53 protein-coding genes (1 of these 53 only partly in view) are annotated in these 57,159 nt (G+C 56.5%); 36 read left to right on the top strand and 17 right to left on the bottom strand.

All coding sequences use genetic code 11. From position 1 onward, the window contains the following. Positions 1–127: 127 nt before the first annotated feature. Positions 128–988 (bottom strand): LysR family transcriptional regulator, encoded by an 861-nt coding sequence (locus tag IAE27_RS16875; RefSeq protein WP_004116128.1) that lies wholly within the window; start codon positions 986–988, stop codon positions 128–130. A 97-nt stretch (positions 989–1,085) separates the two neighbouring features. Here IAE27_RS16875 and IAE27_RS16880 point away from each other — a divergent pair, with 97 nt between their 5' ends. The 8 genes from IAE27_RS16880 to arnF all read left to right on the top strand — a co-directional run bounded on the left by IAE27_RS16880 (position 1,086) and on the right by arnF (position 9,370). After that, on the top strand, positions 1,086–1,592 hold the full coding sequence (locus IAE27_RS16880; protein WP_024274787.1) for a phenolic acid decarboxylase: 507 nt from the start codon (positions 1,086–1,088) through the stop codon (positions 1,590–1,592). Positions 1,593–1,991: 399 nt separating this feature from the next. Continuing rightward, a complete protein-coding gene (gene arnB / locus IAE27_RS16885; RefSeq protein WP_049593678.1) occupies positions 1,992–3,131 on the top strand; it encodes a UDP-4-amino-4-deoxy-L-arabinose aminotransferase in 1,140 nt (379 codons plus the stop codon). 1 nt (position 3,132) lies between these two features. Further along, a complete protein-coding gene (gene arnC, locus IAE27_RS16890; protein ID WP_004106606.1) occupies positions 3,133–4,116 on the top strand; it encodes an undecaprenyl-phosphate 4-deoxy-4-formamido-L-arabinose transferase in 984 nt (327 codons plus the stop codon). Next, positions 4,113–6,098, top strand: coding sequence for a bifunctional UDP-4-amino-4-deoxy-L-arabinose formyltransferase/UDP-glucuronic acid oxidase ArnA (gene arnA / locus IAE27_RS16895; protein ID WP_070555796.1), 1,986 nt, complete (start codon positions 4,113–4,115; stop codon positions 6,096–6,098). The genes arnC and arnA overlap by 4 nt, the downstream gene beginning before the upstream one ends. Further along, the gene (gene arnD / locus IAE27_RS16900) at positions 6,095–6,997 is read left to right on the top strand and encodes a 4-deoxy-4-formamido-L-arabinose-phosphoundecaprenol deformylase (RefSeq protein ID WP_064371025.1); all 903 of its coding nucleotides are present in this window, start codon (positions 6,095–6,097) and stop codon (positions 6,995–6,997) included. The genes arnA and arnD overlap by 4 nt, the downstream gene beginning before the upstream one ends. After that, positions 6,997–8,652, top strand: coding sequence for a lipid IV(A) 4-amino-4-deoxy-L-arabinosyltransferase (gene arnT / locus IAE27_RS16905; protein WP_047720542.1), 1,656 nt, complete (start codon positions 6,997–6,999; stop codon positions 8,650–8,652). Before arnD ends, arnT begins: the two co-directional genes overlap by 1 nt. Continuing rightward, entirely contained in the window at positions 8,649–8,987 is a 339-nt protein-coding gene (gene arnE, locus IAE27_RS16910) for a 4-amino-4-deoxy-L-arabinose-phosphoundecaprenol flippase subunit ArnE (protein ID WP_004106593.1), read from the top strand. The genes arnT and arnE overlap by 4 nt, the downstream gene beginning before the upstream one ends. Beyond that, entirely contained in the window at positions 8,987–9,370 is a 384-nt protein-coding gene (arnF, locus tag IAE27_RS16915; RefSeq protein WP_047720543.1) for a 4-amino-4-deoxy-L-arabinose-phosphoundecaprenol flippase subunit ArnF, read from the top strand. Before arnE ends, arnF begins: the two co-directional genes overlap by 1 nt. On the opposite strand, the gene IAE27_RS16920 is transcribed toward arnF, so the two are convergent. Further along, a complete protein-coding gene (locus IAE27_RS16920; protein ID WP_004116107.1) occupies positions 9,367–10,416 on the bottom strand; it encodes an AI-2E family transporter in 1,050 nt (349 codons plus the stop codon). The two genes, arnF and IAE27_RS16920, sit on opposite strands and share 4 nt — an antisense overlap. 132 nt (positions 10,417–10,548) lie before the next feature. On the opposite strand from IAE27_RS16920, the gene IAE27_RS16925 reads away from it, so the two are divergent. Continuing rightward, positions 10,549–11,769 (top strand): MFS transporter, encoded by a 1,221-nt coding sequence (locus tag IAE27_RS16925; protein WP_064343949.1) that lies wholly within the window; start codon positions 10,549–10,551, stop codon positions 11,767–11,769. Here the strand turns inward: IAE27_RS16925 and IAE27_RS16930 are convergent, their stop codons facing one another. Both IAE27_RS16930 and IAE27_RS16935 read right to left on the bottom strand, forming a co-directional pair. Beyond that, positions 11,770–12,327 (bottom strand): DcrB family lipoprotein, encoded by a 558-nt coding sequence (locus tag IAE27_RS16930; protein WP_004106586.1) that lies wholly within the window; start codon positions 12,325–12,327, stop codon positions 11,770–11,772. Positions 12,328–12,400: 73 nt separating this feature from the next. After that, entirely contained in the window at positions 12,401–13,066 is a 666-nt protein-coding gene (locus IAE27_RS16935; RefSeq protein ID WP_004106584.1) for a 7-cyano-7-deazaguanine/7-aminomethyl-7-deazaguanine transporter, read from the bottom strand. Between the two features lie 291 nt (positions 13,067–13,357). On the opposite strand from IAE27_RS16935, the gene tusA reads away from it, so the two are divergent. Next, positions 13,358–13,603, top strand: coding sequence for a sulfurtransferase TusA (tusA, locus tag IAE27_RS16940; protein ID WP_004106582.1), 246 nt, complete (start codon positions 13,358–13,360; stop codon positions 13,601–13,603). Between the two features lie 110 nt (positions 13,604–13,713). Here the strand turns inward: tusA and zntA are convergent, their stop codons facing one another. Next, a complete protein-coding gene (gene zntA, locus IAE27_RS16945) occupies positions 13,714–15,918 on the bottom strand; it encodes a Zn(II)/Cd(II)/Pb(II) translocating P-type ATPase ZntA (RefSeq protein WP_154022825.1) in 2,205 nt (734 codons plus the stop codon). A 78-nt stretch (positions 15,919–15,996) separates the two neighbouring features. Further along, positions 15,997–16,623: a lysoplasmalogenase gene (locus IAE27_RS16950; RefSeq protein ID WP_004106578.1), complete on the bottom strand. Its 627-nt coding sequence runs from the start codon at positions 16,621–16,623 to the stop codon at positions 15,997–15,999. Between the two features lie 142 nt (positions 16,624–16,765). Between IAE27_RS16950 and IAE27_RS16955 the strand changes: the two genes are divergently transcribed. Continuing rightward, positions 16,766–17,125, top strand: a complete 360-nt coding sequence (locus IAE27_RS16955) for a DUF2500 domain-containing protein (protein WP_004106576.1) — start codon at positions 16,766–16,768, stop codon at positions 17,123–17,125. 15 nt (positions 17,126–17,140) lie between these two features. Here the strand turns inward: IAE27_RS16955 and IAE27_RS16960 are convergent, their stop codons facing one another. Beyond that, positions 17,141–17,419, bottom strand: coding sequence for a DUF1145 family protein (locus IAE27_RS16960; protein WP_004106574.1), 279 nt, complete (start codon positions 17,417–17,419; stop codon positions 17,141–17,143). Beyond that, positions 17,409–18,005, bottom strand: a complete 597-nt coding sequence (gene rsmD / locus IAE27_RS16965) for a 16S rRNA (guanine(966)-N(2))-methyltransferase (protein WP_023329065.1) — start codon at positions 18,003–18,005, stop codon at positions 17,409–17,411. Before rsmD ends, IAE27_RS16960 begins: the two co-directional genes overlap by 11 nt. 192 nt (positions 18,006–18,197) lie before the next feature. Between rsmD and ftsY the strand changes: the two genes are divergently transcribed. The 4 genes from ftsY (at position 18,198) to rpoH (ending at position 22,551) form a co-directional block, all read left to right on the top strand. Then, positions 18,198–19,718: a signal recognition particle-docking protein FtsY gene (ftsY, locus tag IAE27_RS16970; RefSeq protein ID WP_070555794.1), complete on the top strand. Its 1,521-nt coding sequence runs from the start codon at positions 18,198–18,200 to the stop codon at positions 19,716–19,718. A gap of 2 nt (positions 19,719–19,720) precedes the next feature. Next, positions 19,721–20,389 (top strand): cell division ATP-binding protein FtsE, encoded by a 669-nt coding sequence (ftsE, locus tag IAE27_RS16975; RefSeq protein ID WP_004106557.1) that lies wholly within the window; start codon positions 19,721–19,723, stop codon positions 20,387–20,389. Beyond that, positions 20,382–21,440, top strand: coding sequence for a permease-like cell division protein FtsX (gene ftsX / locus IAE27_RS16980; protein WP_024274786.1), 1,059 nt, complete (start codon positions 20,382–20,384; stop codon positions 21,438–21,440). The genes ftsE and ftsX overlap by 8 nt, the downstream gene beginning before the upstream one ends. 256 nt (positions 21,441–21,696) lie before the next feature. After that, a complete protein-coding gene (rpoH, locus tag IAE27_RS16985; protein ID WP_004106554.1) occupies positions 21,697–22,551 on the top strand; it encodes an RNA polymerase sigma factor RpoH in 855 nt (284 codons plus the stop codon). Between the two features lie 32 nt (positions 22,552–22,583). On the opposite strand, the gene IAE27_RS16990 is transcribed toward rpoH, so the two are convergent. Then, a complete protein-coding gene (locus IAE27_RS16990) occupies positions 22,584–24,098 on the bottom strand; it encodes a PLP-dependent aminotransferase family protein (protein WP_070555792.1) in 1,515 nt (504 codons plus the stop codon). 117 nt (positions 24,099–24,215) lie between these two features. Here IAE27_RS16990 and IAE27_RS16995 point away from each other — a divergent pair, with 117 nt between their 5' ends. From IAE27_RS16995 to IAE27_RS17005, 3 genes are all read left to right on the top strand, one after another. Then, positions 24,216–25,481: a 4-aminobutyrate--2-oxoglutarate transaminase gene (locus tag IAE27_RS16995; protein ID WP_004116085.1), complete on the top strand. Its 1,266-nt coding sequence runs from the start codon at positions 24,216–24,218 to the stop codon at positions 25,479–25,481. Between the two features lie 150 nt (positions 25,482–25,631). Next, positions 25,632–26,876 (top strand): aromatic amino acid transport family protein, encoded by a 1,245-nt coding sequence (locus IAE27_RS17000; RefSeq protein WP_200092710.1) that lies wholly within the window; start codon positions 25,632–25,634, stop codon positions 26,874–26,876. A 256-nt stretch (positions 26,877–27,132) separates the two neighbouring features. Then, positions 27,133–28,236 (top strand): branched-chain amino acid ABC transporter substrate-binding protein, encoded by a 1,104-nt coding sequence (locus tag IAE27_RS17005; RefSeq protein ID WP_016807580.1) that lies wholly within the window; start codon positions 27,133–27,135, stop codon positions 28,234–28,236. Between the two features lie 376 nt (positions 28,237–28,612). Here the strand turns inward: IAE27_RS17005 and panM are convergent, their stop codons facing one another. Then, entirely contained in the window at positions 28,613–28,999 is a 387-nt protein-coding gene (panM, locus tag IAE27_RS17010) for an aspartate 1-decarboxylase autocleavage activator PanM (protein WP_004116081.1), read from the bottom strand. A 421-nt stretch (positions 29,000–29,420) separates the two neighbouring features. Here panM and livK point away from each other — a divergent pair, with 421 nt between their 5' ends. Genes livK through livF form a run of 5 tightly spaced genes read left to right on the top strand, consistent with a single transcriptional unit; the run spans position 29,421 to position 34,286 of the window. Then, positions 29,421–30,530: a high-affinity branched-chain amino acid ABC transporter substrate-binding protein LivK gene (gene livK / locus IAE27_RS17015; protein WP_004106543.1), complete on the top strand. Its 1,110-nt coding sequence runs from the start codon at positions 29,421–29,423 to the stop codon at positions 30,528–30,530. A 60-nt stretch (positions 30,531–30,590) separates the two neighbouring features. After that, a complete protein-coding gene (gene livH, locus IAE27_RS17020) occupies positions 30,591–31,517 on the top strand; it encodes a high-affinity branched-chain amino acid ABC transporter permease LivH (RefSeq protein ID WP_004106541.1) in 927 nt (308 codons plus the stop codon). Then, positions 31,514–32,791: a branched chain amino acid ABC transporter permease LivM gene (gene livM / locus IAE27_RS17025; RefSeq protein WP_200092716.1), complete on the top strand. Its 1,278-nt coding sequence runs from the start codon at positions 31,514–31,516 to the stop codon at positions 32,789–32,791. Before livH ends, livM begins: the two co-directional genes overlap by 4 nt. After that, positions 32,788–33,555: a high-affinity branched-chain amino acid ABC transporter ATP-binding protein LivG gene (livG, locus tag IAE27_RS17030; protein WP_200092724.1), complete on the top strand. Its 768-nt coding sequence runs from the start codon at positions 32,788–32,790 to the stop codon at positions 33,553–33,555. Before livM ends, livG begins: the two co-directional genes overlap by 4 nt. 17 nt (positions 33,556–33,572) lie before the next feature. Then, a complete protein-coding gene (gene livF / locus IAE27_RS17035; RefSeq protein ID WP_004126158.1) occupies positions 33,573–34,286 on the top strand; it encodes a high-affinity branched-chain amino acid ABC transporter ATP-binding protein LivF in 714 nt (237 codons plus the stop codon). 100 nt (positions 34,287–34,386) lie between these two features. Here the strand turns inward: livF and IAE27_RS17040 are convergent, their stop codons facing one another. From IAE27_RS17040 to IAE27_RS17055, 4 genes are all read right to left on the bottom strand, one after another. Beyond that, a complete protein-coding gene (locus IAE27_RS17040) occupies positions 34,387–35,982 on the bottom strand; it encodes a UxaA family hydrolase (protein WP_200092726.1) in 1,596 nt (531 codons plus the stop codon). Between the two features lie 33 nt (positions 35,983–36,015). Beyond that, positions 36,016–37,326 carry an MFS transporter gene (locus IAE27_RS17045; protein WP_004116060.1) on the bottom strand — a complete coding sequence of 437 codons (1,311 nt, stop codon included), beginning with the start codon at positions 37,324–37,326 and terminating at the stop codon, positions 36,016–36,018. Positions 37,327–37,344: 18 nt separating this feature from the next. Further along, complete coding sequence (locus IAE27_RS17050) at positions 37,345–38,244, bottom strand: dihydrodipicolinate synthase family protein (RefSeq protein WP_200092728.1); 900 nt, start codon at positions 38,242–38,244, stop codon at positions 37,345–37,347. 228 nt (positions 38,245–38,472) lie between these two features. Beyond that, positions 38,473–39,240 (bottom strand): IclR family transcriptional regulator, encoded by a 768-nt coding sequence (locus IAE27_RS17055; RefSeq protein WP_004106526.1) that lies wholly within the window; start codon positions 39,238–39,240, stop codon positions 38,473–38,475. A gap of 270 nt (positions 39,241–39,510) precedes the next feature. Between IAE27_RS17055 and ugpB the strand changes: the two genes are divergently transcribed. From ugpB to ugpQ, 5 genes are all read left to right on the top strand, one after another. Continuing rightward, entirely contained in the window at positions 39,511–40,827 is a 1,317-nt protein-coding gene (ugpB, locus tag IAE27_RS17060) for a sn-glycerol-3-phosphate ABC transporter substrate-binding protein UgpB (RefSeq protein ID WP_004106515.1), read from the top strand. A 123-nt stretch (positions 40,828–40,950) separates the two neighbouring features. Next, positions 40,951–41,838: a sn-glycerol-3-phosphate ABC transporter permease UgpA gene (gene ugpA / locus IAE27_RS17065; protein ID WP_004106512.1), complete on the top strand. Its 888-nt coding sequence runs from the start codon at positions 40,951–40,953 to the stop codon at positions 41,836–41,838. Further along, the gene (ugpE, locus tag IAE27_RS17070) at positions 41,835–42,680 is read left to right on the top strand and encodes a sn-glycerol-3-phosphate ABC transporter permease UgpE (protein WP_004116045.1); all 846 of its coding nucleotides are present in this window, start codon (positions 41,835–41,837) and stop codon (positions 42,678–42,680) included. The genes ugpA and ugpE overlap by 4 nt, the downstream gene beginning before the upstream one ends. A gap of 1 nt (position 42,681) precedes the next feature. Further along, the gene (locus IAE27_RS17075; RefSeq protein WP_154022575.1) at positions 42,682–43,752 is read left to right on the top strand and encodes a sn-glycerol-3-phosphate import ATP-binding protein UgpC; all 1,071 of its coding nucleotides are present in this window, start codon (positions 42,682–42,684) and stop codon (positions 43,750–43,752) included. Further along, entirely contained in the window at positions 43,749–44,489 is a 741-nt protein-coding gene (gene ugpQ / locus IAE27_RS17080) for a glycerophosphodiester phosphodiesterase (protein ID WP_004106507.1), read from the top strand. Before IAE27_RS17075 ends, ugpQ begins: the two co-directional genes overlap by 4 nt. Before the next feature lie 16 nt (positions 44,490–44,505). On the opposite strand, the gene IAE27_RS17085 is transcribed toward ugpQ, so the two are convergent. Beyond that, positions 44,506–44,826, bottom strand: a complete 321-nt coding sequence (locus tag IAE27_RS17085) for a DUF2756 family protein (protein WP_004106506.1) — start codon at positions 44,824–44,826, stop codon at positions 44,506–44,508. Between the two features lie 232 nt (positions 44,827–45,058). Here IAE27_RS17085 and ggt point away from each other — a divergent pair, with 232 nt between their 5' ends. Further along, positions 45,059–46,801: a gamma-glutamyltransferase gene (gene ggt / locus IAE27_RS17090; RefSeq protein ID WP_049129141.1), complete on the top strand. Its 1,743-nt coding sequence runs from the start codon at positions 45,059–45,061 to the stop codon at positions 46,799–46,801. A 50-nt stretch (positions 46,802–46,851) separates the two neighbouring features. Here ggt and yhhY read toward each other — a convergent pair whose 3' ends face one another. Both yhhY and IAE27_RS17100 read right to left on the bottom strand, forming a co-directional pair. Next, entirely contained in the window at positions 46,852–47,343 is a 492-nt protein-coding gene (yhhY, locus tag IAE27_RS17095) for an N-acetyltransferase (protein ID WP_064373621.1), read from the bottom strand. 249 nt (positions 47,344–47,592) lie between these two features. After that, a complete protein-coding gene (locus IAE27_RS17100; protein WP_004106503.1) occupies positions 47,593–48,252 on the bottom strand; it encodes a bactofilin family protein in 660 nt (219 codons plus the stop codon). Positions 48,253–48,507: 255 nt separating this feature from the next. Here IAE27_RS17100 and IAE27_RS17105 point away from each other — a divergent pair, with 255 nt between their 5' ends. The 7 genes from IAE27_RS17105 to glgB all read left to right on the top strand — a co-directional run. After that, positions 48,508–49,545: an oxidoreductase gene (locus IAE27_RS17105; protein ID WP_049129143.1), complete on the top strand. Its 1,038-nt coding sequence runs from the start codon at positions 48,508–48,510 to the stop codon at positions 49,543–49,545. Positions 49,546–49,666: 121 nt separating this feature from the next. After that, a complete protein-coding gene (locus IAE27_RS17110; protein WP_004116022.1) occupies positions 49,667–50,362 on the top strand; it encodes a pirin family protein in 696 nt (231 codons plus the stop codon). Between the two features lie 224 nt (positions 50,363–50,586). Then, positions 50,587–51,582, top strand: coding sequence for a gluconate operon transcriptional repressor GntR (gene gntR / locus IAE27_RS17115; protein WP_004106498.1), 996 nt, complete (start codon positions 50,587–50,589; stop codon positions 51,580–51,582). A 181-nt stretch (positions 51,583–51,763) separates the two neighbouring features. Beyond that, on the top strand, positions 51,764–52,294 hold the full coding sequence (gene gntK, locus IAE27_RS17120; protein WP_004106496.1) for a gluconokinase: 531 nt from the start codon (positions 51,764–51,766) through the stop codon (positions 52,292–52,294). Then, complete coding sequence (gene gntU, locus IAE27_RS17125; protein WP_004106495.1) at positions 52,294–53,634, top strand: gluconate transporter; 1,341 nt, start codon at positions 52,294–52,296, stop codon at positions 53,632–53,634. The genes gntK and gntU overlap by 1 nt, the downstream gene beginning before the upstream one ends. 449 nt (positions 53,635–54,083) lie before the next feature. Next, positions 54,084–55,190: an aspartate-semialdehyde dehydrogenase gene (asd, locus tag IAE27_RS17130; protein ID WP_004106493.1), complete on the top strand. Its 1,107-nt coding sequence runs from the start codon at positions 54,084–54,086 to the stop codon at positions 55,188–55,190. A 248-nt stretch (positions 55,191–55,438) separates the two neighbouring features. Continuing rightward, positions 55,439–57,159, top strand: the 5' portion of a protein-coding gene (glgB, locus tag IAE27_RS17135) for a 1,4-alpha-glucan branching enzyme (protein ID WP_154022573.1). 466 nt of this gene lie beyond the right edge of the window; only the first 1,721 of its 2,187 coding nucleotides appear in the window; its start codon is at positions 55,439–55,441; its stop codon lies off the right edge, out of view.

Genomic DNA, 57,159 nt, shown 5'->3' on the forward strand with positions numbered 1-57,159 from the left:
GCCCGCAGACGGTGATGAATCTGTAGCCCGGGCAAGGCGCGTTAAGCGCCGCCCCCGGGAGCAGAGCGCACAGCGCAGCTGAGTTTCCCGGAGGCGATGCTGCGCATCTGTCCGGGCTATCAGACCCTCAGGGGGTCCTGAACAGATCCAGCAGCGTGGCGACCTGCTCATCAATGGGCGTTAAATCACGCTTAACGATCAAATGCAGCGGCGTGGCGCGCCGCGCGCCGTGTCCCAGCGGCAGCATCTTCAGCACTCCTTGCTGTAGCTGAGGGCGAATACGCTCCTCCGGCAGCCAGCCGAAACCGACCTGGTACAGCACCGCATCAATGGCGGCATCAATGGTGGAAAAGGTCCATGCATCGCGGGAGGATTGCGGATCGTTGCTGCGATCGGCGATACGCACCAGCGGCCAGGGGGCCAGCGCGTTATCATCCAGCGGCCCCTGCAGCGCGGAGAGCGGATGCTCGCGATGGGCGACGGCGACAAAATCAATATTCATCAGCCATTCGCCGCGGCCGGTAATATCCTGGCGGCGGGTCAGCACCATCACGTCCGCCTCGCTGCGGGCCGGATGTTCCTCTTCAACGTTTTCCAGCACTTCGGTCAGCCTGACCTGGGTCTGCGGATAGCGCTGTTGAAACTGGCGCAGAATGGCGAACAGCCGCTCGCGCGGAAAAATGCTGTCGACCACCAGGTCCAGTCGGGTCCGCGTGCCGTCGCGCAGGGTGGCGGCATGGGTTTCGACGTAAGCGAAGGCCTGCAGCAGCGGTTTAACCTGGCCAAGCAGCAGCTCACCCGCCGGGGTCAGCACCGCGCGACGGCCCGATGGCGTGAGTAGCGTGACGCCGAGGCGCTCCTGCAGCAGCGCGAGATTATAGCTCACCGACGACTGACTGCGGTGGGTCTCTTCCGCCGCCTTCGCGAAGCTACCCAGTTCGACCACCTTTTCCAGCAGCGCCCATTGTTCCAGCGTAGTCTTGTGCATGATTCATCTAAAAAGTGAATGAGTTTAATCCAAACATAGCGTTATTCATCCATTTTTTAAAGCAGTATGCTTGTTCTCAACAAATAGAGGAGAACAAATTATGAGCACATTCGACAAACATGACCTGAGCGGTTTTATCGGTAAACATCTGGTTTATACCTATGATAATGGCTGGAACTACGAAATTTACGTGAAAAACGCCACCACTCTGGATTACCGCATTCACAGCGGCATCGTCGCGAATCGTTGGGTGAAAGATCAGCAGGCTTACATCGTTCGCGTTGGTGAAAGCATCTACAAAATTTCCTGGACCGAACCGACCGGTACCGACGTCAGCCTGATCGTAAACCTCGGCGACAAACTGTTCCACGGCACTATCTTTTTCCCACGCTGGGTGATGAATAATCCGGAAAAAACCGTCTGCTTCCAGAACGATCATATCCCGCTGATGGTTTCCTACCGTGAAGCCGGCCCGGCGTATCCGACGGAGGTGATTGATGAGTTTGCCACCATCACTTTTGTGCGCGATTGCGGCGCGGATAATGACGAAGTGATTAATTGCCCGGCTAATGAATTGCCTGAAAATTTTCCTGGCAATCTGTAATAATTTTGAAATATTTTAGTGATTCGACTGGATTTTTTATATTTGGTCATCCATGTTTAAAAATGGCTAATTGAAAAGTGGTTTAACCTCCGTTTACTTTTCCCCACTGCGTTCCCGCTATTTCGCCATATGGCGGGAACGCTACACATCCCTTTCTTACGCTGAATTTTTTCCTACCTGATTGAATTTAAACATAATTATCATTATAAATTAATTAATATTAATTTCTTAATATTATCCTAAGCAAACCTGTCTAGATTTAATAACATCTGAATACAAAGTAATGAAACGCGGCATCGGGCTGATTTGCTTTCATTTTCATTTTGTTTAAGTCAGCAGGTGCAGGATATTTCTTATCGACCCCGTGTTTAGTCGGGTCATTTATAGAACAGGAAAATGATGAGCGATTTTTTGCCGTTTTCGCGCCCGTCGATGGGCGACGCAGAGCTGGCTGCGCTGCGTGAAGTTTTGCAATCCGGCTGGATCACCACCGGACCGAAAAATCAGGCGCTGGAAGAAGCGTTTTGCGCATTAACCGGCAACCGTCACGCCATCGCCGTCAGTTCGGCGACCGGCGGCATGCACGTTACGCTGATGGCGCTGGGTATCAGCGCCGGCGATGAAGTGATCACCCCTTCGCAGACCTGGGTCTCCACGCTGAACATGATCTGCCTGCTCGGCGCGACGCCGGTGATGATCGATGTCGATCCCGAGAACCTGATGATTACTCCCGAAGCGGTTGAAGCGGCGATCACTCCACGGACCAAGGCGATCGTCCCGGTGCACTATGCGGGCGCGCCGGTGGATATCGACGCCATTCGCGCGATTGCCGAGCGTCACGGTATTCCGGTGATTGAAGATGCTGCCCATGCGGCAGGGACGTACTACAAAGGCCGTCACGTCGGCTGGCGCGGCACCGCCATTTTCTCATTCCATGCGATCAAAAATATGACCTGCGCCGAAGGCGGGCTGGTTGTAACCGACGATGATGAACTGGCCGCACGTATTCGCAGCCTGAAGTTCCACGGCCTCGGCGTAGATGCTTATGATCGGCAGACCCTGGGCCGCGCCCCGCAGGCGGAGGTGATTTCGCCGGGCTTTAAATACAATCTGGCGGATATCAACGCCGCGCTGGCGCTGGTGCAGCTGGACAAGCTTGCCGCCGCCAATCAGCGCCGTGCCGCCATTGCGCAACGCTATCTCCGCGAGCTGGCGGATACGCCTTTCAGGCCGCTGGCGGTGCCGTCATGGGAGCATCAGCACGCCTGGCACCTGTTTATTATCCGCGTTGATGAAGCCGCCTGCGGTATCAGCCGCGATGCCCTGATGGAAAAACTGAAGGCCATGGGCATTGGCACCGGTCTGCACTTCCGCGCCGCGCATACGCAAAAGTATTACCGCGAGCGTTTCCCCGACGTTTCATTACCGCATACGGAATGGAACAGCGCGCGCATTTGTTCCATCCCGTTGTTCCCGGATATGACCGACGACGATGTCACTCGGGTCATTTCCGCACTGCACCAGCTGTCAGGACGTTGATATGTTTAGCTATCCTCCCGTGAAAAAGGTCTCGGTCGTTATTCCTGTCTATAACGAGCAGGAGAGCCTGCCGGAGCTTATCCGCCGTACCGATACCGCCTGCGCGACGCTCGGTCGGCAGTATGAAATTCTGCTGGTCGACGACGGCAGCAGCGATGACTCGGCGCGAATGCTCACCGAAGCCGCTGAAGCCGAAGGCAGCCATGTAGTGGCGGTACTGTTGAACCGCAACTACGGCCAGCACTCGGCAATTATGGCGGGTTTTAGCCACGTCACCGGCGACCTGATCATCACCCTCGATGCTGACCTGCAAAACCCGCCGGAAGAGATCCCGCGCCTGGTGGAGAAGGCCGACGAAGGCTACGACGTTGTCGGTACCGTGCGTCAGAATCGCCAGGATACCTGGTTCCGTAAAAGCGCCTCCAGGATGATCAATCGTCTGATTCAGCGCACCACCGGTAAAGCGATGGGCGATTACGGCTGCATGCTGCGCGCCTATCGCCGCCATATTATCGACGCGATGCTTAACTGCCATGAGCGCAGTACGTTTATCCCGATTCTGGCGAATACTTTTGCCCGTCGCGCGGTGGAGATCCCGGTGATGCACGCCGAGCGCGAATTCGGTGATTCCAAATACAGTTTTATGCGTCTGATTAACCTGATGTATGACCTGGTGACCTGCCTGACTACCACGCCGCTGCGCCTGCTGAGCCTGTTCGGCAGCGCCATCGCTCTGCTGGGCTTCGCCTTCGGTCTGCTGCTGGTGGTGCTGCGCCTGGTATTTGGCCCGCAGTGGGCGGCGGAAGGGGTGTTCATGCTGTTCGCGGTGCTGTTTATGTTTATCGGCGCCCAGTTCGTCGGTATGGGTCTGCTCGGGGAGTATATCGGCCGTATCTATAACGACGTTCGCGCCCGTCCCCGCTACTTTATTCAACGTGTTGTTCGCCAGCCGGAAACGGCATCTCAAGAGGAAGATCGTTCATGAAAGCCGTAGTCTTCGCTTATCACGATATGGGTTGTGCAGGTATTCAGTCTCTGCTGGATGCCGGTTATGACATCGCCGCCATTTTTACCCATCCGGATAACCCTGGCGAAAACCATTTCTTTGGCTCCGTGGCGCGCATTGCCGCGGAACAAGGTATTCCGGTATGGGCGCCGGAAGATGTGAATCATCCGCTGTGGATCGAACGTCTCCGCGAGATAAAACCGGACGTGCTGTTCTCGTTCTATTACCGCAATCTGCTGTGCGAGGACATTCTGAATATCGCGCCGCAGGGGGCTTTTAACCTGCATGGTTCCCTGCTGCCGAAATACCGCGGCCGCGCGCCGCTGAACTGGGTGCTGGTCAACGGCGAAAGCGAAACTGGCGTGACGCTGCACCGCATGGTGAGCCGCGCCGATGCCGGGAATATCGTAGCGCAGAAAAGCGTAGCTATCGGCGAGGATGAGGCGGCGTTGGCCCTGCATCGTAAACTCTGCGCTGCGGCGTCGGACCTGCTGGCTCAGGCGCTGCCCGCGATCCGCGATGGCAAAATCGAAGAGCGCGTGCAGGATGAAAGCCAGGCGACCTGGGTCGGTCGCCGCACGCCGGAAGACGGTCGCCTCGACTGGGATCACTCCGCCCGGAGCCTGCATAATCTTGTGCGCGCGGTTTCCGATCCATGGCCGGGCGCGTTCGGCTATGCTGGCGCGAACAAGTTTATCGTCTGGAAGTCCCGCGTACGTGACGATCTACCCGCCGCCAAAGCGGGGACCGTGCTTTCCGTCACGCCGCTGGTCGTCGCCTGTCAGGAAGGGGCATTAGAAATCGTCACCGGGCAGACCGAGCGCGGCGTTTATATGCAGGGTACGCAGCTGGCGCAGGCGCTGGGGCTGGTAGCCGGAGCGGTGCTGAGCAGCAAACCGGTCGTGGCGATTAAGCGCCGCACCCGCGTGCTGATCCTCGGGGTGAACGGTTTTATCGGCAACCACCTGACCGAGCGTCTGCTGCAGGACGACAACTACGAGATTTACGGACTGGACATTGGCTCAGACGCCATCAGCCGCTTCCTCGACAACCCGCGTTTCCACTTCGTTGAGGGCGATATCAGCATCCACTCCGAGTGGATCGAGTATCACATCAAGAAGTGCGATGTGGTCCTGCCGCTGGTGGCGATTGCCACGCCAATCGAATATACCCGTAACCCGCTGCGCGTGTTTGAGCTGGATTTCGAAGAGAACCTGAAGATTATCCGCGACTGCGTGAAGTACGATAAGCGCATCATTTTCCCGTCGACCTCGGAAGTGTACGGCATGTGCACCGACAACAATTTCGATGAAGATGCCTCTAATCTGGTCGTCGGGCCGATTAACAAACAGCGCTGGATCTATTCGGTCTCCAAGCAGTTGCTGGATCGCGTGATCTGGGCCTACGGCGATAAGAACGGCCTGAAGTTTACCCTGTTCCGTCCGTTCAACTGGATGGGGCCGCGCCTTGATAACCTGAACGCCGCGCGTATCGGCAGCTCTCGCGCCATTACCCAACTGATCCTCAACCTGGTAGAAGGCTCGCCGATCAAGCTGATTGAAGGCGGGAAACAGAAGCGCTGCTTCACCGATATCAGCGACGGTATCGAAGCGCTGTTCCGCATCATTGAGAACAAAGACGGCCGCTGCGACGGGCAGATCATCAACATCGGTAACCCGGATAACGAAGCGAGCATCAAAGAGCTGGCGGAAATGCTGCTGGCCTGCTTTGAACGTCATCCGCTGCGCGACCGTTTCCCGCCGTTTGCCGGTTTCCGCGAAGTGGAAAGCAGCGATTATTACGGGAAGGGTTATCAGGACGTCGAGCACCGTAAGCCCAGCATTCGCAACGCGAAACGCTGCCTGAACTGGGTGCCGACGGTCGAAATGGAAGAGACCGTGGAACATACCCTGGACTTCTTCCTGCGCACGGTTGAATTGACGGACAACGGCAAATCATGAAACAGGTCGGCTTACGCATAGATGTCGATACCTTTCGCGGCACGCGGGACGGGGTCCCACGGCTGCTGGCTCTGCTGAGCCAGCACGGGATTCAGGCAAGCTTCTTTTTCAGCGTCGGGCCGGACAATATGGGGCGTCATTTATGGCGCCTGATAAAACCGAAATTTCTGTGGAAGATGCTGCGCTCAAAGGCCGCTTCGCTGTACGGCTGGGATATCCTGCTGGCAGGTACCGCCTGGCCAGGGCGCAGGATCGGCGCGGGCAATGAAGAGGTTATCCGCGCCGCCGCGCAGGAGCATGAAGTCGGTCTGCACGCCTGGGATCACTATAGCTGGCAAACGTGGAGCGGAGTCTGGCCGCAGGAGAAGTTGACGCTGGAGGTGGAGCGCGGGCTGCTGGAGCTGGAGCGGATCATCGGTCGTCCGGTGACCTGCTCCGCCGTTGCCGGCTGGCGTGCCGATCAGCGGGTCATTAAAGCCAAAGAGGCGTTTGATTTCCTCTACAACAGCGACTGCCGGGGAACCGCCCCTTTTCTGCCGCAGCTCGGTAACGGCGCTTCCGGGACCGTGCAGATCCCGGTTACCTTACCCACCTGGGATGAAGTGGTCGGCAGCGCGGTCGATATTGCGGGCTTCAATCGCTATCTGCTGGATTGCATCCACCGCGATAAGGGCACCCCGGTCTATACCATCCACGCTGAAGTGGAAGGGATCGCCTTTGCGCAACAGTTTGACGAGCTGCTGACCATGGCCGCTCAGCAAGAGATCCGTTTTTGCCCGCTAAGCCAGCTGCTGCCCGTCGATTTTAGCGCGCTGCCGCGAGGCAAGGTGGTTCGTGGTGAATTAGCCGGCCGGGAAGGCTGGCTTGGGCGTGAACAATTACTGAATTCGGGTGTTTGATGAAAAGCATTCGCTACGGCGCCTCTCTGGTCGCCCTTTTTGTCCTCTACTATTTACTCCCCCTCAACTTCCGCCTGCTGTGGCAACCGGATGAAACCCGCTACGCGGAGATCAGCCGCGAAATGCTGGCGACCGGCGACTGGGTGGTGCCGCACTTCCTCGGTCTGCGCTACTTTGAGAAGCCGATTGCCGGCTACTGGATCAACAGCATCGGCCAGTGGCTATTCGGTCATAATAATTTTGCCGTCCGCTTTGGGGTGGTGTTCTCCATTACCGTCACCGCCCTGCTGGTGGCCTGGCTTGCATGGCGTATTTTCCGCGATAAACGCCTGGCGATTTTGTCGCCAGTGATATTCCTGACCGCGCTGCTGGTCTACGGTATCGGCACCTATGCGGTGCTCGACCCGATGATTACCATGTGGCTGGCGCTGGCAATGTGCAGCTTCTGGGGGGCGGCGCAGGCTCAAAGCCACAGCGGTAAAATCTTCGGCTACGTCTTGCTGGGCGTGGCCTGCGGGATGGGGGTGATGACCAAAGGCTTCCTCGCGCTGGCGGTGCCGGTGGTTGGAGTGCTGCCATGGGTCATTGCGCGTAAACGCTGGCGTGAAGTGCTGACTTACGGCTGGCTGGCGGTGGGCGTCTGCGCGCTGGTGGTTCTGCCGTGGGGGCTGGCCATCGCCAAACGAGAGCCGGACTTCTGGCGCTACTTCTTCTGGGTTGAACATATCCAGCGTTTCGCGGAAAAAGATGCCCAGCATAAAGCGCCGTTCTGGTACTACATCCCATTCCTGATTGCCGGAAGCCTGCCGTGGCTGGCGCTGCTGCCGGGAGCGCTCAAGCGCGGCTGGACCGAGCGCGACGAGTCGCGCGGGGCGCTCTATTTGCTCGGATGGGTGGCGATGCCGTTTCTGTTCTTCAGCATTGCTAAGGGTAAGCTTCCGACCTACATCCTGCCGTGTTTCGCGCCGCTGTCGATTCTGATGGCGCGCTACGCGCTGGATGCGGCAAAGGCGGGGGCGAAAGCGCTGAAAATTAACGGCGCGATCAACCTGGCTTTTGGCCTGATTGGTCTGGTAGCGGTGCTGGTGGTTTCGCCGTGGGGCTTTATGCACAAGCCGGTATGGAGCCATATTGAGCTGTATAAATGCCTGCTGGCGGCGCTAATATTCGGCTGTTGGGCGCTGATGGGATGGCTGGCGATGAAGAATAACGGTCGCCGCTGGACGCTTGCCGCGTGCTGCCCGCTGGGGTTGGCGCTGCTGGTGGGTTTCGCGATTCCCGACCGGGTTATCGACAGCAAGCAGCCGCAGTTTATGGTGGATATCGTGAGCGAATCGTTGACGCCGAGCCGCTACGTGTTGACCAATAACGTCGGTATTGCCGGCGGACTGTCCTGGGAGCTCAAGCGCAGCGATATTATCCTGTTCGACAAGCAGGGCGAGCTGAAATATGGTCTCTCCTGGCCGGATGCGCAGCACCAGTTTGTCGATAAGGCGCAATTTGCTGACTGGTTAGCGGCGCACCGCCAGCAGGGGCCGATCTCGTTGGTTCTGCTGATGGATAAAGGAGAGAGTATGGCCGATCTACCGCTACCGAAACCGGATAGCTCTTATGAGCTGGGGCGGGTAGTGTTTATCCAGTACCTGCCGCAATGAGCGTGTGGATCTGTCTGGTTTTCGCCAGCCTGCTGAGCTGCGCCGGACAGCTGTGCCAGAAACAGGCGACCCGCCCGTCCAAATCCGGGCGGCGCGGGCACCATATTCTTGGCTGGCTGGGGCTGGCGCTGCTCTCTCTGGGCTGCAGCATGCTGCTGTGGCTTAGCGTGCTGCAGTCGATTCCGGTCAGCATCGCCTACCCTATGCTGAGCCTGAACTTTGTCTGGGTGACGCTGGCAGCATGGGGGATCTGGCGCGAGCCGGTCGCGCGTCGCCACTGGTTTGGCGTGGCGCTTATCGTCGTTGGGATCGTTATTCTGGGGAGCCGCATCTGATGGGCTTAATCTGGGCGTTATTCAGCGTCGGACTGGTGAGCGCCGCGCAGCTGCTGCTGCGCGGCGCGATGGTCGAGCTGCCGCCGCTGACGGATTTATTTACCTTCCTCAACCATCTGCTGCATCTGCGGGCGGGCACCTTTGGCCTGGCGTTTGGTCTTTTGGGTTACCTGCTGTCGATGGTCTGCTGGTACTTTGCCCTGCATCAGCTGCCGCTGGCGAAAGCCTACGCGCTGCTGAGCCTGAGCTACATTCTGGTCTGGGCCGCCGCCATCTGGCTCCCCGGCTGGCATGAACCTTTCCACTGGCAATCGCTGCTGGGCGTGCTGCTGATTGTCGCCGGGGTGCTGACGATCTTCTGGCCGGTGAAGCGGCAGGGCTAGCCCGGCAGCCTGCTTTTCGGGCGTCCGGGCCCGAGCAGGATGGCTAACTTACTGCCGCCTTTAGTGGTTTCCATCCATATTTTACAGACGCTGGTTAACGGCACCGACAGCAGCATTCCCACCGGACCAAGCAGCCACCCCCAGACCAGCAATGAGAGGAAAACTACCAACGTAGACATGCCCAACCGGTGGCCCATCATGCGTGGTTCGAGAATATTGCCGATAATCATATGCACGACTAAAAAGAGCGCGCCAACCAGCAGGCATTCGTAATAACCGTTAAAAAGTAACGCCTGGATCATTGGCGGGACGGCGGAAATCACCGAGCCAATGTTAGGCACATAGTTCAGCAGAAAAGCCAACACGCCCCACATCAGCGCAAACTGAACCCCCATCAGCATCAGTCCTAACCAGATAATCACCCCTGTCCACAGGCTGAGCAGCGTTTTCAGCGCCAGATAATGCGAGACGCCTTTTAACGCCCGGTGAAGACCGGCGATATGGATTTGCGGGTTGTTCAGTGCAAAGCGGAGTTTATAGGGGACATGACGGACTTCAAACAGCATAAAGACCACGGTCATGACCAGTAAAATAACGCTGGCCATGGCGCCAGAGAGGCCAGTCATCAGGACGGTAGTGAACGTCATTAGCTTGTCGGAGTCCATGCGTTGCAGCATACGTTCCGGGGACATATGAATATGCAAAAACGGCAGCGCCTCCTGCAGGCGCAGGACTTTCGCCGTCAGCTCCTTATTATACTTTGGCAGCATGGCGACGAATTCGTTAACCGATGCGGCCAGCACGCCAATTAACGCGGTAAGTACGATCAGCATCACCACGACCACGATGGTAATGGCTACCGGACGTCTGATACCGCGGCGAATAAACCAGGTGACCAGCGGATTCAGGACAATGGCGAAGAACAATGCCAGTAATAGCTGCACGATGATATCTGCCGCGGCGTGGATACCGGCGAGGATAACCACCAGTGACGCCAGTTTGAGCAGAATATGCATGCCCGTTTTATCGGGCTGAGGGGTTGTCATTCACTCTTCCTTTCTATGATTTTCATTAAGTGTAGCGTCTGGCTTGCTGCCAGGAATCCTAATCTGGCTGCTGATTTATAACGTGCGGCGTGGTAGAAATGAAACACTGTTGTAAAAATCTGGTGGAACCCGATGCCCGAAACCGTCGCTGAACCGGCGCTTAATGGATTGCGCCTCAATCTGCGGATTGTCTCTGTCGTTATCTTTAACTTTGCCAGCTACCTGACCATAGGCCTGCCGCTGGCGGTATTGCCCGGCTATGTTCATGATGTAATGGGGTATAGCGCCTTCTGGGCCGGGCTGGTGATTAGCCTGCAGTATTTTGCTACGCTGCTCAGCCGCCCTCACGCCGGGCGCTATGCCGATCTGCTGGGCCCGAAAAAAATCGTTGTTTTTGGCCTGTGCGGCTGCTTTCTGAGCGGACTGTGCTATCTGCTGGCGGCGTTATGCGGCGGCTGGCCCGTGGTTAGTCTGGCGCTGTTGTGTCTGGGGCGCATTATTCTCGGCATCGGGCAGAGCTTTGCGGGCACCGGCTCAACGCTGTGGGGCGTAGGGGTAGTCGGTTCGCTGCATATCGGGCGGGTTATTTCCTGGAACGGGATTGTGACCTACGGGGCGATGGCGATGGGCGCGCCGCTCGGGGTGCTCTGTTACTCGCTGATTGGCCTGCACGGTCTGGCGTTGACGATTATGGCGGTTGCGCTGGTGGCGGTGCTGTGCGCGTTGCCGCGGGCGGCGGTAAAAGCGGGTAAGGGTAAAGCGATGTCGTTTCGCGCGGTGCTGGGGCGCGTCTGGCTCTACGGCATGGCGCTGGCCCTCGCATCGGCGGGTTTCGGCGTTATCGCCACCTTTATCACCCTGTTTTATGATGCCAAAGGCTGGGACGGCGCGGCCTTCGCCCTGACGCTGTTTAGCTGCGCCTTTGTCGGCACTCGCCTGCTGTTTCCCAACGGAATTAATCGCCTCGGTGGGCTGAACGTGGCGATGATCTGTTTTGTCGTCGAGATTATCGGGCTGCTGTTAGTGGGCCTGGCGGAGACGCCGCTGATGGCGAAAATCGGTACTTTCTTTGCCGGAGCCGGTTTTTCGCTGGTGTTCCCGGCGCTTGGCGTGGTGGCGGTGAAGGCGGTGCCGCAGCACAACCAGGGGTCGGCGCTGGCAACCTATACGGTTTTTATGGATCTCTCGCTGGGGATCACCGGCCCGCTGGCCGGGCTGCTGATGGCGTGGGCGGGAATTTCATCGATCTATCTGGCGACGGCGGGGCTGGTCGCGGTAGCGCTGCTGCTGGGATGGCGATTAAAAAAACGGCCCCCGGTCAATGAACCGGAGGCCGCGGCGTCAGGCCAGTAGTTACTGGATGACGAGGGTGTTGATAATGTTTTCCGCTTCGGTCTGAGCCTGCTGCTGGTTGTCCGCTGGCAGCGTGATCTGCAGCGTCAGCAGTTTGTCATCAACCTTGCCGAGAAGCACGGAAGACCAGGCGGTCTGGCCCTTAGCGGAGATGATGGTGTCCAGCTGTTGCAGGGTGTGGCCTTTGAGCTCAATGGATTTATTGCTCACGACCTGGAGCTGCGGGTCGCGGCTGCGCTGCTGCTCTTCCAGGCGCTGGCTCATCACCGCCAGCTCTTCGTTGGTATTGTCGCCAACAATCACGATCACCGCTTTTTGTCCGGTGGCATCAGAGTAGACGTGCATATTGTTGGCCTGGGTGCCCAGCTTGCCGCTCTGGTCGGTCATACCGGCAGGCAGGGAGAAGCTCAGTTTGCCATCCAGCAGACTAATAGGTTGCCCGCTGGCGTTGCTTTCCGCAGCAGCCCCGGCAGTCGGCGTTTTGGTATCGCTGTTATCACAGGCAGCAAGCCCCATAACCAGCAGGCCAATACCGACATATTTAACCAAATTGCGCATTGACATCTTCCTTTCGATAAACGGCCATTAACGGCTCATTCGCTTATCTTATCACATCGTTTCGCGAGTACTCTTAACCTGGCTGCAATGCGGATAAATCAGATTTATCTGCCAGTTTTTTCAGCAGCATATTCAACAACATGCCGTACATCGGCAGGAAGAATACGATGCTAATCAGCACTTTGAAGCAATAATCGACGATGGCGATTTCCCCCCAGTGCGCCGCCATAAACGGGTCCGGGCTGCGCCAGAAGGCGATAAAGAAGAAGGCCAGCGTATCGCTGATGTTACCGAAAAGGGTGGATGCCGTGGGCGCCAGCCACCAGCGGCGGCTCTGACGCAGGCGGTTAAAGACGTGGACGTCAAGGATTTGCCCCAGCGCGTAGGCCATAAAGCTGGCGGCGGCGATACGAGCGACAAACAGGTTAAAGCTGGTTAAGGCGGCAAAGCCCTGCCACTCGCCCATGTAGAACAGCGCGGAAACCCCGTAGGAGATCAGCAGCGCCGGGATCATCACCGCGAGGATAATGCGTCGCGCCAGCGGAGCGCCGAAAATGCGTACCGTCAGATCGGTGGCGAGGAAAATAAACGGAAAGCTGAACGCGCCCCAGGTGGTATGAAAACCAAAGATGGAGATCGGTAGCTGCACCAGATAGTTACTGGAAGTGATGACCAGCAGATGGAAAAGCGATAGCCAGATCAGCGCTTTTTTACGCTGTACGGTAGTAAACGGACTCATATTGTGACCTTTTTATGCCCATTATTCTTCAAGCTGCAGATGCGTTAACTTTCTTCGCTCATCCCAGTCACTTACTGATGTAAGCTCCTGGAAATTCGCTGCGTCGTCGCCTTTCTGCAACTCGAATGATTTAGGGCCAGAGAGTTGGGGTGAGGGAACCCAATAAAAACGGCTGCATGATACTGCGTTGCGTGCGTAATGCAATGGTTGTTTTTCGCGCAAACGTTAACCTGGCTTGCGTACTGGCGAACTGGGGGTAAACTAGGGCCGTTTTGTTAATGTGAGATGAAAATGAGCGAACTTTTCTCCAGCCCTGACCATACGCTTGATGCGCAGGGGCTTCGTTGCCCGGAACCGGTGATGATGGTGCGCAAGACCGTGCGTACGATGCCGGTGGGCGAGACGCTGCTAATCGTGGCCGACGATCCGGCGACCACCCGCGATATTCCCGGTTTCTGCCGCTTTATGGAGCATGAGCTACTGGCGCAGGAAACCGAGGCGCTGCCGTACCGCTATCTGATTCGTAAAAGCCACTGAGCCAGGCCTCCCCGGATCGCGGCTGACGCCTTATCCGGGCTACAAAAAACAGACCGCACTAACCTGTAGCCCGGGCAAGGCGCGTCAAGCGCCGCCTCCGGGGCTTGCCCTTACTTCTTGCGCAGCAACCGCAGCGCGTTAGCGGTGACCAGCACCGTCGCCCCGGTATCAGCCAGCACCGCTAGCCACAGGCCGGTCAGGCCGAGCAAGGTGGTGACGAGGAAAATGCCCTTCAGACCCAAAGCGATGGCGATGTTCTGCCGGATATTGGCGTGGGTGGCGCGCGCCAGCGAAATCATCTGCGCCAGCCCGGTCAGGCGGTTATGGGTCAATGCCGCATCGGCGGTCTCCAGAGCAACGTCGGTGCCGCTGCCCATCGCGATACCTATCGTCGCCGCTTTCATCGCCGGCGCATCGTTGATACCGTCGCCGACCATGGCCAGCGGCGACTGGGCATTAAGCGCTATCACCGCCTGCACTTTGTCCGCGGGCAGCAGCCCGGCGCGGAACGCCAGTCCCAGCTCGTTAGCGATAGCCGCCGCCGCACGTGGATTATCGCCGGTCAGTATCACTCCCTGAACGCCCAACTGATGGAGCTCATCCACCGCCTGACGGGCATCATCGCGAAGCGTATCGCGCAGCGCCAGAATCCCCAGCAGCGTCTTATCGCGCATTACCAGCACCACGGTTTGCCCGGCGCTCTCCAGCTGCTGAATAGGTTCATCGTACTGCGGATCGCGAGTTTTACCGGCGGCGCAAATCAGCACCTGGCGTCCTTCAACCTGAGCCTCAATGCCGGATCCGGCCAGCGCGCGCTGATCGCTTGCCGACGGAATGACCAGCCGGCGCTGTTCTGCCTCACGCACGATAGCCTGGGCTAACGGGTGGCTGGAGCCTTGCTCCACGGCGGCCGCGAGCGCCAGCAGATCGTTTTCGCTGATGTCTGCGGTCGCCATCACCGCGGTGACGCGCGGCTGGCCGATGGTCAGGGTACCGGTTTTATCAAACGCCACCTGGCGCACGCGGCCGAGCTGCTCCAGCGCCGCGCCGCCTTTAATCAGCGCGCCGCGTCGTGCCGCTACCGCCAGCCCGGAGGTAATTGCCGCCGGGGTGGAGATCACCAGCGCGCACGGACAGCCAATCAGCAGCAGCGTTAAGCCTTTATAGATCCACGGCAGCCAGGCGCCCGCAAACAGCAGCGGCGGAACAATGGCCACCAGCAGGGCGACGACCATAATCGCCGGGGTATAGATGCGGCTAAAGCGATCGATAAAGCGTTCAATCGGCGCGCGGCGCTCCTCCGCTTCTTCAATCAGCTTAAGAATACGATCGATAGCGCTGTCGCCCGGTTCGGAGATCACCGTCAGCTGTACCAGACGATCGACGCTGGTGGCGCCGGCCGCTACGCGTTCCCCGGCGTTACGCTCTACCGGTACGGATTCACCGGTCAAAGCGCTCTCATCGAAGCTGGCGAAGGGGGAGAGTAGCTGGCCATCGGCAGGGAGGCGGCCTCCGGCGGCGACTTCAATCACGTCGCCGGGGCGCAGGTCGCGCTGGGCTACGGTTTCACGCACGCCATCGCGTACGCGGATTGCCGTGTCGGGCTTCAGCGCCATCAATGCGCTGACGCCTTGCCGCGCGCGGCTGGCGGCCCATCCCTCAAGACGTTCGCCGATTAAAAACAGTAGCAGGACCATCGCCGCTTCGGCGGTGGCGCCGATAAACAGCGCGCCGATGGCTGCGACGCTCATCAGGGTTTCAATGGCGAACCAGCTTCCGCTTCTGATCAGGCGTATCGCTTGCCGGGCGACCGGCCACAGGCCAACCAGCGTGGTTGCGATGAAGGCGATTTCGCCCAGAGGCGGGCTGAACTGCTCCAGCCCCCAGCTTAGTCCCATCATGATGACCAGCGTGATGAGCGGCAGATTCTCGCGCAGCCACGAGGTGGACTCCTCTGCCCGTGGTGCGTTTTCATCACGCAGCTGATAGCCCGCGGCGCGCACGGCGCTTTCGATTTGCGGACCAACATCGCCCTCGGCGTTGACCAGCAGCTTTTCGGTGGCGAACAGTACCTGCACCTGGCTGACCCCCGGTACCTGGCGAACGGCGGTTTCGACCTTGTGCGCGCAGGCTGCGCAATCCATGCCTTCTACCAGCCAACTAAAGCGTGCGTGCCTCAGAGCCTCGTTTTCCTCGGTGGTTTCGCTGCGGCAGGCGTGGTCCGCGCAGCAGCTTTCCGCCGGCTGCGCGGCAGGGGTAAATTTTAACGATGAGAAGTGTGGGACTTTTTTATCCTGCGATTCTGGAGCCGACATAGGACCCTCCGGGTAATGATAATTTTCTCATTACCCGCAGGATACACTCTGGAGTCGACTCCAGAGTCAAGCGCTTAATTACAAATAAAGCGCGCGGACGATCAGGAAGTGCCCGGCGAAGTAAAATGCCGAGGAGATCGCGTTGTCAGCGCGGAAGCGGCGGCGATAATGGCTGATCAGCCAGACCGCGTTGCCGAGCAGCAGGAATGCCGCGCCAGCGAAGCCGGACAGGGCGGTATCCGTCGGGCGGGCGAACCACAGCTCCCCGGCCAGCCAGACCATCACCAGCGTCATCGCGATAAAGGTAAACACCGGCATCCGCATCTCTTCCAGACGCGTCCAGATAATCGCCAGCAGCAGCGCGCCGAGGATCAGCAGCACCAGCGGCAGCGGCCAGAAGAAAGATAGCGTCAGCTGGCTGGCAAACCAGATGGTGTAGAGCAGATGCGAGAGAAAGAATGCCCCCACGGCGTACATTACCCGCTGCCGCGGCAGCAGGGTCAGCGCGTCGCCGACCAGCGAGGCGCAAAGCCCCGCCAGCACCAGATAGCTGATGGCGTTAAACATCGGCGCTTGCCAGGCCAGTAACAGAAGCAGGATCAGCGTGACGGGTTTAAACACCCAGCGACGCCAGGCAGGCCCACGATAAGACGCATCGACGTAAAGCCATGCGGAGAAACAGACAGCAATAAATGACCAAAGCATAGTAAGTCCCTGTATCTGTTATCATTACGTAAGTGATTGTACTTACAGTACTGAATCTCAGTGTAGTGGTTTGCAGAGGAAGATGACAATGATAATCAAGCCACAGTATGCTTATTCCTGATAATTCCTGGGGGCAAGGTGAATGAGTAAAGTTCCGCTGTTTTTTATGGTTGCCGTTGCCATCATTGCGGTTGCCGCGTCGTATCGCTATGTGCAGCAGCGTCGGGAAAAAATGGATAACGATGCCGCGCCGCTGTTGCAAAAACGGGTGGTGGTGAGCAATAAGCGGGAGAAGGTGATTAACGATCGCCGTTCGCGCCAGCAGACGGTGACGCCTGCCGGCAGCGAAATGCGTTATGAAGCAAGCTTCAGGCCGGAAAGCGGCGGGCTGGAAGTGGTTTTTCGTCTGCAGGCGCCGCAGTATCATGCGCTAAGCGTCGGCGATAAGGGCGTACTGAGCTATAAAGGTTCGCGGTTTATGGGTTTTACGCCCGAGCCCTGAACCTTTTATTCGGCCTTATTTCTTCTTCAGGGTCGCCTTGAGCTTTTTCTGCCAGGCGACCAGTTCGAACACGCCGAAGATGAAAATACGAATTTGCTCGAAGCGCCCCAGCGGCGGCATCTCTTTCGTCTGCGTCGCCTTGAGCAGCGTGAGCTGCAGGCCGTGCATCAGAATCATAAAGATCAGCGCCACGTTAACAAAGATATTGAGCGGCTTTGGGAACGGTTGGAACAGATTCAGCAATAAAAACGCCCACACGCACAGCATCAGCAAGCGGCCAAAGTTAATCAGCATGGTTTTCTCCTTGTGCCTCACGTTGATAGAGACGGTAGGCGACCTGTCCGGCTACTTTCTCACGGTACGGATGCCAGTTTACAGGCACCGGCGGTAACCCGTTTTCAACTTCACTTTCAATGTAGATGAGCGCTTCATCGCTAAGCCAGCCGTTGTTTTCCAGCAGCTTTAGCGTCTCTTCAAGCAGCCCTTTGCGAAACGGGGGATCGACAAACACGATGTGATGCGGCGTGCCCGCCTGAGCAAGAAACGCTAAGGTATTGGTATTCACGACTTTGCCGTTGCTGGCTTTGAGAGTCGCCAGATTTTTTTGCAACTGCTGCGCGACGCCGCGTTCCATTTCCAGCAGCGTGGCGTTAGCCGCGTAGCGGGAGAGGGCTTCAAGGCCCAGCGCGCCGCTGCCGGCGAAGCAATCGAGGCAGTTCGCGTCAACGATCGACGGCGCTAGCCAGTTAAATAGCGTTTCGCGCACCCGGTCGGTGGTCGGGCGCAGACCCGGGCTCTCCGGCACCGGTAATTTACGGCCTCGCCATTGCCCGCCGATAATACGGATCTGACCGCTGCCTGCGTGGTTTGGTTTCTTCATTTCTTTGCTCAAGTCTCAACTTCCGGGCTGCTATTCTAACGATCGCCAGCGGTTGACGAAACCTTAATCCGGGGGCGGTGATGCGAGTTAAGTTAAGTGGTAGACTATCCGACTAATTTCATCATTTTTCAGCTTCCGCTATCAACAGGCCGAAGCTGTGCCATGAATTAACAGCGAGGAGTGTAGTCGCAAATGGCGAAAGACAAAAAACGTGGCTTCTTTTCCTGGCTGGGCTTTGGTCAAAAAGAACAGGCGCAGGAAACCGACGCAGAACAAAAAGTAGAAGCCCAGCAAGAGGTTGAAGAACAGGCTCCGGAAAGCGAAACGCCTGCGGCTGCGCCGGAAACGGTCGACGCGCCGGCGACGGAGCACCAGGATGCCGAAGCCTTTGCCGCCGAGGTGGTCGAGGTGACCGGGCAGGTTGTGGAGAGCGAACAGCCGCAGGCGGTTGTCGACTCCCCGGCGGTTGAGACGATTGCAAAACCGCCTGTGGTTGATGAAATTGTCGCTGAGCCTGTAGTTGAAGAAGCTATCGCCGAGCCGGTAGTGGCTGAAGCTATAGTTGAGCTGACGCCGGAAGAGGTGATTGCCGAACCGGAAGCTGTCGTTGTTGAAAAGGGTGAAGAAGCTGTCATTGAAGAGCCGGAAATCGTTGAGCCGGTAGAAGAAGCCGAAATCACCGACGAAGAGCTGGAAGCGCAGGCGCTGGCTGCAGCCGATGCGGCGGAAAACGCCGTGGAAGTGGTGCCGGACGAAACCGTGGTGACGCCGTTAGAGCAGGAAAAACCCACCAAAGAAGGGTTCTTCGCTCGCCTCAAACGCAGCCTGATAAAAACCAAGCAGAACCTCGGTTCCGGATTTATCAGTCTGTTCCGCGGCAAGAAAATCGACGATGATCTGTTTGAAGAGCTGGAAGAGCAACTGCTGATTGCCGATGTTGGCGTGGAAACCACCCGTAAGATCATCACTAATCTTACCAACGACGCCAGCCGCAAGCAGTTGCGCGACGCCGAGGCGCTGTACGGCCTGCTTAAAGAAGAGATGGGCGATATTCTGGCGAAGGTGGACGAGCCGCTGAACGTAGAAGGCAAGGCGCCATTTGTCATTCTGATGGTTGGCGTCAACGGCGTCGGTAAAACCACCACCATCGGCAAGCTGGCGCGTCAGTTTGAGCAGCAGGGCAAATCGGTGATGCTGGCCGCGGGCGATACCTTCCGCGCGGCGGCGGTAGAGCAGCTTCAGGTGTGGGGTCAGCGCAACAATATTCCGGTGATTGCCCAGCATACCGGCGCGGATTCGGCATCGGTTATTTTCGATGCCATCCAGGCGGCGAAGGCGCGCAACATTGACGTCCTGATTGCCGATACTGCGGGTCGTCTGCAGAATAAATCGCACCTGATGGAAGAACTGAAGAAGATTGTCCGCGTCATGAAAAAACTGGATGTCGATGCGCCGCATGAGGTCATGCTGACCATTGACGCCAGCACCGGGCAAAACGCGATTAGCCAGGCCAAACTGTTCCATGAGGCGGTTGGACTGACCGGCATCACTTTGACTAAGCTGGATGGTACCGCCAAGGGCGGGGTTATCTTCTCGGTTGCCGATCAGTTCGGTATTCCGATTCGCTACATCGGTGTTGGCGAACGTATTGAAGATCTGCGTCCGTTTAATGCGGGCGACTTTATTGAGGCACTTTTTGCCCGAGAGGATTAAAAATGATTCGCTTTGAACAAGTCAGCAAAGCCTATCTCGGTGGGAGACAAGCGCTGCAGGGGGTGACTTTTCACCTGCAGGCGGGTGAGATGGCGTTTCTGACCGGCCATTCCGGCGCGGGGAAAAGTACCCTGCTGAAGCTTATCTGCGGTATCGAGCGGCCCAGCGCCGGCAAAATCCTTTTCGGCGGCCATGACATTAGCCGCCTGAAGAGCCGCGAAGTGCCGTTTTTGCGCCGTCAGATTGGCATGATTTTCCAGGACCATCATCTGCTGATGGACCGTACCGTTTACGATAATGTGGCGATCCCGCTGATTATCGCCGGCGCCAGCGGTGATGACATTCGCCGTCGCGTGTCGGCGGCGCTGGATAAAGTCGGGCTGCTGGACAAAGCGAAAAACCTGCCGATTCAGCTTTCAGGCGGGGAACAACAGCGCGTGGGTATCGCCCGCGCGGTGGTCAACAAACCAGCGGTCCTGCTGGCGGATGAACCGACCGGTAACCTCGACGAAGCGCTGTCGGAAGGGATCTTACGTCTGTTTGAAGAGTTTAACCGCGTTGGGGTGACGGTGCTGATGGCGACGCATGATCTGGGGCTTATCTCCAGTCGTCCGTATCGCGTTCTGTCCCTCAGCGAGGGGCATATGCATGGAGGCCATATCGGTGAATAAGCGCGAGGCAATGAACCACATTCGCCGGTTCGGCAATCGATTCGATCGTTTCCGCAATGCGGGCGGAGCGGGCGGCAGCGGTGGACGCAATACGTCGAAGCGGCCTAAGGCGGCGCCGAATCCGGCTTCCCGCAAGAGCAACGTGTTCAATGAACAGGTGCGCTATGCCTGGCATGGCGCGGTGCAGGATCTGAAAAGCACGCCCCTGGCGACGTTCCTGACGGTGATGGTAATCGCCATTTCGTTGACCCTGCCAAGCGTCTGCTACATGGTCTACAAAAACGTCAGCACCGCGGCGTCGCAGTATTATCCCACGCCGCAAATCACCGTCTATCTGGAGAAAACGCTGGATGACGATGCCGCTGCGCGGGTAGTCGGGCAGCTGCAGGCGGAGCAGGGCGTCGAGAAGGTCAACTATCTGTCGCGCGATGAAGCCCTTGGCGAATTCCGCAACTGGTCAGGCTTCGGCGGCGCGCTGGATATGCTGGAAGAGAACCCGCTGCCGGCGGTGGCGATCGTCGTGCCGAAAATTGATTTCCAGAGTGTCGAAGCGCTGAACACGCTGCGCGACCGCGTGAGCCACGTTCAGGGCGTTGATGAAGTCCGAATGGATGATAGCTGGTTTGCGCGCCTCTCGTCGCTGACCGGGCTGGTCGGACGCGTGTCGGCGATGATCGGCGTACTGATGGTGGCGGCGGTGTTCCTGGTGATCGGCAACAGCGTGCGTCTGAGCATTTTCGCCCGCCGCGATACCATTAACGTGCAGAAACTGATTGGCGCAACCGACGGCTTTATTCTGCGTCCTTTTCTTTACGGCGGTGCGCTGCTGGGGTTCTCCGGCGCGTTTCTGTCGCTGATCCTGTCGGAAATTATGGTCATGCGCCTTTCGTCGGCGGTCACCGAAGTGGCGAAAGTCTTCGGCACGCAGTTTGAACTCAGCGGCTTAGGCTTTGATGAGTGCCTGCTGATGCTGATTGTTTGCTCAATGATTGGCTGGGTCGCCGCCTGGCTGGCAACTGTACAACATTTACGTCACTTTACTCCCGAGTAGTAAAAATCTGGTATAATCTTTCCCTGCACTGAATATCTCTCTGCAGGGAAAGAGTCCCTGTCGACGCTTCCCTAAACTTCATAACCATGTCACATTTTGTGCGTAATCTATTCACATCGTTGCATGGAACTTGTGGATAAAATCACTGTCTGATACTAATGTGAGTGATATTCTCGTTGCTCATCAATGCTGGCATGTTTGTTGCTCCGCTGTGAGGACAGAATGGTGCCAGAAGATATCGATTGAGAGGATTTGAATGACCAAAGATATGCAAACTTTAGCCTTAGCCCCCGTTGGTAACCTGGAATCGTACATCCGGGCTGCTAACACTTGGCCGATGTTGTCGGCTGATGAAGAGCGGGAGCTTGCTGAAAAGCTGCATTACCAGGGCGATCTGGAAGCAGCGAAAAAGCTGATCCTGTCTCACCTGCGCTTTGTTGTTCATATTGCTCGTAACTACTCGGGTTATGGCCTACCGCAGGCGGATCTGATTCAGGAAGGCAACATTGGCCTGATGAAAGCCGTGCGCCGTTTTAACCCGGAAGTGGGCGTGCGTCTGGTTTCCTTCGCCGTGCACTGGATCAAAGCGGAGATTCATGAATACGTTCTGCGTAACTGGCGTATTGTGAAGGTCGCGACCACGAAAGCGCAGCGTAAGCTGTTCTTTAACCTGCGTAAAACTAAGCAGCGTCTGGGCTGGTTCAACCAGGACGAAGTCGAAATGGTGGCTCGCGAACTGGGCGTATCGAGCAAAGACGTGCGTGAGATGGAGTCACGTATGGCGGCGCAGGATATGACCTTCGACATGTCGTCGGATGATGAATCTGATAGCCAGCCGATGGCGCCGGTGCTCTATCTGCAGGATAAAACGTCTAACTTTGCCGACGGCATTGAAGACGACAACTGGGAAGAGCAGGCGGCGAACAAGCTGACCGACGCGATGCAGGGTCTTGACGAACGTAGCCAGGATATCATCCGCGCCCGCTGGCTGGACGAAGACAATAAGTCCACGCTGCAGGAGCTGGCGGATCGCTACGGCGTATCGGCCGAGCGAGTACGGCAGCTTGAAAAGAACGCCATGAAAAAACTGCGCGCCGCTATCGAAGCCTAATCTGCGCGCCAGTCCCGCGATAACGCCCCACATTACGTTGGGGCGTTTTGTTTTTCTGCCTCCGTCAGCGCCTGCGGGCAGTGCCTGTTCAGACACTCAAGCAGCACGTTGAACGCTGGCTCCATCTGCGTTTCCGGCTGCGAAGCAAACCCCATCAACAGTCCTTTCTTCCGCTGCGCCGTCAGGTAATAGCGCGACAGCGGACGCACTAAAATATTGCGCGCGTTGGCATCGCGGGCAATCGCCACGTCATCTGCCTCATCCGGCAAATTCAGAATCAGATGCAGTCCGGCATTGTCGCTGAAGTCCGACAGCGCATGCGCTCCGCAGTGCCGCTGAATCAGTTCGGTCAAAAAGACGCGACGGCGGCTGTAGAGCAGGCGCATGCGACGAATGTGCGCCGAGTAATGACCGGCATTGATAAATTCCGCCAGCGCCAGCTGGATAAGCGAATGGCCGCCGCGGTAGAGCTCGGCATGGGCGTTTTTGAGTTCAGCCGCAAGCGGTCGAGGCAGCACGACGTAGCCCAGCCGCAGCCCCGGGTAGAGCGTTTTACTGAACGTGCCGACGTAGACCACCGGCGCTTCGGGGACTAAGCCCTGTAGCGCCGGGATCGGCTGGCCGGAAAAGCGAAACTCGCTGTCGTAATCATCTTCCACAATCCAGCTGCCGTGCTGATGGGCCAGGGTGAGCAGGCGCTGTCGGCGTTCAAGGCTCATTACCGCGCCGAGGGGATACTGATGGGATGGCGTAACGAAGATCAGCCGCGGCGCTTCGGCTACGCTTTCGGGCGGGCACAGGCCGCTGGCATCCACCACAATCGGCTCAGCCCGCACTTCATTCATCGCCAGCACGTGGCGAATGCCCCAGTAGGAAGGCTCCTCCACCCAGGCGAGATCGCCGCGGTCGCACAGCATGCGGGTGATCAGGTCGATGGCCTGGTGGATCCCTTCAGTAATAAGAATTTGATCTGCCTGACACAGAACGCCGCGCGCTACTCTCAGATAGTCCACCAACGCGTGCTGCAGCTCGGCGGTACCGCCGTTACAGCTATAGCTGAGCTGTTCGGGTTTTGGACGGCGGCTGATGCGTGCCTGAATTTTACTGAACAGCGGGTGGGGAAATGCATTGACGTCCGGTACGCCGGGGATAAACGCTCCCCACTGACGCGGGCTGGCGCTGATGTGCCCCAGCAGACGTTGGCCGCGACGGGAAAGAGTCCCGCTGGGGGGCTGCGCGGGATGGCTTTCGTTGGCGCTGCTGGCGGGAAGAAACATATCGGGCAGCGTTTTCGCCACGAAAGTGCCGCTGCCGCGACGGGATACAACGTACCCCTCAGCCAGTAGTTGTTCGTAAACTGTTAAAATTGTGTTGCGAGACATTCCTAGTTCCCCCGCCAGATCCCGCGACGGCGGCAGCCGGCTATGGGGCGGGAGAGAACCATCCAGAATGGCGTGGCGAATCGCCTTGTAAAGGCGCTTGTGCAGGAGCGGATCGGTTTCTTTCTGCAATCTGACCAGCACCAGGTCTGCGATAAGCGAACGCAATTGGATCCCTCAGATAATCTGAATTGGTACTCGATTATAGGGCCAAATCCTGTGTAAATAAACGACATAGTTTCGGATTTGTTGCGATAACGTGACACACATGACAGGAGATTCCCGGTGAAAAGTTCAGAACTGAATCAGCGTCGCCAGCAGGCGACTCCACGCGGCGTAGGGGTGATGTGCAGCTACTTTGTTGAGAAAGCTGAGAACGCTACGCTGTGGGATATTGAAGGGAATGAGGTGATCGATTTCGCCGCCGGCATCGCGGTGCTGAATACCGGCCATCGCCACCCAAAAATCGTTGCCGCCGTTGAACAGCAGCTGCAGGCCTTTACCCACACGGCTTACCAGATTGTCCCGTACGAAAGCTATGTCACGCTGGCCGAGCGGATTAACGAACTGGCGCCGATTGACGGTCCGGCGAAAACCGCCTTTTTTACCACGGGGGCAGAAGCGGTTGAAAACGCGGTGAAAATCGCGCGCGCTTATACCGGCCGTCCGGGGTTGATTACCTTCGGCGGCGGCTTCCACGGTCGTACGTTTATGACCATGGCGCTGACCGGCAAAGTGGCGCCTTACAAGATTGGTTTCGGCCCGTTCCCGGGCTCGGTTTATCACGCCGTCTACCCTAACGCCGCCCATGGCATTACCACCGCCGACGCGATGAAGAGCCTGGAGCGCATTTTCAAAGCGGATATCGCGGCCGATCAGGTGGCGGCGATTGTGCTGGAGCCGATTCAGGGGGAAGGCGGCTTTAACGTTGCCCCGCCTGAGTTTATGCAGGCGCTGCGCGCGCTGTGCGATACCCACGGCATTCTGCTGATTGCCGATGAAGTACAAACCGGCTTTGCGCGCACCGGCAAGCTATTTGCGATGCAGCACTATGATGTGAAGCCTGACCTGATGACGATGGCCAAAAGCCTGGCCGGCGGTTTCCCGCTCTCCGGCGTGGTAGGTCGCGCCGAGGTGATGGATGCGCCTGCGCCTGGCGGCCTGGGCGGCACCTATGCCGGTAACCCGCTGGCGGTCGCGGCGGCGCACGCGGTGCTGGACGTGATTGAAGAAGAACAGCTGTGCCAGCGCGCTGAGCGCTTAGGCAGCCATCTGAAAGAGGTGTTGAATCAGGCGCGTCAAAGCTGCCCGGCCATTGCTGACGTTCGCGGTCAGGGCTCGATGGTGGCGGTGGAGTTTAACGATCCGCAAACCGGGGAGCCGTCGGCGGAGATCACCCGTCAAATCCAGCAACAAGCCCAGGAGAACGGCCTGCTGCTGCTGAGCTGCGGCGTCTATGGCAACGTTATTCGCTTCCTCTATCCGTTAACGATTCCGGATGCGCAGTTTACGAAAGCGCTGGATATTCTGGCCCGCGTGCTGAAGCGCTAACTTTTCGTCCGGTCAGGCTGCGGCGGCACGGAAGCCGAACAGAAACAGGAGGCCGCAGACTGGTTATTCATGCTCAGCGTGAGTGGTTTATCACCCTGATATCACCTTTTTTCCGGCAGCGCACGCTGCCGGAATAAAACGGAAAATATTATGTCTGACAACTCCACCTTTTCTTCGGTTCTGACGAGCCGGGAGCGTACCGCTGTACCTGCAAAATCTCTGAGTTTCATTGAAGGCGTGTCGATGATCGTCGGCACCAATATCGGCGCTGGGGTGCTATCCATCGCCTATGCCTCCAGCAAAGCGGGCTTTCTGCCGCTGCTGTTTTGGCTGATTGTGGTCGGTAGTCTGACGACCATTACCATGCTCTACGTAGCGGAGTCGACGCTGCGCACGCGCAAGCATCTGCAGCTTAGCGGCCTGTCGCAGCGCTACGTTGGCCGCTTTGGCGCGCTGATGATGTTCCTCTCTGTTTGCGTCAACAGCGTCGGCGCGCTGACGGCCTATATGACCGGCAGCGGTAAATTATTGCATTCGTTATTCGGTATCTCGCCGGCTCTCGGCAGCGCGCTGTTTTTTATTCCGGCGGCCGGGGTACTTTATCTTGGCCTGAAGGCGATTGGCCGGAGCGAGAAATTTATCAGTATCGGCATGGTCGTCATGATAACCATACTTGTCGCCGCGACGTTGCTGAAAGAGACCGCCAGCGTCGGCTATTTGCTGGATGGTAACTGGCTGTATATGGTGCCGGTATTTAACGTTGTCGCGTTCTGCTTCTCCGCGCAGTATATCGTGCCGGAAATGGCGCGCGGTTTCGCTGATAAACCGGAGAAACTGCCGAAGGCCATTATGGTGGGAATGTTATTAACCTTTTGCCTGCTGGCGCTGGTCCCGCTCTCGGTGATTGCATTAAGCGGGCTGGATAATATTTCTGATGTGGCGACCATTTCCTGGGGCCGTGCACTCGGCGAGTGGGCCTTCTTCTCGGCAAACCTTTTTGCGCTCTGCGCGATGCTGACCTCCTATTGGGGGCTGGGCGGCAGCTTCCTGACCAATATCTTCGATCAGTTTCGCCTTGGCAACGACGAGCAGCCGTTGAAACGCTTTAAGGTGCTGTTAGTGGTCGCCGTACCGCCTTTCATTCTGGCCTACAGTGGGATGGTATCCTTCGTGAATGCGCTCTATTTTGCCGGGGTATTTAGCGGGGTGATTTTATCTATCATGCCGATCCTGATCCTTAAAGGCTCGCGCAGGCAGGGTGATATCAATCCCGGCTGGACCTGCCCGGCGCTGATTACGCATCCTTTAATCCAGATCTTCATCGTATTGCTCTATCTTTGCAGCGCCGCCTACGCCATTGCTTCCGCCTTTGGCTACCTGCCTGCGGGCTGGTAGTACCGTCGCTCATGCCACCGCGTTCGGTTTATTCCGGCGCGGGTTTTTATTTGTCACTTATCTGTTACATACTCCGCAATTTTATCGTTTCCAATTCTCCTGAATGACGGTATGTTTAGCATAGTGTGCTGCAAAAGCGCAGGCGGCAGACCCTAATCTAACTATCATATGCTTTACTTATGTGTCTAATTAGAATAATGCGCTAATAAACAACATCACAACAAATGCAAAAACCATAATAATGGGGAGCCTCAGGATGAATATGAAGGGTAAAGCGTTACTGGCAGGATGTATTGCCTTAATCATGAGCGGTGCGGCAATGGCCGAGGATATCAAAGTGGCCGTTGTTGGCGCGATGTCCGGTCCGGTAGCGCAGTACGGCGACCAGGAGTTCACTGGCGCAGAGCAGGCTATTGCGGATATCAACGCTAAAGGCGGTATCAAAGGCAATAAGCTGCAGATGGTAAAGTACGATGACGCCTGTGACCCGAAACAAGCGGTTGCCGTCGCCAACAAAGTGATTAACGACGGTATCAAATACGTTATCGGCCACCTGTGCTCTTCTTCCACCCAGCCGGCGTCTGATATCTATGAAGATGAAGGCGTGCTGATGATCACCCCGGCGGCCACCGCGCCGGAGCTGACAGCTCGCGGCTATCACCTGATTCTGCGCACTACCGGCCTGGACTCCGACCAGGGGCCAACCGCCGCCAAATATATTCTGGAAAGCGTGAAACCACAGCGTATCGCGATTGTTCACGATAAGCAGCAGTACGGCGAAGGCCTGGCCCGTGCTGTACAGGATAATCTGAAGAAGGGTGGCGCCAACGTGGTGTTCTTTGATGGCATCACCGCCGGCGAGAAAGACTTCTCTACCCTGGTGGCGCGCCTGAAAAAAGAGAATATCGACTTCGTTTACTACGGCGGCTATCACCCGGAGATGGGGCAGATCCTGCGTCAGTCTCGCGCCGCTGGCCTGAAAACGCAGTTTATGGGGCCGGAAGGTGTCGCCAACGTGTCGCTGTCTAATATCGCGGGCGCTTCTGCGGAAGGTATGCTGGTCACCAAGCCGAAAAACTACGACCAGGTTCCGGCGAACAAACCGATTGTGGATGCGATCAAGGCGAAGAAACAGGATCCGAGCGGCGCGTTCGTGTGGACCACCTATGCCGCGCTGCAGTCGCTGGAAGCGGGCCTGAATCAGTCTGACGATCCGGCTGAAATCGCGAAATACCTGAAAGGGGCAACGGTTGAGACCGTGATGGGGCCGCTCTCCTGGAACGAGAAGGGCGATCTGAAAGGCTTCGAATTCGGTGTGTTTACCTGGCATGCCAATGGTACAGCGACCGACGCCAAATAAATTTAACCTGCGCCTTTCGCGCCGCAGAGGCGTTGGCTGCACGCTTCAACCCCGGTCACTTACTGATGTAAGCTCCCGGGGATTTCAGCGCTTGCCGCCTTTCTGCAACGCGAAATGCTGGGTTAAATCAGTTGATCCTTGCCTCTTCGCATAGGCGAGGAGAAAGGTAAAAGCAAAAAGGCAACGTAAGTTGCCTTTTTTAGTCGGTAGGCCGGGTAAGGCGTTACGCCGCAACCCGGGGAATGCACCGGGGTTGATGCATTGGTGCGGTTTCTTCCCGGGTCACCCGGGCTACAGGCTGGTGCGGTCTGGTTTTTTGTCGCCCGGGTAAGGCGTTCGGCCGCAATCCGGGAATGTTCAGCCTTCTTTCGCCGATTTACTGATTTTTTACCCAACCGCCCGTTTGCGCGCTAAAACCCAGCGCCTGCATAAACGCCGCCATCACGCCGCGGTCTTCCACGCCGGCATCCGCAATCCGCCAACTGGTGATTTCTGGATTATCCTTTAGCGCTTCTTCCACTAAATATTGCCCGACGCCGCGACGGCGGGTCACTTCACGCACGCACAGCGCGCTGAGTTCGCCCTCAACGCCATTCAGCGTAATACGTACCGCTCCCAGCAGACGCTCGTTGAAGCGGGCGGCGTAAATACGATGGCTCTCATCTATCGCCAGCGCCGCGAGATCCTGCGACGGCCAGATTTTCCCTAAGTCGATGCGATCCTGATCGCTGAAGTGTTGTAAACGAATAATGGTCAATTTCATGCTCGGTGAGTCCAGTTAAAACGGATGCGTCAGTGTATCCAAATTCCCCGCCAGGCGGAGCGCCGTTTTTTGCCTCGTCATCAGGGGATTCGTTTTCCTGGAAGGAACAGGGTAGAGCAATTCATCATGGATCGAAAAATAAGCAGAATTTTAACCTGATATATAGCGTTTTATTCCGCCTTATGTATCGTTATTTTATGCTGTTTGCTGGACTTTTTTTGTTTATCTTCCCGTAAATACAGAATATTATCTTTGCTTAATCGACTGAAAAATAGAGAATTTACTCTGTATTCAGGCAAGAAACCTCGCTAAACCATTAAAGATAATGGTAAAAGTAGCGTTGTTTAAGAAAAGCACAGAATGCTTTTTAACCATAAAAATACAAAATATTTACACCACATCACGAACGGGGTTCTGCAGCATGAAAAGGAACGCGAAAACGGTTATCGCGGGGTTAGTCGCACTGGCGATGTCCCAGGCGGCTTTTGCCAAAGATATTAAGGTCGCCGTTGTTGGCGCGATGTCTGGCCCGGTAGCCCAGTGGGGCGATATGGAATTTAACGGCGCGCGCCAGGCAATCAAAGACATTAACGCTCAGGGGGGCATTAAGGGCGATAAGCTGGTCGGCGTAGAGTACGATGACGCCTGTGACCCGAAACAGGCCGTTGCGGTGGCGAACAAAATCGTCAATGACGGCATCCAGTATGTTATCGGCCACCTCTGCTCTTCTTCCACTCAGCCGGCATCCGATATCTATGAAGATGAAGGCATTTTGATGATCTCGCCGGGAGCGACTAACCCGGAGCTGACTCAGCGCGGTTATCAGTACATCATGCGTACTGCGGGTCTGGACTCCTCGCAGGGACCGACCGCCGCTAAATACATCATGGAAACCGTCAAACCGCAGCGTATTGCTATCATTCATGATAAACAGCAGTACGGCGAAGGCCTGGCGCGCTCTGTTCAGGAAAGCCTGAAAAAAGGCGGCGCGAATATCGTCTTCTTCGACGGCATCACCGCTGGCGAAAAAGACTTCTCCGCGCTGCTGGCGCGCCTGAAAAAAGAGAATATCGACTTCGTTTACTACGGCGGCTACTACCCGGAAATGGGTCAGATGCTGCGCCAGGCGCGTTCCGTAGGGCTGAAAACCGTGTTTATGGGCCCGGAAGGCGTGGGTAACGCGTCGCTGTCCAATATCGCGGGCGATGCGGCGGAAGGCATGCTGGTCACGATGCCAAAACGCTATGACCAGGACCCGGCTAACAGCGCTATCGTTGACGCGCTCAAAGCGGAGAAGAAGGACCCGAGCGGTCCGTATGTCTGGATCACCTACGCCGCCGTACAGTCACTGGCGCAGGCGATGGACCGGGCCGGAAGCCAGGAGCCGCTGGATTTAATCAAAGATCTGAAAGCTCACGGCGCGAAAACCGTGATTGGGCCGCTGAATTGGGACGAAAAAGGCGATTTGAAGGGATTTGAGTTTGGTGTCTTCCAGTGGCACGCGGATGGGTCATCCACCCTCGCGAAATAAGCCATAAGACAAGTTATCCCACCGCCCGTGCAAAGCGGGCGGGTTGAAAAAGGTTACCTTATGTCCGAGCAGTTTCTCTATTTTTTGCAGCAGATGTTTAACGGCGTCACGCTGGGAAGCACCTATGCGCTGATTGCCATCGGCTATACCATGGTGTACGGCATTATCGGCATGATCAACTTCGCCCACGGCGAGGTGTATATGATTGGCAGCTACGTCTCCTTCATGATCATTGCCGCCCTGATGATGATGGGTATTGATACCAGCTGGCTGCTGGTTGCCGCTGGATTCGTCGGCGCTATCGTGATTGCCAGCGCCTACGGCTGGAGTATCGAGCGCGTGGCCTACCGGCCGGTGCGCAGCTCAAAACGCCTGATTGCGCTGATCTCCGCCATCGGGATGTCGATCTTCTTGCAAAACTACGTCAGCCTGACGGAAGGCTCGCGCGATGTCGCGCTGCCAAGCCTGTTTAACGGCCAGTGGACGGTGGGCAGTAGCGACAACTTCTCCGCGACCATTACCACCATGCAGCTGGTGATCTGGGTGGTGACGTTTATCGCCATGCTGGCGCTAACGCTGTTTATTCGCTATTCCCGCATGGGGCGCGCCTGCCGCGCCTGCGCTGAAGATCTGAAAATGGCCAGCCTGCTCGGGATTAACACCGACCGCGTGATTGCGCTGACCTTTGTGATCGGCGCGGCAATGGCGGCGGTTGCCGGCGTTCTGCTCGGACAGTTTTACGGCGTTATCAACCCCTACATCGGCTTTATGGCCGGGATGAAGGCCTTCACCGCTGCGGTTCTGGGCGGCATCGGCAGCATTCCTGGCGCGATGATCGGCGGGCTGATCCTCGGTATTGCCGAAGCGCTCTCTTCTGCCTATCTCAGCACGGAATATAAAGACGTGGTCTCCTTCGCGCTGCTGATCCTGGTTCTGCTGGTGATGCCTACCGGCATCCTGGGCCGTCCGGAGGTAGAAAAAGTATGAAACCGATGCATTTTGCGATGGCGCTGCTGTCGGCAGTTATGTTCTTTATCCTGGCGGGCGTCTTTATGGGCGTGCAGCTGGAGCTTGACGGCACGAAGCTGGTGGTGGATACCGCCGCCGATATCCGCTGGCAGTGGATCTTTATCGGAACCGCAGTGGTTTTCTTCTTCCAGCTGCTGCGTCCCATTTTTCAGAAAACCATGAAGAACGTCTCCGGGCCGAAGTTTATTCTGCCGGCTATCGACGGTTCGACGGTAAAACAGAAGCTATTCCTGATCTCCCTGCTGGTTATCGCCGTGGCGTGGCCGTTTATGGTGTCGCGCGGGACGGTGGATATCGCCACGCTGACGATGATCTATATCATCCTCGGCCTGGGTCTTAACGTGGTGGTGGGGCTTTCCGGCCTGTTGGTGCTGGGCTACGGCGGCTTTTATGCCATCGGCGCCTATACCTTTGCGCTGCTGAACCACTATTACGGCCTGGGGTTCTGGACCTGCCTGCCGCTGGCGGGGCTGGTTTCGGCGGCGGCGGGCTTCCTGCTTGGCTTCCCGGTCCTGCGTCTGCGCGGCGACTATCTGGCGATTGTCACGCTCGGCTTCGGCGAAATCGTGCGCATCCTGCTGCTTAACAACACCGAAATAACCGGCGGTCCGAACGGCATTAGCCAGATCCCAAAACCGACGCTCTTCGGCCTTGAATTTAGCCGCAGCGCCCGTGAAGGCGGCTGGGATACGTTCAGCAACTTCTTTGGCGTGAAGTACGACCCCTCCGATCGCGTCATTTTCCTCTACCTGGTCGCTCTGCTGCTGGTGGTGTTAAGTCTGTTCGTGATTAACCGTCTGCTGCGTATGCCGCTGGGCCGCGCGTGGGAAGCGCTGCGTGAAGATGAAATCGCCTGTCGCTCGCTGGGCCTCAGCCCGACGCGCATCAAGCTGACCGCTTTTACCATCAGCGCCGCCTTTGCCGGTTTTGCCGGCACCCTGTTCGCCGCCCGTCAGGGCTTTGTCAGCCCGGAATCCTTCACCTTCGCCGAGTCGGCCTTTGTGCTGGCGATTGTGGTTCTCGGCGGTATGGGCTCCCAGTTTGCGGTGATCCTGGCGGCGGTTCTGCTGGTGGTCTCGCGCGAGCTGATGCGTGATTTCAATGAGTACAGCATGCTGATGCTGGGCGCGCTGATGGTTCTGATGATGATCTGGCGTCCGCAGGGCCTTCTGCCGATGACGCGTCCGCAGCTGAAGCTGAAAAACGGTCAGGCAAAAGGAGAGCAGGCATGAGTCAGCCATTATTATCCGTAAACGGCCTGATGATGCGTTTCGGCGGTCTGCTGGCGGTTAACAACGTGTCGCTGGAGCTGCGCGAGCGGGAAATTGTCTCGCTTATCGGCCCGAACGGCGCGGGCAAAACCACCGTTTTTAACTGTCTGACCGGTTTCTACAAGCCCACTGGCGGCACTATTATGCTGCGTGACCAGCATCTGGAAGGGCTGCCGGGCCAGCAGATTGCCCGCATGGGCGTAGTGCGAACGTTCCAGCACGTGCGTCTGTTCCGCGAAATGACGGTGATTGAAAACCTGCTGGTGGCACAGCATCAGCAGCTGAAAACCGGGGTTTTCTCCGGCCTGCTGAAGACGCCATCCTTCCGCCGCGCCCAGAGCGAAGCGCTCGATCGCGCCGCGACCTGGCTTGAGCGTATTGGCCTGCTCGAACACGCCAACCGCCAGGCCATTAACCTGGCCTACGGCGACCAGCGCCGTCTGGAGATCGCCCGCTGCATGGTGACCCAGCCGGAAATCCTGATGCTGGATGAGCCCGCCGCGGGGCTAAACCCGAAAGAGACCAAAGAGCTGGATGAGCTGATCGTCGAGCTACGCAGCCATCACAACACCACCATCCTGCTGATTGAGCACGATATGAAGCTGGTGATGGGCATTTCCGACCGTATTTACGTGGTAAACCAGGGCACGCCGCTGGCCAACGGTACGCCGGAAGCGATCCGCAACAACCCGGACGTGATCCGCGCCTATTTAGGTGAAGCATAATGGTGGTGACGCATAAGATGGAAAAAGTGATGTTATCTTTTGACAACGTCAGCGCGCATTACGGCAAAATCCAGGCGCTGCACAACGTCAGTCTGCATATCAATCAGGGAGAAATTGTCACCCTGATTGGTGCCAACGGTGCGGGGAAAACCACGCTGCTGGGTACCCTGTGCGGCGACCCGCGCGCCTCCAGCGGCCGCGTGGTTTTCGACGGTAAAGATATTACCGACTGGCAGACGGCGAAAATCATGCGCGAAGCGGTGGCGATCGTGCCGGAAGGGCGCCGGGTCTTCTCGCGGATGACGGTGGAAGAGAACCTGGCGATGGGCGGTTTTTTTGCCGATCGCGACCAGTTCCAGACCCGTATTAAATGGGTGTATGAGCTGTTTCCGCGCCTGCATGAGCGCCGGGTTCAGCGGGCGGGCACCATGTCCGGCGGCGAGCAGCAGATGCTGGCCATCGGGCGCGCGCTGATGAGCCAGCCGCGCCTGCTGCTGCTGGATGAGCCTTCGCTCGGTCTGGCGCCGATTATCATTCAGCAAATCTTCGATACCATCGAACAGCTGCGCGAGCAGGGGATGACTATCTTCCTCGTCGAGCAGAACGCCAACCAGGCGCTGAAGCTGGCCGACCGCGGCTACGTGCTGGAAAACGGTCACGTGGTGCTGGAGGATACCGGCGATGCGCTGCTGGCGAATGAAGCGGTACGCAGCGCCTATCTGGGCGGGTAGTGTAATCAAGACGCCCGGCAGGAACGCCAGAACGGTATATTAAAGAGGTTCGCTATCCACACCAAACGCCCGGCATCTGCCGGGCGTTTTTACTTGACTCCTACAGCTCCAGAGAGCGTTTCCACAGCATAAAATCATACTGTTCGAGCGCATCCGCTTTGGTGCGCCAGGTTCCGCTGGCGGTAGCGATGATTTTCTCAAACAGGCCGTCGGCGATATCCGCCAGTGGCGTGCCTTCGATAATCGGCCCGCAGTCATAATCGATAATATCCGGCATCTTTTTTGCGAGCGCGGTGTTGGTTGAAACTTTGAGAACCGGAACGATAGGGTTTCCCGTCGGCGTACCCAACCCGGTTGAGAAGATCACCACGTTGCACCCCGCCGCGACCAGGCCCGTTACCGCGTCCACATCGTTGCCCGGCGTGCAGACCAGCGAAAGGCCGCTTTCTCCCATCGGTTCGGCATATTCGCATACCGCGCTAACCGGCGCTCTGCCGCCTTTTTTCGCCGCGCCGGCGGATTTTATCGCGTCAGTGATCAGCCCATCGGCAATGTTTCCCGGGCTGGGGTTATCGGCGATGGTGGTGCCGAAGAAGTTCGCGACATGCTCATAGTTTTTCATCAGCGACAAAAACTTCTCTTTCAGCTCCCGGGTCGCGCAGCGCTGAACGATATCCCCTTCCGCGCCGCACAGCTCGGGGAATTCCGCCAGCCCCGATGCGCCGCCGAGGGCGACGAGGCGGTCGGATACTTCGCCCATCGCCGGGTTTGCGCTGATCCCCGAGAACCCGTCAGAAGCGCCGCACTTCACGCCGATTTTGAGGTGGGAGAGCGGGACGTCCTGCCGCTCGGCGACGGGGGCTTCGCGGATCGCGTTATAAGTTTCGGTCAACGCATCCTGCATCATTTTTTCTTCGCTACTCCAGTCCTGCTGCCTGAAGTAAATAATCGGTTTGCTGAAGTTCGGGTTACGCTTCGCCAGCGCGGCGTTGAAATCAACAATTCGCGCTTTTTCACAGCCGAGGGCGAAGACCGTCACGCCAAGAACGTTAGGATGATCGGAATAGGCGGCCAGCACGTCGCACATCGTCATGCTGTCCGAGGTGGCGCCGCCGCAGCCGGAATTAACGGTAATACAGCGAATACCGTCAAGATGCGGAAAGGGCAGATGTCGGGTATCGTTTAAAGCCCCTGCCGATGTCACCTGGCGAGCAAAATTTTTCAGGCCGTTATTGGCGTAGCCAAGGGCGTCGTTTAGCGCATCGGTGACGCGCTGAACGTTGCGGTTTTCACAGAATACCAGCGGAATGACCAGCCAGTAGTTTGCGGTGGCGACCCGGCCATCTTCACGCACGATTCCCTTAAACGTCCGCTGCTGCCAGGCGGAAATATCCGGCTGCTGCCAGTCATAGGGGGCGACATCGTCAAGCGTAACCGGGGCCGCGTAGTGTTTGATATTCTCCGTGGTGATGGCTTCGCCCCGGGTGATGGGGCGCGTCGCTTTACCGACCGGTACGCCGTACAGCGAAACGATATCGCCGGGCGCAATATCCTCGGTGGCAAATTTATGTTTGGCTTTGACATCGCTACGCAGAACGTAGGCCTCATCGTTCCAGTGAACCCGCTGTTCTTTGCGTAAGTCCTGCAGCGCAACGATTAAGTTATCAGTAGGGTCAATCTTTAAGATGGTCTGCATGTTATTTATCCTTTGTTATAAGCGCATCAGGACTTAGTGATGGGTAACCGCAACGCCGTTTGTCGCTTTTCTGCCGGCAAGAGCGGCAATCAGCAGCGCACAGCAGACGGTAATCAGCGACAGTGCGACCAGGCCCGCCGAATCATTGCCGAAGAAGGTATCGACCTCAACGCGAATGAGCGGCGCCAGGAAGCTACAAAACGCGCCCATGGTGGTGCAAAAGCCGATACTGGCGGCCAGCGCCGAGCCTGACACAATCTGCGCCGGGAAAGTCCAGAAAATGGGTTGCACGGAGAGAAAGCCGATGGCCGACAGCGAGAGCGCGGCAATGGCGAGCACCGGGCCGGACCAGGCAGAAACAAACAGCCCCAGCGCCGCAGCCAGCATACAGATGACCGAAATCAGTACCCGGCGAGCCGGCATTTTGTCCGCCAGACGCGGAATGTAATAGACGCCGACGGCGGAGCAGGCCCACGGAATGGCGGCGACCAGCGACTCTTTAAAGCCGAGCGTGGAACCCATTAGCGAGGCGACTTGCGAAGGCAGGAAGAACATCAGTCCGTACACGCTGATCTGGATGGTGCCGTAGATCAGCGCCAGGTGCCAGACTTTAAGGCTTTTCAGCGCGGTACCAACGCTGCTGGTTTCCGTCTGCCGCTGCTCCTGCTGTAGCTGGGCAATCAGCGCCTTTTTCTCTTCTTCGTTCAGGAAGCGCGCTTTGGCCGGCGTATCGTCGAGCCAGAACCAGGCGAAGATCCCCATGATGACCGCCGGAATGCCTTCAATAAAGAACATCCAGAACCAGCCGGGTTTACCGAGGAAACCGTGCATTTCCAGCAGCGCGCCGGAGATGGGCGAGCCTAAGGTCAGCGCCAGCGGTACGCCGAGTACGAAGATACCGACGACGGATGCGCGAACTTTATTGGGAAAGTAGATGGAAGCCAGCAGCAGAATACCGGGATAAAAACCGGCTTCGCCTAACCCCAGTAAAAAGCGCAGAACAATAAACTGGGTTTCCGTCTGCACCAGTCCGGTGAGGGCAGAGAGAACGCCCCACAGCGCGGTGGTGATGCTTAACCATTTCTGCGCGCCAATTTTATTCAGGATCAGGTTTGCGGGAATGCCAAATAGCGCATAGGCGGCGAAAAAGATCCCTGCCCCGAGGGCGAAGGCGGAATTGGAGAGCCCAATATCCACCTGCATCGCCTCTTTAGCGAATCCCACGTTCACCCTGTCGATAAAGGCGATGAAGTACAAAATAAACATCAGTGGCACCAGGCGCTTCCATGATTTCGTAATCGCGGAATTGAGGGCCGGATTGTCGTAAGCTGTGATGGTTTTCATAATACCTCCGCGTGGGGGTCAGGCATTAATTTCAATACCAGCACGGGAAAGTATCCGCAAAATACTTTCGGTCTGGCCGGTTGTGAGTGAGCTAAACGGTGGCGTGCAGCGGTCGGACTGAATAATTTCGCGCAGCTGTAGCGCTTTTTTAAATGTTGGAATGAACGGATCGTTAACCGCGTAAATATCCATTAACCCATCCACTTTTTGCTGATACCGCGAAATTTGCTGCAAATCGTTATCGTTAAATGCCAGCATCCAGTCGCGGAATATTTCAGGGCAAATATTGGATAACCCGCCGATACATCCATCGCCCCCCGCCAGGACATTGTGCGCGAAGTTATTGTCATAACCGGCATAGACTTCAAAATACGGTAGTTCAGATTTTACCTGGCGAATCACCTGCGACGTATGATTGGTGTCCGGAATGGTGTCTTTAAGACCGACAATGTTTGGGAACTCTCTGGCGAGTCGTAAACAGACCTCTGGCGAGACGCAATAGCCGGTACGTTCCGGGAAGTTATAAATAAATATTTTGGCGGCGGTGCGGCGAGCTATCTGGCTATAAAATGTATAAATGCCTTCATCAGTCAGGCGGAAGTACCACGGGCTGATAATCATGACGCCATCCAGTCCGCACTCATCTGCATAGTTAGCCAGCTCTACGCACTCGTCAATATCCATGCGGCTGGTACCCGCATAGGCCTTTATTCCCTCGCGCGGGAACTCTGCCGCCATTTGAATTACCTGACGGGATGTTTTCATATCCAGCGAGAAAAACTCACCGGTACTGCCCATGACGACAAATCCCGATACGCTGCTTTTAATGAAATCATACAGGCGAAAGTTGCCTTCAGGATCCAGCCTGCCCTGCTCATCAAAAACCGTTATTGCCGGGGTGATGTAATGACTTTGCATATTAAACCTCTTTGTTGTTCGTATATACAAACAGTGTTTGTATTTGCGATTAGGCATAAGTAAACACGCCATCGACGTGAAGTCAAATAGCGTCAAAGTCGTGCGGATAATTGATTAAATCTATGAATAGATGGGGAATTATGCAGAATAGTCGGGCGCCACGGTGGATCATTAAATATCGGTATTGTGTGGGTAATCACAATTCCGAAGGCGCCGTTGGCAAATAAATCAGTAATTTTTAATATCAGGCAGCTTATTCAGCACGCTTTCGATACGACCCTTGGCCTCTTTTAGCGCACGAATCACCTGCTGCGTTTTTTCATCGCTGGCGCGGAAAGAGGGCAATGAGACGCTGATCGCCGCCAGAATAATGCCTTTCTGCTGCAGGGGGACGGCGAAGCAGATGGTATCGTCGTTGATTTCCCGATCGTCCATGGCATAACCGTTGGCGGCAACCATATCCAGCTGCTGACGAAGCTGGGCCATATTCGTTACGCTGCGGGCGGTAACGGAAGGAAAACCCTGCGGATAGAGCTCCAGAATCTCTTCGTCGCGGTGCTTATGCAGCAGCGCCTTGCCCAGGGCGGAGCAGATTGCCGGCAGGCGCGTCCCTACCTTAGAGACCAGCTGCACGGTTTGATCGCCCTGGACTTTATCAACATACAGTACCCAGGCGTCATCCAGAATGCCGAGCTGGCAAACTTCGTTGCATTCAGTGACCACCGCGTGCATTTCGCTATTGATCGTTTTCAGCCAGAACTCTTTTTCGACGGTGGCACTGGCCAGAACCGCGCAGGAGATCCCCAGAGTGTAAATCCCGTTGCGATCGTCGTGACTGATATATTTGCGATACTGCAGTGATTTGAGGATCGGGAAAATGGTTCCCTTGGAAATATCCGTTTTGAGCGATAGCTCGGAAAGCGTCATTCCATCCGCGTTGGCTAAGGTTTCCAGAATGAGCAAAACGCGCTCGGTAGGTTTATGAAGCGTCTTCATATTTTTCCTTTTGACGGCTCGCCGTAGAGTGCTCTTTAACGCACTCTATTTAACTACAGATCCCCGTTTATCTGTAGTCTGCGCCGTCTCTCTTTTTCCCTTGCCATTTCCCTGCCACTTTTTTTTCACCGTTTCATCATGTTTTTGCCAATTTATTGTAATATTTTTGTAATGCAATAGTTATTTTTCTGTCATTCGAGCATGTCATGTTACCCCCGCGAACATAAAACGCGTGAAATCGCGCATCCGGAACAACAAGAGAGATAACCGATGATATCGTTACGACATACAGCTTTAGGACTGGCGCTCAGCCTGGCATTTGCCGGACAAGCCCTGGCGGTAACCACTATCCCATTCTGGCACTCGATGGAAGGGGAGTTGGGGAAAGAAGTTGATTCACTGGCGCAACGTTTCAATGCAGCCAACCCGGACTATAAAATTGTCCCGGTGTATAAAGGCAACTATGAGCAGAGCCTGAGCGCAGGCATCGCCGCCTTCCGTACCGGCAACGCGCCGGCGCTATTACAGGTTTATGAAGTCGGCACCGCGACGATGATGGCCTCAAAGGCGATTAAGCCGGTTTATCAGGTGTTCAGCGATGCGGGCATTCAGTTTGACGAAACGCAGTTCGTTCCCACCGTTTCCGGTTATTACACTGATTCGAAAACCGGACACTTGCTCTCTCAACCGTTTAACAGCTCCACGCCGGTGTTGTACTACAACAAAGACGCCTTTAAAAAAGCCGGGTTAGATCCGGAACAGCCGCCGAAAACCTGGCAGGATCTGGCGGCGTATACCGCGAAGCTGAAGGCTGCCGGGATGAAATGCGGCTACGCCAGCGGCTGGCAGGGCTGGATCCAGATTGAAAACTTCAGTGCCTGGCACGGCCTGCCGGTGGCCACCAAAAACAACGGCTTCGACGGTACCGATGCGGTACTGGAGTTCAACAAGCCGGAGCAGGTCAAGCATATCGCTCTGCTCGAAGAACTGAATAAGAAAGGCGACTTCAGCTACTTCGGGCGTAAAGACGAATCCACCGAGAAGTTCTATAACGGCGACTGCGCCATTACCACCGCCTCCTCCGGCTCGCTGGCGGATATTCGTCAGTACGCGAAGTTCAACTATGGCGTAGGGATGATGCCGTACGACGCCGACGTGAAAGGCGCGCCGCAAAACGCCATTATCGGCGGGGCCAGCCTGTGGGTGATGCAGGGGAAAGACAAAGAAACCTATACCGGGGTCGCCAGATTCCTCGATTTCCTGACTAAACCGGAAAACGCGGCCGAATGGCACCAGAAAACTGGCTATCTGCCGATTACCACCGCTGCTTATAACCTGACCCGTGAGCAGGGTTTCTATGATAAGAATCCGGGTGCGGATATTGCGACGCGTCAGATGCTGAATAAGCCGCCACTGCCGTTCACCAAAGGGCTGCGTCTGGGCAATATGCCGCAGATCCGCACCATCGTGGATGAAGAGCTGGAAAGCGTGTGGACCGGTAAGAAAACGCCCCAGCAGGCGCTTGACGCCGCGGTTGAGCGCGGTAATCAGCTGCTGCGCCGTTTCGAACAGTCAACGAAGTCGTAATCTTTTAGCCCGTCCCTCATCCTCACCCTCTCCCGAAAGCGGAGAGGGACCGTTCGGCACACTCCTCTTCCTTGCCTTTTGGGAGAGGGCCGGGGTGAGGGGAAAACAATGCAGAGTTTAACTATGTCATCATCCCGTCCGGTGTTTAAATCCCGCTGGCTGCCCTATGTGCTGGTCGCGCCGCAGCTGGTTATCACCGTCGTATTCTTTATCTGGCCCGCTGGCGAAGCGCTGTGGTATTCGCTGCAGAGCGTCGATCCTTTTGGGCTCTCCAGCCAGTTTGTCGGCCTGGACAACTTTTTAGCCCTGTTCCACGACCCGTATTACCTGGACTCCTTCTGGACCACCATTAAGTTCAGTACGATGGTTACCGTCAGCGGTCTGCTGATCTCGCTGTTTTTCGCCGCGCTGGTCGATTATGTGGTGCGCGGCAGCCGCTTCTACCAAACGCTGATGCTCCTGCCCTATGCCGTTGCGCCCGCGGTGGCTGCGGTGCTGTGGATCTTCTTATTCAACCCCGGACGGGGGCTGATTACCCATCTTCTCGGCGAAATGGGCTATGACTGGAACCACGCACAGAATAGCGGTCAGGCGATGTTCCTCGTGGTTTTCGCCTCGGTCTGGAAGCAAATTAGTTACAACTTCCTGTTCTTCTTTGCCGCGCTGCAATCGATTCCCCGCTCGCTGGTTGAAGCCGCCGCGATTGACGGCGCCGGGCCGGTTCGCCGCTTCTTCAGGCTGGCGCTACCGCTGATCGCCCCGGTGAGTTTCTTCCTGCTGGTAGTGAATCTGGTGTACGCCTTCTTTGATACCTTTCCGGTTATCGATGCCGCAACCGGCGGCGGGCCGGTGCAGGCGACGACGACGCTGATTTATAAGATCTACCGTGAAGGTTTCGCCGGGCTCGACCTGTCCGCTTCCGCCGCCCAGTCGGTGGTGCTGATGTTCCTCGTCATTATTCTGACGGTGGTGCAATTCCGCTACGTTGAGAAAAAGGTGCGCTACCAATGATTGAAAACCGTCGCGGGCTGACGATTTTCAGCCACACGATGCTGATTTTAGGGATCGCGGTCATTCTGTTCCCGCTGTATGTCGCCTTTGTTGCGGCGACGCTGGACAGTAAAGCGGTCTTTGACACGCCGATGACGCTGATACCCGGCGGGCATCTTCTCGAAAACATGAAATTCATCTGGGTGAATGGCGTCGGGGCCAACAGCGCGCCGTTCTGGCTGATGATGCTCAACAGTTTCATCATGGCCTTTGGCATCACGGTGGGCAAAATTACGGTATCGATGCTCTCCGCTTTCGCCATCGTCTGGTTTCGTTTTCCGCTGCGCAACCTGTTCTTCTGGATGATCTTTATCACGCTGATGCTGCCGGTTGAGGTGCGCATTTTCCCGACCGTAGAAGTGATCGCCAATCTGAAAATGCTCGACAGCTATGCCGGACTCACGCTGCCGCTGATGGCCTCGGCGACCGCGACCTTTCTGTTTCGCCAGTTCTTTATGACCCTGCCGGACGAGCTTATCGAGGCCGCACGTATCGACGGCGCATCGCCGATGCGCTTTTTCCGCGACATCGTCCTGCCGCTGTCGAAAACCAACCTGGCGGCGCTGTTCGTCATCACCTTTATTTACGGCTGGAACCAGTATTTGTGGCCGCTGCTGATTATTACCGACGTGAATCTCGGCACCGCGGTCGCGGGCATCAAAGGGATGATCGCCATCGGCCAGGGCACCACGCAGTGGAATCAGGTGATGGCGGCGATGCTGCTCACGTTGATTCCTCCGGTAGTCATCGTTTTAGCCATGCAGCGCGCGTTTGTGCGTGGTTTAGTGGATAGTGAGAAATAAAATGGCAGGACTGAAGCTACAGGCAGTAACCAAAAGCTGGGATGGCAAAACCCAGGTGATCCAGCCGCTGACGCTGGACGTTGCGGACGGCGAATTTATTGTGATGGTGGGCCCTTCAGGCTGCGGAAAATCAACCCTGCTGCGCATGGTGGCGGGTCTGGAGCGGGTTACCAGCGGCGATATCTGGATTGACCGCAAGCGTGTTACCGAAATGGAACCGAAAGATCGCGGCATCGCGATGGTGTTCCAGAACTACGCCCTCTACCCACATATGAGCGTGGAAGAGAATATGGCGTGGGGTCTGAAAATTCGCGGTTTGGGCAAAGGATTAATTGCTGAGCGCGTCCAGGAGGCTGCGCGCATTCTGGAGCTGGACGGCCTGCTGAAGCGACGTCCGCGCGAACTTTCAGGCGGCCAGCGCCAACGCGTGGCGATGGGACGGGCTATCGTACGCGATCCGGCGGTATTCCTGTTTGATGAGCCGCTCTCCAACCTCGATGCTAAACTGCGCGTGCAGATGCGTCTTGAGCTGCAGCAGCTGCACCGACGGCTGAAAACCACCTCGCTGTACGTGACCCACGATCAGGTGGAGGCGATGACCCTCGCGCAGCGGGTAATGGTGATGAATAAAGGTATTGCTGAGCAGATCGGCACGCCGGTTGAAGTCTATGAAAAACCGGCCAGCCGCTTTGTGGCGAGCTTTATCGGCAGCCCGGCAATGAACCTGCTGGACGGTCGGGTCAGCGACGACGGAAGCCGCTTTGAGCTGGAGGGTGGAATGCTTTTACCTGTCAACAGCGAGCATCGCCGCTATGCCGGGCGTAAGATGACGCTGGGTATCCGCCCGGAACATTTTGCATTAAGCTCCGAAGCGGAAGGTGGCGTACCGCTGGTGATGGATACGCTGGAAATTTTAGGTGCCGATAACCTTGCCCACGGGCGCTGGGGCGCGCAAAAGCTGGTGGTCCGGCTGCCGCACCAGCAGCGTCCGCAGGCGGGCAGCACTCTGTGGCTGCATCTGCCGCAGGAAAGTCTGCACCTTTTTGATAGTGAAACAGGACAACGCGCATGAGTCACTGGCCTTATCCCCATATCGTCGCCCACCGCGGCGGCGGTAAACTGGCCCCGGAAAACACCCTGGCGGCCATCGATACCGGCGCTCGTTATGGCCATACGATGATTGAATTTGACGCTAAGTTATCGAAAGACGGGCACATTTTTTTACTGCACGATGACAATCTTGAACGCACCAGCAACGGCTGGGGCGTGGCGGGCGAGCTGGCGTGGAACGATCTGCTAAAAGTGGATGCCGGCAGCTGGTACAGCGGCAAATTCAAAGGCGAGCCGCTGCCGCTGCTGAGCGAAGTGGCCGATCGCTGCCGTCAGCACGGCATGATGGCCAATATCGAAATTAAACCGACCACCGGCACCGGCCTGGTGACCGGTAAAGCGGTGGCGCTGGCGGCGCGTGAGCTGTGGCAGGGAATGACGCCGCCACTGCTCTCATCGTTTGAAATCGATGCGCTGGAAGCGGCGCAGGAAGCAGCGCCTGAACTACCGCGTGGGCTACTGCTGGATGAGTGGCGCAACGACTGGCGCGAACTCACCGCGCGTCTTGGCTGCGTCTCTATTCATCTCAACCACAAGCTGCTGGATGAAGCGCGAGTGGCAAACCTGAAGGCTGCGGGCCTGCATATTCTCGTCTATACCGTTAATAAACCGCAGCGTGCCGCCGAACTGCTGCGTTGGGGCGTTGACTGTATCTGCACCGATGCGATTGATCTCATCGGCCCACGCTTTTCGGCATAACAGGCGGCAGGCGGCCTTACGGGGTCGTCTGGCGCTGCAGCATCCCACCGTTGTTGTTGGGTAGAGGCTGCTGCCGGTTCAGGTTGTTATTCTGCTGTACCCGCTGCCGATCGTTATTCAACTGCGTCTGAAGATGCTGCTGCTGCGTGCGCGACTGGCTCTGAATACCCTGCTTCAGATTGTTTTGCTGCTGCATTTGCTGGGTCTGCATCTGATTTTGCATCCGCTGCTGGCTGGGCACCACGTACCCCGGCTGATTGGGGTTATTGTCGATATTGATCGGCTGCGCCATGACGCTCAGCGGGACCAGTGCCGCCAGATATAACATTGCTTTCATTGTTCTCTCCTCACTTCGTGGGATCGCTTAAGTCTACTCCGTTTCCGGCGTAACAATGATCTTTTAGGACTTATCAGCCAGGCTTATACCCTAAATAATTCGAGTCGCAAGAAGGTGGCTCCCGATGAGCTTACTCAGGTAAGCGATGCGGGTGACGAGCGCGGACAGCGTAAGTGCGGCCTGAAGTATAACGGGTATCGACGGGGATAAAACACAATTCAGGAGTATGACAATGAGAAGAACAACGCTCTGGCGTCAGGTGGTCATCGCTGCGCTGCTGGCGGGCGGCAGTTTTACCGTCGCGGCAGATCCCGCCCCGCCTCCGGTCTCGTATGGTGTAGAGGAAGATGTTTTTCATCCGGTTCGCGCTCAGCAGGGGATGGTTGCCTCGGTGGATGCGCTGGCAACGAAGGTTGGCGTGGATATTTTACGTCAGGGCGGCAATGCGGTGGATGCTGCCGTGGCGGTGGGCTACGCGCTGGCGGTCACCCATCCGCAGGCCGGTAATATCGGCGGCGGCGGGTTTATGATGCTGCGAACCAAAGACGGTAATACCACGGCAATCGACTTCCGCGAGATGGCCCCTGAACAGGCCACCCGCGATATGTTTCTCGACGATCAGGGCAATCCGGACAGTAAGAAATCGCTGACCTCCCATCTGGCTTCCGGCATCCCGGGAACCGTGGCCGGCTTCTCCCTCGCGCTGGAGAAATACGGCACGATGCCGCTCAACAAAGTGATCCGTCCGGCAATTAAGCTGGCGGAAGAGGGCTTCACGGTCAACGATGCGCTGGCCGACGATCTGAAAACCTACGGCAGCGAAGTGATCCCCGACCATGCCAACAGCCGGGCTATTTTCTGGAAAAACGGCGAGCCGCTGAAAAAGGGCGATAAGCTGGTGCAAAAACAGCTGGGGAAAAGCCTGGAGCTGATTGCCGAGCTGGGGCCGGATGCCTTCTATAAAGGGGCGATCGCCGACCAGATTGCCACGGAGATGAAGAATAACGGCGGACTAATCACCAAAGCGGATCTGGCGAATTACAACGCGGTTGAACGAACGCCGGTGAGCGGCGAGTATCGCGGCTATCAGGTGTTCTCCATGCCGCCCCCATCGTCCGGGGGCATTCATATCGTGCAGATCCTGAATATCCTCGAAAACTTCGATATGCATAAGTACGGCTTCGGCAGCGCCGACGCCATGCAGGTGATGGCCGAAGCTGAAAAGTACGCCTATGCCGACCGTTCGGAATACCTTGGCGATCCGGACTTCGTCAAGGTGCCGTGGCAGGCGCTGACCAGCAAAGCCTACGCTAAATCGATTGCCGGGCAGATTGATGTCAATAAGGCGAAGCCGTCGAGCCAGATTCGCCCCGGCAAGCTGGCCCCCTATGAAAGCAATCAGACTACCCATTTCTCGGTGGTGGATAAGGACGGTAACGCCGTTGCGGTGACCTATACGCTGAACACCACCTTTGGCACCGGCATCGTGGCGGGGAACTCCGGCATTCTGCTGAACAATCAGATGGATGATTTCTCAGCTAAACCCGGCGTGCCGAACGTCTACGGGCTGGTGGGCGGCGACGCTAACGCCGTCGAGGCGAAAAAACGTCCGCTGTCATCGATGTCTCCAACGATTGTGGTGAAAGATGGCAAAACCTGGCTGGTGACCGGTAGCCCGGGCGGCAGCCGCATCATCACCACGGTACTGCAGATGGTGGTGAACACCATCGACTTTGGGATGAACGTCGCGGAAGCCACCAACGCCCCGCGCTTCCACCATCAATGGCTGCCGGACGAACTGCGGGTAGAGAAGGGGTTTAGCCCGGATACGCTGAAGCTGCTGGAGAGCAAAGGGCAGAAAGTGGCGGTGAAAGAGGCGATGGGCAGTACCCAGAGTATTATGGTTGGCCCGGATGGCACGCTGTACGGCGCATCCGATCCGCGTTCGCCGGATGATTTAACCGCAGGGTATTAGGTTTACCCTCACCCCGACCCTCTCCCTGCCGGGAGAGGGTTAGTTGAGCTTCACCCCTTCAGCCGCGCCATAAAGTAGGCATCGACATATTCGCCGTTGCGCAGGGCGTACTTTCTCCCCGTCCCTTCAATTTCAAAGCCTAATTTCTGATATACCGCAACCGCGGGAGCGTTATCCACAAACACCGTCAACTCAATACGGTCAACGCGGAGCCAGTTGTCGCACATGTCGATCATGGTGCGAATCAGCTCACTGGCAACGCCGCGATTGTGCCATCGTGAATCCACGCAAATGCCGAAATCGGCGACGTGGCTCCGGCGCGGGCGCTGGATAACCTCAATGGCGAGGTGTCCCACGACCTGGTCATCTATGCTGGCGACCAGCTGTTTGACGCCCGGTCGGTCGGTTAGTCGCTCGTGCCACATATGGCTGGAAGGATGAGGAACCTGTAGCGTATTGCGATATACCTCCGGCTGAGCATGGATCTGACGGATTGTGTCGTAATCTTTGGCTTCGGCATGGCGTATCACTATGTCGCTCATTCTTCATTTTCCTTGATGGGTTAATCGTCCTTCTAAACATCACTGACTTTAAAAGAGGGATCAACGACTATTTTTTGCAAAAAGAGGTGGACAAGTGCGAATGAGAATGATTATTATTGCTCTGCGTTCAGGGAGACCCTTGCGGAAAGCCTGAAAGCACGACATTGCTCACATTGCTTCCAGTATTACTTTAGCCAGCCGGGTGCTGGCTTTTTTTTTGCTTTTTTTCAGCCTGCGCCCGGATGTAGGTTACTGCGCCGCTTCGGCAGTATGCGCTTCCGCTCTCTCTTTTGTTTCTACCGCGGTATCTGTGATGAATCCCACCACGTTGTTCTTTTCCGCGACCGGCGGCAGCACTTCTGCCTGGCCGGAAAACACGCCGCCCTTTTTAATGGCCAGCGTACGGTAGGCCAGCGTTCCGGTGACGTTACCGTTTTTATCGATTTCAATGGTATCGCTACTGCACTGGCCGATGACGCAGCCGTCAATAACCAGTTCGCGGCAGGTAATGTTTCCCTCCAGCAGGCCGCCGGTCATGATCTTAATTTGGTTCTCTTTCGCGTCGATATCGCCGCTCACTGTGCCGTAGATATCGACATTACCCGCCGCAATAATGTTTCCTTCAAAGCGCATGCCGCTGGCGATGACCGTGGTATCCGGCTTCCTGGCCGCAGAGGTGACTTTGTCGTTGACCGGCGCGGGTACGCTGGCTGGCTGTGGCGTAACGTCGATAGTTTTATTCTTTTTAAACATATGGTTAACCCGATGGTATTGAAAATGAAAAACGAAGGATGACAGGGAGAAAGAACCAGATAACAAGGCCATGTACGTGGATTCGAAGCACCATGCCAGCAGGCCAAGCAGCCAGAAGAGAAGAGCGCTATTTATGGCTAAATACTTGCTTTCCATGCGAATGAGATGGCTACTCCTTAGTCATCGTGGGTTGGAAAAGAGAAGGACGATGCGGCTTACCGCCCGCCAGCGCGCTGGATAAAAAATGTTCTCTTCCTGAGGGGTTCTCTTATCCAGAAATTAGTCTGCGGGGTCAATCATTTTGAACGGTAAATTTAACATTTCAGAATATACCCCTCTGAATGTAGGGTTTAAGTTCGCTGCTGGCTTGCGCTATGGTTAATAGCAGCGATATTAACTAAGGACAGCGTTATGACTTTACACTGCGCATTTATTGGATTCGGCAAAAGTACCACCCGCTACCATCTTCCCTATGTTTTGCACCGAAAAGACCGCTGGCATGTGGCGCATATCTTCCGCCGCAGCGCCAGGCCGGAGGAGCAGGCGCCGCAGTATTCGCACATCCACTTCACCAGCGATCTCGATGAAGTGCTTAACGACCCGCAGGTCAAGCTGGTGATCGTGTGTACCCACGCGGACAGCCATTTTGACTATGCCAAACGGGCGCTGAAGGCGGGTAAAAATGTGCTGGTCGAAAAGCCTTTTACGCCGACACTGGACGAGGCGAAGACGCTATTCGCGCTGGCGAAAAGCAAAGGGCTGACGGTCACTCCGTACCAGAACCGCCGCTTTGACTCCTGCTTTCTGACCACGAAGAAAGTCATTGAGAGCGGCAAACTGGGGGAGCTCGTCGAGATTGAAAACCATTTCGATAACTATCGCCCGATAGATGGTGGAAAGCCTGGCCTACCGCAGGATGGGACGTTCTATGGTCTGGGGGTCCATACCATGGACCAAATTATTGCTCTGTTTGGCCGCCCGGATCATGTGTCTTACGACATTCGTAGCCTGCGCAACCAGGCCAACCCGGACGATACTTTTGAGGCCCAGCTGTTCTACGGCAATCTGAAAGCGATTGTTAAATCCAGCCATCTGGTGAAGCTGCCCTACCCAAAATTCATCGTCCATGGTCATAAAGGGTCATTTATTAAATACGGTATCGACCAGCAGGAGACCAGCCTGAAGGCGAATATCATGCCCGGTGAGCCAGGATTCGGCGCGGACGATACGTTGGGCCTGCTGGAGTACGTCAATGAGGCCGGGGAAACCGTACGGGAAGAGGTTCCGCTCGAAACCGGCGACTATGGCCGCGTCTATGATTCGCTGTATGAAACCCTCGTTAACGGCCAGCCTAATTTCGTCAAGGAATCTGAGGTTCTCACGAATATCGAGATCCTTGAACGCGGCTTTGAGCAGCCGTCTCCCGCCACTATAACCCTTGCAGGATAAGCAACTCCGGCTCCTCTGTACTTGTTCATATTTTTTGAACAGAGGAGTCAATTTTCACCCTCTATGATCGCCAGGGGATTGGGTCCACACTTATCCCATCGAAAACATACGGGGGTGCAACATGATCTACTTACGCAAAGCTAACGAACGCGGCCACGCTAACCACGGCTGGCTGGATTCCTGGCATACTTTCTCTTTCGCGAACTATTACGATCCTGACTTTATGGGCTTTTCGGCGCTGCGGGTTATCAACGATGACGTGATCGACGCAGGCCAGGGCTTCGGTACCCATCCGCATAAAGATATGGAAATTCTGACCTACGTGCTGGAAGGGGCCGTGGAGCATCAGGACAGCATGGGTAACAAAGAGCAGGTTCCGGCGGGTGAGTTTCAGATCATGAGCGCGGGTACCGGTATTCGTCACTCTGAGTACAACCCAAGCGCCACGGAAAAACTGCATCTGTACCAGATCTGGATTATGCCGGAAAAAAATGGCATCACTCCGCGCTACGAACAGCGCCGCTTTGACGCCGTTCAGGGCAAACAGCTGGTGCTGTCGCCGGATGCTCGCGAAGGCTCGCTGAAAGTGTACCAGGATATGGAACTGTACCGCTGGGCACTGCTGAAAGATGAGCAGTCGGTGCATCAGATTGCCGCCGAACGCCGGGTGTGGATCCAGGTGGTAAAAGGTGATGTGACGATTAACGGGACAAAAGCCACCACCAGCGATGGCCTGGCCATTTGGGACGAGCAGGCGATTTCCGTGCATGCTGACGGCGATAGCGAGATACTGCTGTTCGATCTGCCGCCAGTCTGATACGCGTCATCCTTCAAGCCGCATTTTTGTTGGCTCTCCTTACTCACCCCGGTCGCGTACCCCTTGTACGCTTCCGGGGGTTCGTTGCGTTGCCGCCTCAATGCAACTTGAATGATTTTGCGTATCCACTCTAAATTAATCTGTTAGCCCTCTTTTCTCCGGGAAGGTTGGGCTTTGTCCGTGATAAACTGAGAAAATGTCTCCCGTTTATCACAGTCAGGACGATGAAAAAGAAAAGACCCGTACTTCAGGATGTAGCCGATCTTGTCGGCGTGACCAAAATGACGGTCAGTCGCTATTTACGTAACCCGGAACAGGTTTCCGAAGCGCTGCGTGGCAAGATTGCCGTTGCTCTCGATGAACTGGGTTATATTCCTAATCGCGCCCCTGATATCCTCTCTAATGCTACCAGCCGCGCCATTGGCGTGCTGCTGCCCTCGTTAACTAACCAGGTCTTCTCGGAAGTGCTGCGCGGTATTGAAAGCGTAACCGACTCTTTCGGCTATCAGACTATGCTGGCGCACTACGGCTATAAGCCGGAAATGGAAGAAAAACGCCTGGAATCGATGCTCTCCTGGAATATTGACGGCCTGATCCTTACCGAACGGACCCATACGCCGCGAACCCTGAAGATGATTGAAGTCGCGGGTATCCCGGTTGTGGAGCTGATGGACAGTCAGTCGCCGTGCCTCGATATCGCCGTCGGCTTTGATAACTTTGAAGCGGCCCGACAGATGACCGCGGCGATTATTAATCATGGTCACCGTCACGTTGCCTATCTTGGCGCACGTCTTGATGAACGTACTATCATCAAACAGAAGGGGTATGAGCAAGCGATGCTTGATGCCGGTATGACGCCCTACAGCGTGATGGTTGAGCAGTCTTCTTCTTATTCATCGGGAATTGAGCTGATGCGCCAGGCGCGTCGCGAATATCCGCAGCTTGACGGCATTTTCTGTACCAACGATGACCTTGCGGTCGGCGCAGCGTTTGAGTGCCAGCGGCTGGGGCTTAAAATCCCTGACGATATGGCGATTGCCGGTTTCCACGGCCACGATATTGGCCAGGTGATGGAGCCGCGTCTGGCCAGCGTGCTGACGCCGCGTGAGCGTATGGGACGGATTGGCGCTGAACGTCTGCTGGCGCGGATACGCGGTGAAGCGGTGACGCCTAAGATGTTAGATTTAGGTTTCACATTGTCACCGGGCGGATCTATTTAAACTGACAAATTTGAAGTAGATCACACATATTCACATCTGGCACGAATGGTTATTGCTTCTCCACTACTCCGGCATGACAATGTTACCGATAACAGTTACCCGTAACAATTAATCTGTACGCCAGTATTCCACGCCGTTAAACGCTGCCAGGCTGCGCGTATGTGTCCAGTGGGAGGAAGCTTTGAGCACGACTAACCATGATCACCACATCTATGTCCTGATGGGCGTTTCCGGCAGCGGGAAATCCGCTGTCGCCAGCGAAGTGGCGCATCAACTGCACGCCGCGTTTCTCGACGGCGACTTTCTTCATCCGCGCAGCAATATCAACAAGATGGCTTCCGGCGAACCGTTAAATGATGACGACCGCACCCCGTGGCTGCAGGCGCTGAACGATGCCGCCTTTGCTATGCAGCGCACCAATAAAGTGTCGCTGATTGTCTGCTCCGCGTTGAAAAAGAGCTATCGCGACATCCTGCGTAAAGGTAACCCGAACCTCTCCTTTATCTATCTGAAAGGCGATTTTGCGGTTATCGAACAACGTCTGAAGGCGCGTAAAGGCCACTTCTTTAAGACTCAGATGCTGGTTACGCAGTTTGAGACGCTGCAGGAACCGGGCGCGGATGAAAGCGATGTGTTAATCGTCGATATCGACCAGTCATTGGAAGGCGTGGTCGCCAGCACCATTGAGGTGATCAACAAAGGCAGTAACTAGTGAGTACATTAACGCTTGTTTTGACAGCAGTCGGCTCCGTTTTGCTGCTGCTGTTTTTAGTCATGAAGGCGCGTATGCATGCCTTCGTGGCTTTGATGGTGGTTTCTATTGGAGCAGGGCTTTTTTCCGGAATGCCGTTAGATAAGATCGCGGCGACGATGGAAAAAGGCATGGGCGGCACGCTGGGTTTTCTGGCTATCGTCGTCGCGTTAGGGGCTATGTTTGGTAAGATCCTGCATGAAACCGGCGCGGTCGACCAGATTGCCGTTAAGATGCTGAGATCTTTCGGCCACAATCGCGCCCATTATGCGATAGGTCTGGCCGGGCTTATCTGCGCGCTGCCGCTGTTTTTTGAAGTGGCGATCGTGCTGCTGATCAGCGTGGCTTTCTCAATGGCGCGCCATACCGGCACCAACCTTGTGAAGCTGGTGATCCCGCTGTTTGCTGGCGTAGCCGCCGCGGCCGCGTTCCTGCTACCGGGGCCTGCGCCGATGCTGCTCGCCTCGCAGATGCATGCCGACTTTGGCTGGATGATCCTGATTGGCCTGTGCGCCGCTATCCCGGGGATGATTATTGCCGGGCCGCTGTGGGGTAACTTCATCAGCCGCTATGTTGAACTGCACATTCCGGACGATATTAGCGAGCCACACCTTGGCGAAGGCAAAATGCCGTCGTTCGGCTTCAGCCTGTCGCTGATTCTGCTGCCGCTGGTGCTGGTTGGCCTGAAAACCATCGCCGCGCGCTTTGTGCCGGAAGGTTCTACCGCTTACGAATGGTTTGAGTTTATCGGCCATCCGTTTACCGCGATTCTGGTGGCGTGCCTGGTGGCTATCTATGGTCTGGCGGTACGTCAGGGAATGGCTAAAGATCGGGTGATGGAGATTTGCGGTCATGCGCTCCAGCCTGCGGGCATCATCCTGCTGGTCATCGGTGCGGGCGGGGTGTTTAAACAGGTGCTGGTCGACTCCGGCGTAGGCCCTGCCCTCGGTGAAGCGTTAACCGGTATGGGCCTGCCGATTGCCATCACCTGCTTCGTGCTGGCGGCGGCGGTGCGTATTATTCAGGGTTCCGCGACCGTTGCCTGCCTGACGGCAGTCGGGCTGGTGATGCCGGTTATTGAACAGCTGCACTACAGCGGCGCGCAGATGGCGGCGCTCTCTATCTGTATCGCCGGCGGTTCTATCGTGGTCAGCCACGTTAACGACGCGGGCTTCTGGTTGTTCGGCAAGTTTACCGGCGCGACCGAAGCGCAAACGCTGAAAACCTGGACGATGATGGAAACCATCCTCGGCACCGTCGGGGCGATTGTTGGTATGATTGCGTTTACGCTGTTGAGCTAAACGCCAAAGTGATAACCCGGCGGAGCGAAGCGATGCCGGGTTAATTTCATGCTCGACTTATATCGAAAACCTTTAGCTTTAACCCTCTCCCGATCTGCCACTATCAGAAATACGATAAACGTCATACGGCTCACAAACCCACGCCACGCCTGGTTTTATCGGTCTTCTCCGCAAGAATAAAACAACCCAATTTCTGCTGTAATCCATAATCTTGATCAATAAAATAGCGGCGGAAAATATTCCCTTCTCAATCTAAATTCCCTGATAATTATTCGGGTATTCCGGGGTGCCAGTGACGGCGGCCGCCAGGCAAAATTAGCTGCGTTACTGATTGCCTGGCAATCATTGATTAATTTCACTTGCGACTTTAGCTGCATTTTGTAATGTGAAGGACTAACCAGTAGGAAACTGGCCTGGAACAAACAGCACACACCTCGCAGGAATACGTTATGAAAAATGTTGGTTTTATCGGCTGGCGCGGAATGGTCGGCTCTGTCCTCATGCAACGCATGGTAGAAGAGCGCGATTTTGACGCCATTCGCCCTGTTTTTTTCTCCACCTCCCAGTTGGGGCAGCCTGCTCCATCCTTTGGTGGCAGTACCGGTGGCACGCTTCAGGATGCATTCGATCTGGAAGCACTGAAGGCGCTGGACATTATTGTCACGTGTCAGGGCGGCGATTACACCAACGATATTTACCCGAAGCTGCGTGAAAGCGGCTGGCAGGGCTACTGGATTGACGCCGCCTCTTCGCTGCGCATGAAAGACGACGCCATCATTATTCTTGACCCGGTGAACCAGGATGTCATTACCGCAGGTCTGAACAACGGCGTTAAAACCTTTGTCGGCGGCAACTGTACCGTTAGCCTGATGCTGATGTCCCTCGGCGGCCTGTTTGCTCAGGATCTGGTTGAGTGGGTGAGCGTGGCGACTTACCAGGCGGCTTCCGGCGGCGGTGCGCGTCATATGCGCGAACTGCTGACCCAGATGGGCCAGCTGCACAGCCATGTTGCGGCTGAGCTGGCGGATCCGGCTTCCGCAATCCTGGAGATTGAACGCAAAGTCACCTCTTTGACCCGCAGCGGCGAACTGGCGGTGGATAACTTTGGCGTTCCTCTGGCGGGCAGCCTGATCCCATGGATCGACAAACAGCTGGATAACGGCCAGAGCCGTGAAGAGTGGAAAGGCCAGGCGGAGACTAACAAAATCCTCGCGACCGCCTCACCGATTCCGGTAGACGGCCTGTGCGTTCGCGTTGGCGCGCTGCGCTGCCATAGCCAGGCGTTTACCATCAAGCTGAAAAAAGATGTTTCTATTCCGACCGTTGAAGAACTGCTGGCCGCGCACAACCCGTGGGCCAAAGTGGTGCCGAACGATCGTGATATTACTATGCGTGAGCTGACCCCGGCTGCCGTCACCGGCACCCTGACCACCCCGGTGGGGCGCCTGCGTAAACTGAATATGGGGCCGGAGTATCTGTCGGCGTTCACCGTTGGTGACCAGCTACTGTGGGGGGCCGCCGAGCCGCTCCGCCGTATGCTAAGACAGCTGGCGTAGTCGTCACAAGATGAGAAAAGGGGTGTTGAAACACCCCTTTTTTTTGCGTAATACAAGGAGTAAACGCGAATGTTAGATTTTTCCCAACGGAGGTAACTCAGCCTTGGCTATGCTTTAAGTAAGGAGTCATGACGTCTCCTTACCTGAAGGTGGGACGGAGCAGGGGGACGCGTAACGTGCTGCGCCGTTCAGGTCAAAAAAAAGTCGCCAGATACAGGAAAGGGCGACACCTACAACAGGATGAAACCATGTCTAATCGTATCGATAAGGACGTGATTAATGCGCTTATCGCCGGCCATTTTGCGGATCCTTTTTCCGTGCTTGGCATGCATTACACCGACGCCGGGCTGGAAGTTCGTGCATTATTACCCGATGCCACCGAAGTGTGGGTCATTGAACCAAAAACCGGACGCAAAGTCGGCAAGCTGGAATGCCTCGACTCGCGCGGTTTCTTTAGCGGCGCTCTGCCGCGTCGTAAAAATCCTTTTCGTTATCAGTTGGCTGTCACCTGGCACGGGCAGCAGAATCTGATCGATGACCCGTACCGTTTTGGCCCGCTGCTGCAGGATCTGGATGTCTGGCTGCTGTCGGAAGGCACGCACCTGCGTCCGTATGAAACGTTGGGCGCGCATGCCGATACTATGGACGGCGTGGTCGGCACGCGTTTCTCGGTCTGGGCGCCTAACGCCCGTCGGGTGTCGGTCGTCGGCCAGTTTAACTACTGGGATGGTCGCCGCCACCCGATGCGCCTGCGTAAAGAGTCCGGCATCTGGGAGCTGTTCGTTCCCGGCGCGCTGAACGGCCAGCTGTATAAATTCGAGCTGATTGATGCCCACGGCAACCTGCGGGTGAAGTCCGACCCTTACGCTTTTGAAGCGCAGATGCGCCCGGATAGCGCCTCGCTCATCTGCGGGCTGCCGGAAAAGGTCCAGCAGCCGCCGGAGCGCAAGCTGGCTAACCAGTTTGATGCGCCAATCTCGATTTATGAGGTGCACCTCGGCTCCTGGCGTCGCCATACCGATAATAACTTCTGGCTGAGCTACCGCGAGCTTGCCGACCAACTGGTGCCTTATGCCAAATGGATGGGCTTCACCCATCTTGAACTACTACCGGTTAATGAGCATCCGTTTGACGGCAGCTGGGGCTATCAGCCAACCGGGCTATATGCGCCAACTCGTCGCTTCGGCACCCGGGAGGATTTCCTCTACTTTATCAACGCCGCGCACGCTGCGGGCCTGAACGTGATTCTGGACTGGGTACCCGGCCATTTTCCGGCGGATGATTTCGCGCTCGCCTCGTTTGACGGCACCTCGTTGTATGAACATAGCGACCCGCGCGAAGGCTACCACCAGGACTGGAACACCCTGATTTACAACTACGGTCGTCGCGAGGTCAGTAATTATCTGGTCGGCAATGCGCTGTACTGGATCGAACGCTTCGGCATTGACGCGCTGCGGGTTGATGCGGTGGCATCAATGATTTATCGCGACTATAGCCGCAAACAGGGCGAGTGGGTGCCGAACGAATTCGGCGGTCGGGAAAACCTTGAAGCCATTGAGTTTCTGCGCAATACCAACCGCGTGCTGGGCGAGCAGACGCCGGGCGCGGTGACGATGGCGGAAGAGTCGACCGATTTCCCCGGCGTGTCTCGTCCTTCCTCCACCGGCGGGCTCGGCTTCTGGTTCAAGTGGAACCTTGGCTGGATGCACGACACCCTCGACTATATGAAGCTGGACCCGGTGCATCGCCGACATCATCACGACAAGATGACCTTCGGTATGCTCTACAACTACACCGAAAACTTTGTCCTGCCGCTCTCTCATGATGAGGTCGTGCACGGCAAAAAATCGATTCTCGACCGTATGCCGGGCGATGCCTGGCAGAAGTTCGCTAACCTGCGCGCGTACTACGGCTGGCTGTTTGCCTTCCCGGGTAAAAAGCTGCTGTTTATGGGCAATGAGTTTGCTCA

The organism is Klebsiella sp. S69, from assembly GCF_016516145.1.
Taxonomy (GTDB): domain Bacteria; phylum Pseudomonadota; class Gammaproteobacteria; order Enterobacterales; family Enterobacteriaceae; genus Klebsiella; species Klebsiella oxytoca.

Bases quoted from the DNA above. Each gene is read 5' to 3' on its own strand.
- IAE27_RS16875 (WP_004116128.1), bottom strand. From the start codon at position 988: ATGCACAAGACTACGCTGGAACAATGGGCGCTGCTGGAAAAGGTGGTC.
- arnB (WP_049593678.1), top strand. From the start codon at position 1,992: ATGAGCGATTTTTTGCCGTTTTCGCGCCCGTCGATGGGCGACGCAGAG.
- arnC (WP_004106606.1), top strand. From the start codon at position 3,133: ATGTTTAGCTATCCTCCCGTGAAAAAGGTCTCGGTCGTTATTCCTGTC.
- arnA (WP_070555796.1), top strand. From the start codon at position 4,113: ATGAAAGCCGTAGTCTTCGCTTATCACGATATGGGTTGTGCAGGTATT.
- arnD (WP_064371025.1), top strand. From the start codon at position 6,095: ATGAAACAGGTCGGCTTACGCATAGATGTCGATACCTTTCGCGGCACG.
- arnT (WP_047720542.1), top strand. From the start codon at position 6,997: ATGAAAAGCATTCGCTACGGCGCCTCTCTGGTCGCCCTTTTTGTCCTC.
- arnE (WP_004106593.1), top strand. From the start codon at position 8,649: ATGAGCGTGTGGATCTGTCTGGTTTTCGCCAGCCTGCTGAGCTGCGCC.
- arnF (WP_047720543.1), top strand. From the start codon at position 8,987: ATGGGCTTAATCTGGGCGTTATTCAGCGTCGGACTGGTGAGCGCCGCG.
- IAE27_RS16920 (WP_004116107.1), bottom strand. From the start codon at position 10,416: ATGACAACCCCTCAGCCCGATAAAACGGGCATGCATATTCTGCTCAAA.
- IAE27_RS16925 (WP_064343949.1), top strand. From the start codon at position 10,549: ATGCCCGAAACCGTCGCTGAACCGGCGCTTAATGGATTGCGCCTCAAT.
- IAE27_RS16930 (WP_004106586.1), bottom strand. From the start codon at position 12,327: ATGCGCAATTTGGTTAAATATGTCGGTATTGGCCTGCTGGTTATGGGG.
- IAE27_RS16935 (WP_004106584.1), bottom strand. From the start codon at position 13,066: ATGAGTCCGTTTACTACCGTACAGCGTAAAAAAGCGCTGATCTGGCTA.
- tusA (WP_004106582.1), top strand. From the start codon at position 13,358: ATGAGCGAACTTTTCTCCAGCCCTGACCATACGCTTGATGCGCAGGGG.
- zntA (WP_154022825.1), bottom strand. From the start codon at position 15,918: ATGTCGGCTCCAGAATCGCAGGATAAAAAAGTCCCACACTTCTCATCG.
- IAE27_RS16950 (WP_004106578.1), bottom strand. From the start codon at position 16,623: ATGCTTTGGTCATTTATTGCTGTCTGTTTCTCCGCATGGCTTTACGTC.
- IAE27_RS16955 (WP_004106576.1), top strand. From the start codon at position 16,766: ATGAGTAAAGTTCCGCTGTTTTTTATGGTTGCCGTTGCCATCATTGCG.
- IAE27_RS16960 (WP_004106574.1), bottom strand. From the start codon at position 17,419: ATGCTGATTAACTTTGGCCGCTTGCTGATGCTGTGCGTGTGGGCGTTT.
- rsmD (WP_023329065.1), bottom strand. From the start codon at position 18,005: ATGAAGAAACCAAACCACGCAGGCAGCGGTCAGATCCGTATTATCGGC.
- ftsY (WP_070555794.1), top strand. From the start codon at position 18,198: ATGGCGAAAGACAAAAAACGTGGCTTCTTTTCCTGGCTGGGCTTTGGT.
- ftsE (WP_004106557.1), top strand. From the start codon at position 19,721: ATGATTCGCTTTGAACAAGTCAGCAAAGCCTATCTCGGTGGGAGACAA.
- rpoH (WP_004106554.1), top strand. From the start codon at position 21,697: ATGACCAAAGATATGCAAACTTTAGCCTTAGCCCCCGTTGGTAACCTG.
- IAE27_RS17000 (WP_200092710.1), top strand. From the start codon at position 25,632: ATGTCTGACAACTCCACCTTTTCTTCGGTTCTGACGAGCCGGGAGCGT.
- IAE27_RS17005 (WP_016807580.1), top strand. From the start codon at position 27,133: ATGAATATGAAGGGTAAAGCGTTACTGGCAGGATGTATTGCCTTAATC.
- panM (WP_004116081.1), bottom strand. From the start codon at position 28,999: ATGAAATTGACCATTATTCGTTTACAACACTTCAGCGATCAGGATCGC.
- livK (WP_004106543.1), top strand. From the start codon at position 29,421: ATGAAAAGGAACGCGAAAACGGTTATCGCGGGGTTAGTCGCACTGGCG.
- livH (WP_004106541.1), top strand. From the start codon at position 30,591: ATGTCCGAGCAGTTTCTCTATTTTTTGCAGCAGATGTTTAACGGCGTC.
- livM (WP_200092716.1), top strand. From the start codon at position 31,514: ATGAAACCGATGCATTTTGCGATGGCGCTGCTGTCGGCAGTTATGTTC.
- livG (WP_200092724.1), top strand. From the start codon at position 32,788: ATGAGTCAGCCATTATTATCCGTAAACGGCCTGATGATGCGTTTCGGC.
- livF (WP_004126158.1), top strand. From the start codon at position 33,573: ATGGAAAAAGTGATGTTATCTTTTGACAACGTCAGCGCGCATTACGGC.
- IAE27_RS17040 (WP_200092726.1), bottom strand. From the start codon at position 35,982: ATGCAGACCATCTTAAAGATTGACCCTACTGATAACTTAATCGTTGCG.
- IAE27_RS17045 (WP_004116060.1), bottom strand. From the start codon at position 37,326: ATGAAAACCATCACAGCTTACGACAATCCGGCCCTCAATTCCGCGATT.
- IAE27_RS17050 (WP_200092728.1), bottom strand. From the start codon at position 38,244: ATGCAAAGTCATTACATCACCCCGGCAATAACGGTTTTTGATGAGCAG.
- IAE27_RS17055 (WP_004106526.1), bottom strand. From the start codon at position 39,240: ATGAAGACGCTTCATAAACCTACCGAGCGCGTTTTGCTCATTCTGGAA.
- ugpB (WP_004106515.1), top strand. From the start codon at position 39,511: ATGATATCGTTACGACATACAGCTTTAGGACTGGCGCTCAGCCTGGCA.
- ugpA (WP_004106512.1), top strand. From the start codon at position 40,951: ATGTCATCATCCCGTCCGGTGTTTAAATCCCGCTGGCTGCCCTATGTG.
- ugpE (WP_004116045.1), top strand. From the start codon at position 41,835: ATGATTGAAAACCGTCGCGGGCTGACGATTTTCAGCCACACGATGCTG.
- IAE27_RS17075 (WP_154022575.1), top strand. From the start codon at position 42,682: ATGGCAGGACTGAAGCTACAGGCAGTAACCAAAAGCTGGGATGGCAAA.
- ugpQ (WP_004106507.1), top strand. From the start codon at position 43,749: ATGAGTCACTGGCCTTATCCCCATATCGTCGCCCACCGCGGCGGCGGT.
- IAE27_RS17085 (WP_004106506.1), bottom strand. From the start codon at position 44,826: ATGAAAGCAATGTTATATCTGGCGGCACTGGTCCCGCTGAGCGTCATG.
- ggt (WP_049129141.1), top strand. From the start codon at position 45,059: ATGAGAAGAACAACGCTCTGGCGTCAGGTGGTCATCGCTGCGCTGCTG.
- yhhY (WP_064373621.1), bottom strand. From the start codon at position 47,343: ATGAGCGACATAGTGATACGCCATGCCGAAGCCAAAGATTACGACACA.
- IAE27_RS17100 (WP_004106503.1), bottom strand. From the start codon at position 48,252: ATGGAAAGCAAGTATTTAGCCATAAATAGCGCTCTTCTCTTCTGGCTG.
- IAE27_RS17105 (WP_049129143.1), top strand. From the start codon at position 48,508: ATGACTTTACACTGCGCATTTATTGGATTCGGCAAAAGTACCACCCGC.
- IAE27_RS17110 (WP_004116022.1), top strand. From the start codon at position 49,667: ATGATCTACTTACGCAAAGCTAACGAACGCGGCCACGCTAACCACGGC.
- gntR (WP_004106498.1), top strand. From the start codon at position 50,587: ATGAAAAAGAAAAGACCCGTACTTCAGGATGTAGCCGATCTTGTCGGC.
- asd (WP_004106493.1), top strand. From the start codon at position 54,084: ATGAAAAATGTTGGTTTTATCGGCTGGCGCGGAATGGTCGGCTCTGTC.